The organism is Cellulomonas sp. RIT-PI-Y, from assembly GCF_025642745.1.
Classification (GTDB): Bacteria; Actinomycetota; Actinomycetes; order Actinomycetales; family Cellulomonadaceae; genus Cellulomonas.
Genome location: NZ_JANZKP010000012.1, coordinates 1 through 57,671, shown reverse-complemented (window position 1 = coordinate 57,671; position 57,671 = coordinate 1). Strand labels below are relative to the sequence as shown.

The following is a 57,671-nucleotide window of genomic DNA, read 5'->3' as shown; positions in this document are numbered from 1 at the left end:
GCCCCCGCCGCCGAGTCCCCGCTGCCGGTGCCGGTCACCGACGAGCAGGGCCGCCTGGTCGGCGTCATCCCCCGGGTGACGCTGCTCGAGGCCATGGTCCCGCCGGAGAACACCACCCCGCCGGAAGGCACCCCGGTCGTCGCGGGCACCACCACCGACACCGACACCACGATCGAGGAGGTGCGCGCGTGATCCACGCCGCCACGGACACCGGGATGCCCCGCCTGCCGCTGGGTGAGTGGGTCGACACGATCGTCACCTGGATCACCACCACCTTCAGCGGACTGTTCAAGGTCATCCGCTCGATCCTGACCTCGGCCTACGACGGCCTGGACACCGTGCTCAGCGGTCCGCCGTTCTGGATCATCGTGATCGCGCTGGCCCTGATCGCCCTGTTCGCCAAGGGCTGGAAGCTCGCGGTCGGCACCCTGGCCGGGTTCGTGGTGATCGCCGCGGTCGACCAGTGGTCCAACGCGATGGACTCCCTGGCCCTGGTCATCCTCGCCAGTGCGGTCGCGCTGATCCTGGCGATCCCGCTCGGCATCTGGGCCGCCCGCAACGACCACGTCTCCCGGACCCTGCGCCCGGTGCTCGACTTCATGCAGACGATGCCCGCCTTCGTGTACCTGATCCCCACCGTGGTGATCTTCCGGGTCGGCGTGGTGCCCGGCATCGTGGCCACCGTGATCTTCGCGATGGCCCCCGGCGTGCGCTTCACCGAGCTCGGCCTGCGCCAGGTCGACCGTGAGGTCGTCGAGGCCGGCCACGCCTTCGGGTCTTCGGACGGCCGCATCCTGCGCCAGATCCAGCTCCCGCTGGCGATGCCGACCATCATGGCCGGCGTCAACCAGGTGATCATGCTGGCGCTGTCGATGGTGGTCATCTCCGGCATGGTCGGCGCCGGCGGCCTGGGTGGCGACGTCGTCGCCGCGCTGAACCGGGTCAACATCTCGCTCGGCTTCGAGGCCGGGCTCGCCGTGGTGATCCTGGCGATGTTCCTGGACCGGGTCACCTCCGCGTTCGGCACCCGGTCGAAGGTCGCCAAGGCCGTGGCCGCCGCGTCGGCCTCGCACTGACAGCCACTTCACTCTCGCGACATCCCCCACGAAGGACGGCTCTCTGCCGTCCCCAGGAAAGGACGACATGCGCACGCGTCACACCCTGATCGCCGCCACGGCGCTCGGCACCACTCTGGCCCTCGCGGCCTGCTCCTCCGGCTCGGGCTCCGGCTCGGACGGCGATCGTCTGGACAACGGCGACCTGTCGACCGTGTCGATCGGCATCCACTCCGGCTGGGACGAGGGCATCGCGGTCTCGCACCTGTTCGCCGCCATGCTGGAGGACGACGGCTACTCCGTCACCTCCGAGGAGGCCGACCCGGGCGTGGTCTACACCGGCATCACCGGTGGCGACTTCGACCTGAACTTCGACATGTGGCTGCCCACCACCCACGCCGACTACTGGGAGCAGTACGGCGACGAGATGGAGGACCTGGGCACCTGGTACGACGACGCCAAGCTCACCATCGCGGTGAACGAGGATGCGCCGATCGACTCGCTCGACGAGCTGGCCGACAACGCCGACCTGTTCGACAACCGTCTGGTCGGCATCGAGGCCGGTGCCGGTCTGACCCGGATCACCCAGGACGAGGCCATCCCGACCTATGGTCTGGACGACATGGAGTACGTGGTCTCCTCCACTCCGGCGATGCTGGCCGAGCTGAAGGGCGCCACCGACGCCGGCGAGAACATCGCCGTCACCCTGTGGCGGCCGCACTGGGCCTACGACGCCTACCCGATCAAGGACCTCGAGGACCCCGAGGGCGCGATGGGCGACGCCGAGGAGATCCACACCGTCGGCCGCACCGACTTCGCGGCGGACTACCCGACGCTGAGCAAGATCATCGAGAACTTCACCCTGACCGACGAGCAGCTGTTCTCCCTGGAGAACCAGGTGTTCAACGAGGACGGCGGCTCCGACCCCGCCGCGTCGGTCCGCACCTGGCTGGACGCGAACCCCGACTTCGTGACCGAGCTCAAGGACAAGGCCGGGGTCTGATCCTCCCTGGACGGACGACGGCCCCGGAGCGCAGGCACCGGGGCCGTCGTCCGTTCGAGTGCGAAGAAGTCGTCGCCCGAATCGCCTGGATCGCGACGAGTTCTTCGCACTCGGCGACCGGGGTCAGGCGGTCAGGGCCGTGCGGCCGCCTCGACCGCGCGCCGGAGGTCCGGCTCGAGGTAGATCACCCGCGCGATCGGCACCGCCGCCCGCACCCGGCGCTCCGCCGCGTCGATGGCGTGTGCCACCTCCGCCGCGGACTCCTCGGCGTCGACCTCGATCTTGGCCGCGACCAGCAGCTCCTCCGGCCCGAGGTGCAGGGTGCGCAGGTGGATCACCGAGGGCACGCCCTCCCCCACCAGCGCCGCCCGGATCGCGTCCACGTCCCTGCGGCTCGCCGACTCACCGAGCAGCAGCGACTTGGTCTCGATGGCCAGCACGATCGCGATCGCCACCAGCAGCAGGCCGATCGCCGCGGAGCCGACCGCGTCCCAGCGCCCGTCGTGCGTGCCCAGTGTCATCCCGACGCCGAACAGCGCGAACAGCAGGCCGAGCAGCGCGCCGAAGTCCTCCAGCAGCACCACCGGCAGCTCCGGCGCCTTGGCCGTGCGGATGTATTGCCACCAGGACTGGTCGCCGCGGGTGTGGTTCGCCTCCGTGATCGCGGTCCGGAAGGAGAAGCCCTCCATGCCCAGAGCGGCGATCAGCACCACCACCGGCACCCAGTGCCAGGACTCGATCGGGTGCGGCTCGGCGAACTTGTGCCACGCCTCGTACAGCGCGAACAGCCCACCGAGGCTGAACAACACGATCGACACCACGAAGGCGTAGAGGTAGCGGGCCCGGCCGTAGCCGAACGGGTGCTCCTCGTCCGCCGCCCGGCGGGCACGCTTCCCGCCGATCAGGAGCAACAGCTGGTTGCCGGAGTCGGCGACCGAGTGCACCGACTCCGCCAGCATCGAGCTGGAGCTGGTCAGCAGGAAGGCGATGAACTTGGTCACCGCGATCCCCAGATTGGCGGACAGCGCGGCGACGATCGCCTTGTTTCCCCCACCGTGTGCCATCGGAGCTCCCCTCGGGTGACTGCGTACGGACCGGGGGTGATGCTAGACGACGAATGCCCCGGGCCACCGCCCGGGGCATTCGTGTGCGTGCGACGACTCAGACCGCGCGGGCCTCGGACTCCAGCAGGACCGGGATGCCGTCGCGGACCGGGTAGGCCAGCGGACGATCCGGGTCGGTGGAGACCAGCTCCGGCTGACCGCCGGGGCCGACTCCGTCGACCAGGGTGGCTCCGGTGACCGGGCAGCGCAGCAGCTCGCGCAGCCAGGGGGCGGTGCCGGTGGTGTTCTCGCTCATGGTCAGATCTCCTGCCGGACCAGTGCGAGCACGTCGTCGCGCACCTTCTCCATGATGTCCTCGTCCGCCGCCTCGACGTTCAGGCGCAGCAGCGGCTCGGTGTTGGACGCCCGCAGGTTGAACCACCACTGCGGATGGCCGTCCCAGTGCGAGACGGTCAGGCCGTCGAGCTCGTCGGTGGTGACCGGACCGGCGCCCTGCTCGGTGACGTAGGCGTGGATCACGCGCTCCCGTGCCGAGGCGACGTCGTCGACCCGGGAGTTGATCTCCCCGGACGCGACGTAGGGCTGGTACTGCTCGGCCAGCGCCGACAGCGGGTGCGGCTGCCCGCCGAGCGCGGCGAGCACGTGCAGCGCCGCGAGCATCCCGGTGTCCGCGAAGAAGAAGTCGCGGAAGTAGTAGTGCGCGGAGTGCTCACCGCCGAACACCGCCTGCGACTGCGCCATCTGCGCCTTGATGAAGGAGTGCCCCACCCGGGTGCGCACGGGGGTGGCCCCCGCGGCGGACACCAGGTCAGGCACCACCTGGGAGGTGATCAGGTTGTGGATGACCACCGGGTTCGGCCGGCCCGCTGCCTGCTCCTTGGCGATCTCCCGCAGTCCGACCAGCGCGGTGATGGCCGAGGGCGACACCGGGTCGCCGTTCTCGTCCACCACGAAGCAGCGGTCGGCGTCGCCGTCGAAGGCCAGGCCGAGGTCCGCGCCGTGCTCGACGACGGCCTTCTGCAAGTCGACCAGGTTGGCGGGCTCCAGCGGGTTGGCCTCGTGGTTCGGGAAGGTGCCGTCCAGCTCGAAGTACAGCGGGACGACCTCCAGCGGCAGCGCGGGCAGACCGGCCTCGGTGCCCAGCACCGCGGGCGCGGTGTAGCCGCCCATGCCGTTGCCGGCGTCCACGACGACCTTGAGCGGCCGGATGCCGGACAGGTCGACCAGGCCGCGCAGGAAGGCGGAGTAGTCGGCGAGCATCTCCCGCTCGGAGACGTTCCCGGCGGACTCGACAGCGGCCGGCAGACCCTCGCCCAGGTACCGGGACGCGAGGTCGCGCACCGCGGACAGACCGGAGTCCTGACCCACCGGGCGGGCACCGGCACGGCAGAGCTTGATCCCGTTGTACTCGGCGGGGTTGTGCGACGCGGTGAACATCGCGCCGGGGATGCCCAGCGACCCGGAGGCGAAGTACAGGCCGTCGGTGGAGCACAGGCCGATGGTGGTCACGTCGACCCCCCGGGAGGACAGACCCTCGGCAAAGGCGCCGACCAGCTCGGGGCCGGAGGGGCGCATGTCGTTGCCGATCACCACCCGGGGTCGCTCACCGGCCGGGGCCTCGGGGATCACCACCACCTCTGCGAAGGCGGCGCCGATCGCGCGGGCGACCCCGGCGTTCAGCTGGTCGGGCACCGTCCCTCGCACGTCGTAGGCCTTGATCAGGCCGGTGAGGTCGGGCAGGTCTGCACGGGGCGTCTCGGACACGCCCGCCACTCTAGCCGGGCGGTGTGCTCAGCGACGCGCCGACCGCTCCATGACCTGCTCGCGGGTGAGCTCGGTCCCGTCGCCGTCGACCGGGATCCAGGCGCGGTGCTCGCAGCTGTGGCAGGACACGAAGGTGACCTCGGTGCCGTCGGCGAGGGTGAGGCGCAGCCGGGTCAGCTGCCGCGACCCGCAGGAGCCGCACTCCTCGGTGCCGAGCGCGTGCGGCTGGTCCTGCCGGGTCAGCGATCCCAGCGGTCGCGCCGGTTCCGCCGCGCGCCGTCCCCGTCGCCGGCCTGTGCCCCCTGCCGCCCCCTCCGCCATGTCTCAGTCCTCGTCGCCACGCAGCACGCGCAGATGCCCGCGACGCCGGTCCTCGGTCATCCGCTGGGCGGGTGGCAGGCCCTCCGGCATGACGGCTTGGGCTGGTCGTCCGGCCTCACGGACCGCCTCCGCCAGCGCGACCAGGTCGTCATGGCTCGGCCCGGTCTCGACGAACTCCGGCGCGAGGCGCACCACGTCCCAGCCGCGCGGCGCCGTCAGGCGCGAGGCGTGCTCGGCGCACAGGTCGTAGGAGTGCGGCTCCGCGGTGGTCGCCAACGGACCGAGCACGGCCGTCGAGTCGGCGTAGACATAGGTGAGGGTGGCCACCGCCGGACGACCGCACGCGGTGCGGGAGCACTGGCGGACGGATCTCACGGGGACGACGGTACCTCTCGTCGACCGGGACCCGCGGCAGGACCCGCCTGCGGCTCACCCGTCCGTGGCGCGGAGATAGAGTGCGCGGATGGCTCCCCGCCGCTTCCTCCCCGACTTCTCCGCGCCTCGGCAGGTGGGGCCGGTGCGCCGTCGCGACCGCCGGGGCCGTGGCATCCGCGGACCGCTGCTGCCCGCCGGGCTGCCCGCTTCCCGGACCCGGGGCGAGCGCTTCGACGACCTGGTGCTCGGCTCGGTGGAGCGGCTCGAGCTGCGCTGGGGTCGTCAGCTGGACGGGGTGGAGTTCGCGGTGGAGGACGTGCCGCCCGCCGACCCGGCACCCTGGGAGCGCGGCGGGGTGCCGCTCGGCCGGTGCTTCCCCAGCGAGCCCGGACTGCCGCCGCGCATCGTGGTCTACCGCCGTCCGGTGGAGAGCCGCGCGGTCGGCGGCGACGACCTGGGCGAGCTGGTGCACGAGGTCGTGGTGGACCAGGTGGCGCACCTGCTGGGCCGCGCGCCGGAGGAGATCGATCCTCAGCTCGGGGACGGACGCTAGTCTGGCCCGGCCATGACGACCTCTGCTCCTGCCCCCGTGCCCGCCGTGCGCGTGGTCACCATCGTGTTCAACCCGGGCCCGGAGCTGGACACCTTCGTCGACAGCCTGGCCACCGCCACCACCGCCGCGGTCGAGCTGGTGATCGTGGACAACGGCGCGGAGCCCGAGGTCACCGACCGGGTGGCCGCCCGCAGCGGCGCCCGGGTGATCCGCACCGGGGAGAACCACGGCTACGGCGGCGGCGCGAACCTCGGTGCCGCGGACGCGGACCAGGACTGGCTGGTGGTGGCGAACCCGGACGTGATCTGGCGGCCCGGGTCGCTGGACACCCTGCTGCGCGCCGCGGAACGGATTCCCGCCGCGGGTTCGCTCGGGCCGGCGCTGCTGAACGAGGACGGCACGGTCTACCCCTCCGCCCGGGAGCTGCCCTCGCTGACCCAGGGCGCCGGACACGCGGTGCTGGGCAAGGTGTGGCCCGGCAACCCGTGGACCCGGGCGTACCACCGGCGTCAGGAGTCGCTCGGCGCCGAGCGCCCGGCGGGTTGGCTGTCCGGGGCGTGCCTGCTGCTGCGCCGTTCGGCCTTCGACGCGGTCGGCGGGTTCGACACCAGCTACTTCATGTTCTTCGAGGACGTGGACCTGGGCGAACGGCTCGGCCGGGCGGGCTGGGCGAACGTGTACCTGCCCACGGCCGAGGTGGTGCACGTCGGCGGGGTGTCCTGGAAGGCACGGCCCTCCCGGATGATCTCGGCGCACCACGCCAGCGCGAAGCAGTACCTGCACCGCCGCTACCACCGCTGGTACCAGTGGCCGGTGCGGATGGCGGTCAGCCTCGGGCTGGGGCTGCGGGAGACGCTGGAGCTGCGGGCGGCGCGCTAGTCCGGACCGGCGCTCAGTCCAGACCGGCCCGGTCCGCCGGGCGGACCCGCACGGTCCGGTCGGTGGTGGCGTCCAGGACCGGGCTGATGACCGAGATCAACTGACCGTCCTCGGCCGTGGTCCAGGCGAACATCGACCACGCCAGGTCGACCCCGTCCGGCGCCTCGACCTCCACCGTCGTCGCGTCCGCGTCCACCGCGGACACGTCGATCCGGTCCGTGGTGCCGACCGTCACGGTGATCGTCCGCTCCGCCAGCAGGCCCCGGTCGCCGTAGGCCCGCACGGTCAGGTCCACCGTCGGCCCGGTCTCCGTCTCCTCGTCGCCGGAGGGGCGCTCGCCCTGGGTGGGAGTCGCAGACGGCTCGGCGCTCGGCTCCGCGGCGGCCTCGGCGTCGGCGTCCGCGTCGAGGACCGTGAGCAGGAGACGGCCCCTGGCCCCCGGAGGCTGGGCGGCCAGTCCGCCGCCGGTCGCCGTCGCCGCCGCCCAGGCCCGATCCATGCGTGGCACCGAGTCCTGGTCTCCGGCGGTGCCCTCCCGGGCCAGCATCGCGCCCGCGACCACGGGCTGATCGCTCGCCACCACAGCGGTGTAGGCCCCGGTGGGAACCCCGCCCAGTGAGAGGTCGGTGACCACGCCGGGCTCCAACGTCAGGTCCTCGGCCCCCGACAGGGGCACCTCTCCGTCCGGGCCGATCAGGGAGACCGAGACCGTGGCGCCCTCATCCCCCGGAGCCAGCAGTCGCAGCTGGGCGGCGTCCGGGTCGTCCACCGCGGCGGTCTGCAGCATCAGTCCGGGCACCACCTGCGAGGTGGCAGGTGCGGCCCCGGCGGTGACCAGGTCGGTGCCGCGCGGGGTCAGACCGTCCAGCAGGGAGTCCTGCAGGTACGCCGAGATCTGTCCGCCCGAGGCCTGAGCATGGACCACGATGCGGCGTTGCTCGGCGGCGACACCCGTCAGCACCACGGTCCGGCTGGACTGCGGGGCGACCAGCACGTCGGAGCTGGTGGCCAGATCGACGGCGCCCGCCGGGCCCCACACGCTGAGCGAGACCTGCGCGGTGGTGACCCCCGGATTGACCAGCACCAGATCCGCCGTGCTCTCCAGCTCGGTGCTGCCGCCGACCAACCAGACGTCCGAGGACGCGCCGGCGCAGCTGCCCGCGGCGAGACCGCGCAGGTCGCCGTCGGTGGTCACCGCACTGGTCGTGCCGACCACCCGTGCGGCCTCGCCGTCCACGGCCGGTGCGCTGAGCAACGACGGTCCGGCGATCCCGCGCGCGGTCAGCGTGCCACCGGACAGCTGCTCCGCTTCGCCGCCCACCACGGTCAGCGTCGCCGAGCTGCCCCCGGAGGTGTCCAGCACACCGACCCGCTCGATCGGATCCACCGGCACCCGCCGGAACGCGGACCCTCCCGCGTCCGATTCCTCGGGCAGGATCAGCGGCCCGGGGCAGACCAGATTCGTGGTGCCGGCCGGCACCTCCACCTCCGTGGCGCCGGAAGCGGCGGTGTCGGCGGCGGGCAGGACGAGGCCCAGGGCGGTGGCACCGCCGGTCAGGGCCAGCACCAGCAGACCGCCGACCCAGCGCAGGGCACGGCCACGGCCGGTCGTCACGTCGGTCATCTCATCTCCTCCCCGCGCGCCGGCGGCGCACCGGCACCGCGAGCAGCAGGGCGAGCAGGGCGACCACGCCCTGCACGATCAGCCACGGCGCGCGGTCGGCGGGTTGATAGGTCACGACCAGGTGGCCGCCGTTCGCGCCGACCTCGAAGGTCTGACGCCAGCCCTCGGTCACGCTGCGGAGCGGGCGACCGTCCAGGGTGGCGCGCCAACCGGAGTCGGCGCGTTCGGCCAGCACCAGCAGGCGCCCGCTGCCCCCGGCAGCGATCCTGGTGTCCACCTGGGTCCCGGTGGCGGGGACGGCGACGGCGTCCGCACCGGTCAAGGTCGTCGCGGAGGTGGCGCCGGAGGCATCCGGGAGCAGCCGCGCCCAGGCCGCGACGACCTCGTCGACCTGTCCGTCGGCGGCGGCGGGCTGCACCCGCCAGATGACCCCGGCGGCGACCTCCGTGATCCGCTCCAGCCCGGGGGTGGCGTCCAACCGGCCGATCAAGGCGGTGCGCTCCTGCGAACGCACCGACGTGTCGTCCTCCGCGGTGCTCGGTACCAGGACGTCGGCCACCGCGAGGGCACCGAGCTCGGCGGCCACGTCCTCCCCCGACCCGGCCGACAACCGAGCCACCAGATCGACGATCTCCTGTGCCGCCTCGTCCGCCGTCCCGACGGTCGGATCGGCGAGCGCACCGGTGAGGTCCCGGGTCCGTGCCGCCGCAGCGTCCTCGACCAGTTGCGGGCCGTCGCCGCGCAGCAGCTGCCAACCGGTCGCCCCGTCCTCGTCGACCGTCAGGGCGAGCACCCGCGGCGCGTCCGGACCCTCCTGGGTCTGGCGCCCGATCGCGGGGACCACCGAGCGGTCCAGCGTGGTCAGCGCGCCCACGTCGCCCTGCCGGCTCTGCCATGCCCAGCTCGACCATCCTGCGAGCGGCAGCAGCACGGCCAGCAGGGTCGCCAGACCCGCGGTCAGCTGTCGCCAGCCGAAGTTCACCTGCGCCAACGACGTCTGCACCCCGCGGCTGCCGAGCACGGCGGCGGCCAGCAGTCCCGCGTAGGCGAACGACAGACCGGCGCCGGCCCACCCCGTCACCGCCTGGCCCGCCTGCTGCCCGACGACCACCCGCGCCGACAGGACCGTGGCCGCCAGACCCAGCGCCGCCATCAGCCAACCGAGCCGTACGCCCCGTGCCACCTCCCGTCCGCGAGCCAGGGCGATCAGAGCCGGCACGAGCACCCCGGCCCCGGCCAGCGCGGGCCACCACGCGGCCAGATCCGCGCCGAGCAGGCCGGTGAGCCAGGCCGGGACGAGACCGGAGGCGTCGGCAGGCACGCCGAGGAGGTGGTGCACGGCATCCACCGTGCCGGCGGCCTGCGGCGACCCCGGATCGGCCACCAGCAGTCGCCAGCCCGCCGCCCCGCGCGAGGCGGCCTCGGCCAGCGTCGGACCGAGCAGCACCAGCGCGGGCACCCCGGCGAGCACCAGGCGACGGCGACGGCCCCGCGGCGCGCACCAGGCGGCGGTGACGATCAGGACCAGACCCGGGAACAACAGCACCGGTGCACCGGCGGCGATCACGGCCAGTGCGAGCGAGGCTCCGGCGGCCGCGGCGATCGAGCCGGTGGGTGTCGGGTCCGGCGGGGGCGGTGCGACCTCGCCGTCCGGGTCGCCGGGATGGTCGACGTCGGGCAGCGAGATGGAGGTGGTGACGGGCGCGGAGTCCGCTGCGACGACCGTCGGCACGCCCCGCACCGGAGTCGCGGAGCCGGCCTCGTCGGACGGCCCCGACTCGGACGGATCCGCGTCCGACGGATCCGGCTCGGTCCCGTCCGCGCGGGGGGCGTCAGGGTCCGACCCGGCCCGCCGCGCGCGACGGCGGCCGCCGCGACGCATCTCCCGGAAGCCCGCCCGCGCCCATGCCTCCGGGTCGCCCCAGTCCTCGGGTGCGATCTCCGGCCCGCCGGTCACCGCTTCCCGGGAGACGGTCTCCAGGCCGGACACGACGCGATCCACCTGCTGGGCCCCGACCGCCCGGGCCAGGGCGAGCAGGAACCAGGGCAGGGCGAGGTGCACCAGCACCGCACCCACCCGGCCGTCGCCGGTCGCCAGCAGCAGGCTGGGCAGCGCGACCCAGGCCACCGCCGCCCAGAGCCGGACGGTCACCGATCGGGTGGCGGCCCCGGCTGCGAACCAGGCGCCGATCCCGGCCAGCAGCACCGCTCCGAGCACCAGCACGCTCAGGGCGACGTCCAGGTCGCCCCCGGCCAGCGCGGTCAGGGGGACCAGCACGGTGAGCAGCGCGTCGGCCGGGCCGCGGTCCCCCAGCCCGGACGGCACCCAGCCGGTGCTGATCGTGCGCCAGAGGTCGGACAGGCCGCTCCCGGCGGGCATCAGGTCGCCGCCGTTCAGCCCGGCACCACCCAGCACCGACACCAGCGGGCGGCCCAGGGCGACCACTGTGACGCCGAGCAGCAGCACCACCAGCACACCGAGCCCGATCCGACGACGTCGGGCCAGGGCGGCCAGCTCCCGCAGTTCCAGTTCGGAGGGCGCCCGGCGCACGCGGCGGGCCTCGGCGCGGGTCAGCCGACGGTCGCGCCACTGCCGCCACACCGTGCGCGGACCTGCCTGGAGCGGGCGCAGGGCGCGGCGGGACAGCCTCCGGGTCCGGCCCGCACGACGTCGAGCGCGCGCGACGGCGCCGGGCCGGGTGAGCACGCGCGCGGTTGCGGTGAGCTCGGCCGCGGCGAGCCCCGGTTCCTTGCTCGCGATCCGGATCAGCATCCGCAGCACGGCCGTGAGAGCGGCCAGCACCGCGACGAACGGGACCGCCGGCAGCGGCACCCCGGTCAGTCGCTGATGCAGCAGCGCGATCCGACGGGCACGGTACGAGCGGCGCGGATCGGCGCCGTCCGGCTCGCCGTCCGCGTCCAGGTCCACGAAGGCCTCGGGCCCGGCGTCCGGGCCGCGCAGACCGTGCAGCGAGGCCTGGGCGTGCCGGACCACGGCGCCGGGGACCACCACGACCCGGTGTCCGGCGAGCCGGGCACGCCGGCACAGGTCCAGTCCGTCACCGAACGGACCGAGCACGGGGTCCGGGCCGTCCAGCTCCGTCCAGACGTCGCGTCGGATCAGCATCCCCGCGGTGCCGACCGCGAGCACGTCGTCCCGGCCGTCGTGCTGGCCCTGGTCGACCTCCCCGGGTTCGACGTCGCGGGCGCGGTGCCCGGACCGGGAGGTGCGCAGGCCGACCTCCAGCAGACGGACCGGACGGGTCCAGGTGCGCTGCTTGGTCCCGGCGATCGCGACCGAGGGGGCGGCCTCGACCGCGCGCACCACGGCGTCCAGGGCGGTGGGGTCGGGGGCACTGTCGTCGTGCAGCAGCCAGAGCCAGCCCGCCGTCCCGGAGCCGGTGCCGACCGCGGTGTGGACGGCGGCTCCGAACGTGGCGGCTCGTGGGTCGTGCAGCACGGTGGCGCTCAGTCCCGCGGCGTCCAGCATGTCGGCGACCCGCGGATCGGGATCCGAGCCGACGTCGACCAGCACCACGCGCTCGGGGGCGCGGCTCTGGCCGGCCAGCGCGCGCAGCGTCGCCGGGAGGAAGGGGGTGCGGCCACGCGTGACGACGACCGCGGTCACTACGGAGGTGACGGTCGGCGCCGTGGCAGTGGAGGGAGTCTGTTCGGGCATCCTCAGGCCATCATGCGGCCCGGAGGCCGGGTTTCGTCAGACCACACGCCGCTTGAGCTTGCGGCGCTCTCGCTCGGACAGTCCGCCCCAGATGCCGAAGCGCTCGTCGTTCTCCAGTGCGTACTCCAGGCACTCGGACTTGACCTCGCAGCTCTGGCAGACCTTCTTGGCCTCCCGGGTGGACCCGCCCTTCTCCGGGAAGAAGGCCTCCGGGTCGGTCTGGGCGCACAGCGCCCGCTCCTGCCAGCCCATCACTCCGTCGTCCTCGGGGCTGCCGAACAGCGGCAGGACCGCCGCGCCCTGGGACGTCGGAGAGGTGAGCGCGTCGGACGGGAAATCCCCGTCGTCGTCGAGCAGATTCCACATGTGTGCCTCCGCGCTCGATCGTGGTGAAGTGCTGTCGGTGGTGCCCCCTGCGCCGAACCGCACCGCGCCGTCCCTCAGGACGCACAGCCAGAGCTCGGTGTGTCTCCGATGCAAATTACACGGGTGTCGTTCCCATCCGTCAAGCCGAGGCGTGCTATTGGGCCGTGATCGGGCGAAGTGTCCGGATCTCCTGGCCGCGACCTTCACCGATCCCGCACCGCAGCTCCCCCGACGCCCGACCCGGGCGCGACAGGCCCGGCACCGGTGTCGCCGCCTACGCTGCTCGCATGCCCGCCGCCGAGCCCCGACCTGTCCTCACCGTCGCCGACCTGCTGACCGGCCTGCTCCGGGAGCCGGGCCGGCCCCGACTCACCTGGTACGGGGCCGACGGCGAGCGGGTGGAACTCTCCGGCGCGGTGCTCGACAACTGGGTGTCCAAGAGCGTCAACCTGCTCGTGCAGGAGTTCGACATCGCCCCGGGTTCGACCGTCGCACTCGATCTGCCCCCGCACTGGCGCAGCGTGGTGTGGGCGCTCGCCGCCTGGCGCTGCGGGGCCACGGTGCGTACGGGCGCCGAGGAGCCCGCCGATGCCCTCGTGACCGATCGTCCCGGCCCGGCGGCCTCGCGCACCGCACCGCTGATCGTCCAGAGCCTGCCGGCGCTCGCCCGGTCCTGGCCCGGCGACCTCCCACCCGGTGCGATCGACGCCGCCCAGGCGGTGATGACCTACGCGGACACGATCGACTGGGTACCCGAGTCCGACCCGTCCGCGGCGGCGCTGGATCTGGAGGACGGTCGTCTGGCCCACGGCGACCTGGTGCGGTCGGCTGAGGCGGCGGTCGCGGTGGAGCGGGGCGCGCGCACCCTGTTGCCGACACGGGGGCGACGCACGGACCTGGCCCCGCTGCTGCTGCGCGCGCTCGGCGTACTGGCGTCGGACGGCTCACTGCTCTTCGTGCTGGACGGCGACCAGGACCGGACCGACCGGATCGCCCGGGACGAACGGGTGACCGCCGTCGGGTGAGCGGTGGCGGTCACCCGACCGGCCGCACGGTGCCGTCGGCGTCGAGCAGCCCCCACCACACCTCGCTCCAGGTGGTGTCGGCGGTGGTCGGGGGGGACACCAGGGAACGAGCGATCGTGGTGCTCAGGGTCCCTCCCACCGAGGAGGTCGGGGAGGCGTTCCAGGGCAGGTCTGCGGCATCGAAGCTCGCGACGGCGACCGGCTGCTCCCCCCAGGCGGAGGCGACAGCGGCGAGCTGCTCGGTCGTGGGCGGCGTCACGTACTCGATCACCTCGACGTCGCACAGCACCCGCAACGTCGCCAGGTAGCGGAACGGGCTCGAGTGCACCCAGACCACGCGCTCGGCGCCGGCCTCCTCCAAGGCCGCGCAGACGGCGTGTGCCTGGTCCGCTCGCCCGGACAACTCGACCACGCTCGCGGTCGAACGCCATCCGTGGACGGGGGCGATCACGAGCACGGCGACGATCAGCGCCGACACCGCTCTGCCGAGCCCCCTCCCGACACCCGTCCCGCGTCTCGGGCGCCGGGCCAGGCGGGCCGCCACGAGCGCCGCACCGAACAGCAGAGCCGGGTAGGTGGCGGCGATCAGTCGGCGGGACGCCCACATCTGATCGGGGGTGATGTTGACCACGACGACCGGAAACATGCCGGTCACCAGGAGGACCGCTCCCACGACGCCCGATCGCGCGTCACGGCCGCGGACCGCGGAGACTGTCACCCCCACCAGTCCGGCCAGCCCCAGGACGACAGCCCCCCAGCCGAGATACCAGGAGACCCACACCAGTGTCTGCTCGTCGTAGGTCCGGGCCGGGTCGAGCGGCAACCCCGCCGCCTGCTGCAGGATCTGGACCGCGACGCCGTACGCCTGGTCACCGTCGCTCCGCCGGCCCTCGTACCACCAGGGTCGGCTGAGGAGCACCAGAGCGACCGACGTCCCGAGCCCGGCGACACCCGCCGTCACCGCTCGTGGGCGCCGGGCGAGCGCGGCCCGCGCCCGCGCCCACCAGCGTTCCGGCGCCAGCTGGACCAGGACGCTCACCGACACCGCTGCCCCGGTTCCGAGCAACAGCTGCCGGACCAGCGGTGCGTGCACCCGCGCGTACTCCGGGCTGAGGTGGTGGACGTCGATCAGCCCGACGGCCATCAGGGCGACCGCTGCGGCCGTGGCGAGCACCGCACCCCGGCGCCGCACCCGGACGGGCAGCCGTTCCGAGGGCACCAGCACGGTGAGCAGGGAGCCCGCGGCCAGTCCGACGACGGCGACCGCCCCGTCGATGCGGGCTCCCGCCACCACGCCGATCAGCGCACCGGCCAGGACGTGCCGGCCGAGAACGCCTCCGGCGCCCGGTGGCCACGGGGCCGAGAGCACCGCCAGAGCACCACAGAGGACGGCGAGGCTGAGCGGCTCGGTGTAACCGGCACGCGTGAAGACCAGGTACGGCAGGCACAGGCCGAGCGCCAGCATGGGGACGAGCGCCCAGAGCGGACCGATCCACCGGCGGCACAAGGCGTAGAACGCGAGCAGGCCCACCGCGCCGATCAGCAGATTGCCGCTGAGCACCGCTCGCTCACCACCGAGCCAGCCCTGCACCGCCAGCACTCCCGGGACCATGGTCGTGCCCTGCGCGTACAGCTGTCCGCCGTGCAGCCAGAACGCCTCGGTCCCCGCACTCGCACCGCCCGCGGCGGCGGCCTCGGCAGCCCCTCCGACCCCGATCAGCGCGCTGCCGTGCTCGGACATCCACAGCGCCCGCAGGGTCAGGAACCCGGGATCGCGGTTCACCACGACGTACTGCGCGGCGTACGGCAGATTCAGTCCCCACCACAGCGCGACGGCACCGAGGGCGAGCCCAGCGCCCGTACCGACGTGGCGACCGCCCGGAGACTCGGGCACCGCCCGCCACGACAGCGCGATCAGCGCGGCCGCCACCGGCAGAACCGTCCAGGGCCTGAAGATCCCGCTCTGCGCGGCGAGCACCCCGGCCACGGCCAGTGCCGCCAGCCAGACCGGGATCCGGTCGGGCAGCTCGGTCCCGAGCCGCGCGAGTCGACGAGCGACGGTCACGTCAGGGAACCCCGGCCTGGACCAGGACCCCCGCGCCCGAGACGTGCAGGGATCCGTCCGAGGCCGGCACGAACGCCGCCTCCCCCGCCTGCAATCTGATCTGGTCCCCCTCGCCCCGCACGGTCAGCGCACCGTCCAGGCAGAGCAGTTCGCGTGGCCCACGACCCGGCAACGGGTGCACCCGGTCGTCCTCCACGCGGGTGATCGACAGCTCGAAGTCGTCCACCGGTGCGTAGTAGACCCGCGTGGCACCGTGAAATCGTTCGGGGGCGATCCGGATCGGGGGGGCGGCCACGTAGTCGACGTTCCGCAGCACCTGGTCGACATCCACGTGCTTTCCGGTCAGCCCCGCACGCAGCACGTTGTCCGACGAGGCCATCACCTCCACGCCCACGCCGCTGAGATAGGCGTGCACGCCACCGGCGGGGACGAACAGCGCGTCACCGGGCTGCAACGTCACCGGGTTCAGCAGCAGCGAGGTCACCACGCCGGGATCGCCGGGAAACGCCTCCTGCAGCCGGACCACCGTGCGGTCCGCGCGGGGCGACGGGGAGCCGGCGGCGAGCCTTGCCGCGCAGGCGGCGGCGACCTCGGCGATGGCCTGAGCGCCGGCGCGACTCTCCGGCCGGAGCAGATGGGTGAAGGCGGCCTGGATCCCGTCGGCGTGCGGGCGGGCCGCGAGCAGCGCCCGCAGTTGCTGGGCCAGGGGCACCTCCAGCCCCTCCAGCAGCTCGGCCGCGCGCCGGGGAGCACGGAACCCGCAGACGGCCTCGAACCGGGTGAGGGCGAAGACCAGCTCGGGCTTGTGATTGCGGTCGCGGTAATTGCGGTGCGCGGCGTCGTGAGCGATCCCCGCGGCCTCCTCCTCGGCGAACCCGGCCCGCGCCTGGTCCAGATGCGGATGCACCTGCAACGACAAGGGCGAGTCGGCCGCGATCACCTTCAACAGATACGGCAGCGAGTCGCCGAACCGCGCGCGGACGTCCGGGCCGAGCACCCGCTCCGGGTCGGCCGCGATCACCTCGGTCAGCGGACGGGCGGCACCGTCGGCTCCGCGGCACAACGACGGCGCGCTCGCGTGCGCGCCGAACCACGCCTCGGCCACGGGTCCCTCGGAGGACTCGATCCGGAGCAGTTCCGGGATCGCGGTGTGCGACCCCCAGGCGTAGTGCTGGATTGCCGTGGTCAACCCGAACATGTCTCCGCCACTCCTCGCGTCGCTGGTCCGGCCGGTCCCGGCGGGCCGACCGCCGATGCTACCCAGGGCGCCGCGCCGGAACAGGTACGTCGGACCGTGCGCGCCGATCAGACCTGTGCCCTTAGGGTGAGCACGTGGCTGATCTCCCTCCCCTGACCTGGTGGTCGACGATGCGCTGGGACCTCGTCGACCGCGTCCTGCCCACCGACCGGCGATTGTCGGTGGTCGAGATGGGGTGCGGCATGGGTGCTTTCGGCGCCAGGCTGGCCGCCCGGTACGCCGACTACACCGGGGTCGAGCCGGCCACGGAGTCGGCGCAGGTCGCCCGGGAGCGAGTCGCTCCCTATGGCGGGAGGGTGGTCGCGGATCAGTCCGACCTCGACCCGGACCAGCGCTTCGACCTGCTGTGCGCCTTCGAGGTCCTGGAGCACCTGGAGGACGACGCCGGGCTGCTCCGTGACTGGGCGCAGCTGCTGCGCCCCGGCGGCCAGGTCGTGGTCTCGGTGCCGGCGGACCCGGACCGGATGGGTCCCTGGGACGAGAAGGTCGGCCACTACCGTCGGTACGACCGGGAGCAGATGACCGACGTCCTGGAGGCCGCCGGCCTGCGACCGCTGCAGGTCCAGCACTACGGCTACCCCTTCGGCTACGCGCTGGAGACGGCGCGCAACCTCATCGCCCGTCGTCAGGAGCGGCAGTTCGCCGGTGTGCCGTTCGACGAGCGCACCGAGGGCTCCGGACGTCAGCGCCAGGCGGTCTCCCCGACCGCCGGACGACTGCGCCACGTGGCCACCCGTCCGTTCGCCGTGTGGCAGCGCCGGGTGCCGACCGCGGGCCCCGGACTGATCGGCCTCGGCGAACTGCAGCGGTGAGGATCCCAGCGGACGTCGTCGGTCAGGACACCTCGGACGTCGGGCCCTCCGGCACCGGCCCCTCCTGACCGGTCCTGCGGAGCAGGAGCATCCCGGTCCCGGCCATCAGCAGGTCGCACAGCGTCTGCACGATCCGGCTGACCAGCACGATCACCAGCACCGCCGCGGTGTCCGGCACCACCCCGCCCAGCAGCGTGGCCAGGACGACCTCCCGCGCGCCCAGCCCGGCGGGCACCACGATGATCAGGAAGCCGATCACCCAGGCGATCGCGTAGGCGCCGGTCACCCGCAGCCAGGCCTCGGCTCCGACCTCGGACCCGGCCGCGACCGCGATGAACCAGACCTGCACGCCGGCGACCAGCCAGCCGAGGATCGACCACCCCGACGCCGCGATCGTCCCCCGGGTGGTGAGCGGGTGCTCCAGCGGTTCGCGGCGCAGCAGCCGCATGCCGACGGCGAGCAGCCGGTTCATCACCGCCGGCACCAGGAGCGCGAGAGCGATCGGGAGCACGAGCCACAGCCACCGGTACGAGGCGCTGAGGCCACCCGACGTGAGCGCGAGGCCGGGCACCCCCACCACCAGCCCGGTGACCAGGCTGACGAACACTGTCACGAGCATGGCGCTGAGCGACCGACGGCGCGGGATCCGCTGGTCGGCGCCGAGCTCGCTGGCCGCGACGGCGTTCCACACCCCACCGGGCACGTACTTGCCCAGTTGGCTGACGAAGAACACCCCGAGCGCCTGCCGCAGGGGCAGCGTCGATCCCAGGTCGGCGAGCACCGCCCGCCAGGAGAGCATCGTCACGGGCAGGTAGACGAGACCGGCCAGGAAGGCGGCGACCACCAGCCCCGGGGGCATGTCGCTCAGTGCGGCGACGATGTCGTCCCATTCGCGGTGCACCGCGAGCGCCGCCGCGCCGACGGCCACCAGGACGAAGGCCCAGCGGGTCCACGGCGACCGCAGGACGCCGATGACGCGGCCGATCATGCCCGCTCCATCCAGGTGGTCAAGGGCTCCACGGCCCCGGCGGCGGAGAAGCTCTCCCGTGCGTGCTGCACCGACCGCGCGGCGATCTCGTGCACACGGCTCCGATCGGCCGCGAGGTCGCGCAGGACCGCGGCGAGGGCCACCGGATCGCCCGGCGGGACGAACACCGCGTGCTCACCGAAGGCTCGGCGTTGGGGGGCGGTGTCACTGGTCACCACCACGCAGCCGGCGGCAGCGCCCTGGTAGGCCTTGTTCGGCACCACGCGCGACGCCTTGTCGCCGAGGCCGAACACGCCGAGGCACACGTCGTGGGCGGCCACCAGGTCCGGCAGGTCGTCCCCCGGCACCCACGTCAGGCGACGGACACCCGGGACGGAGGCGAGAAGCGCCTCGACCTCCGGCTCCTCCTGGCCGGTGCCGATCAACGTCGCCTGGACCAGGCCGTCCAGCTCCCGCAGAGCGCGGGCGATCACGGGCGCGCCCTGCAACGGGGTGAACAGACCGAAGAACACCACCGACAGCGGCGCATCACCGGCCGGCGGCGTGCGGTGCCCACCGGCGTCGAACCAGCGCCGATCCGCGCTCACGGGCACCACCATCGCCCGGTCGCGGAATCGTTCCGGCAAGGCGTCGAGATGCTCCTGGGTGTCGACCAGCACGAGATCGGCATGCCGCAGCGCCCAGGTGTCCAGAGCTCGCAGCGCGATCTGTTTCACCGAGCCGCGCTCGCCCCGATCGGTCGCGGTGCCCGCGCCGGAGATCAGGTAGTCCAGCACCACCGGGACGGGCCGGGTGAGCAACCGGACCAGGCTCACGTCGAAGTGCCCGAGATGGCCGACCACCACCGCGGACGGACGGGGGGCACGGCGCCGACGCCGTGCCAGCCGGGGGCCCAGACGCAGCCAGGATCGGCACAACGCCCGGCCGAGCTGCGGCAGCCGGCTCGGGTGCCGGAGCACCTCGACGCGTTCGGCGGTGTTCAACCGCAGGGGTTCGACGATCTCCTCGACCTGATACCCCCGAGCGGTCAGCCCCTCGATCAGCACCCGCATCCGCGGGTGCGCCTCCAGGTCGTACGTCCCCGCGGCGAGAACCGGACCGCGGGTCATCGCGCCAGGACGTCCGCCGCGGCGACCGACCAGCGTTCGGCCCAGTCGCCGATCGGCTCCACGCCGATCGCACCGAGCGCGTCGTGGCCCAGGACGGAGAACGCCGGGCGTCGCGCCTTCTGGACGAAGGAGCGGGAATCGGTCGGCCGCACGATCGCGGGGTCCAGGCCCGCGGCGGCGACTGCCGCCTGGGCGAACCCGTGCCACGTGGTCCGGCCGGAGGAGGTGCCGTGATAGGTCCCGGCAGGCGCCCCGGCGGCGACCAGCCGCTCCACCAGGTCGGCGAGGTCCACGGTCCAGGTCGGCTGCCCGACCTGGTCCGCCACGACGTCGAGGCCGCCCTTCTCGCCTGCGACCCGGACGATCGTCTTGGGGAAGCAACCGCCCTGGGCGCCGTACAGCCACGCGGTGCGCACGATCAGGTGGTCGGGATTCTCGGCGCGCACCGCCCACTCGCCGGCGGCCTTGGTGCGACCGTAGGCCGACCGCGGTGCGATCGGAGAGGTCTCCGCGTACGGGCTCTCGGCTTCGCCCTCGAACACGTAGTCGGTGGAGATCTGCACGATCCGGGCTCCCGCCCGACGGGCCGCGCGGGCCAGCAGCTGCGGGCCGACCGCATTCACGGCGAACGCCAGGTCCTCGTGCTCCTCGGCCGCGTCCACCGCGGTGTAGGCGGCCACGTTCGCCACCACCTCGTAGCCCTCGACCGCATCGGCGACCGCGACCGCGTCGGTGATGTCGAGCACGTCACGGTCCACCGCGGTCACCTCGTGCCCGCGCGTCTGGAGCAGGGACACCAGGTCCCGCCCGAGCATGCCATTCGCACCCGTCACCAACCAGCGCACATCCACTCCCTGTCGTCGTCGGACCGTCCGGCAGCCTACCCGGCGGGTTCGGCCACTACTGTGAGGACGCTGCCCGAAGCCGATCTCCCCGAGAGGAACCCCCCGCATGACCTACCGCGAGCTGTCCGTACCCGGTGCCTGGGAGATCACTCCCGTCCAGCACGGCGACCCCCGTGGCGTGTTCCTGGAGGCCTTCCAGGGCGGTCCCTTCGCGGAGAACCTCGGGCACCGGTTCGATCTGCAGCAGGCGAACCTCTCGGTGTCCGCCGCCGGGGTGCTGCGGGGCATCCACTTCGCGGACGTCCCTCCGGGCCAGGCCAAGTACGTGACCTGCCCGAAGGGAGCGGTGCTGGACATCGTGGTGGACATCCGGGTCGGGTCGCCGACCTTCGGGCAGTGGGACAGCGTCCTGCTGGACGACGTGGACCGCCGCGCCATCTACCTGAGCGAGGGGCTGGGGCACGCGTTCTTCTCGCTCGAGGACGGCTCGACCGTGATGTACCTGTGCTCGACCGGCTACAGCCCCGGCCGCGAGCACGGCATCCACCCGCTGGACGCCTCGATCGGGATCGAGTGGCCGACCACCGACCGGCACGGCAACCCCGTGACTCCGCAGCTGTCGGACAAGGACACGGCCGCGCCCACCCTGGCCGAGGCCGCGGAACAGGGGCTGCTGCCGCGCTACGAGGACGTGCGGACCTACCTGGAGTCGCTCCGCGACCGATGAGCACCACCGATGCCGCGCGGACGATCGGACGCGCCGACGCCCGGCGGGTCGCGATCGGCGCGGGCGTGGCGGCGGCGTGCTCGACCCTGGTGGTCCTGGCCGTTCCGCTGCTCAGCCCCTCCACAGCCGACAGCACCGCCTTCCTGACCTTCTGGTCCACCCTGTTCGCAGGATTCGGCGTGCTCACCGGGATCTCCATCGAGACCACGCGGGCGGTGACTGCCGTCCGGGGATCCGGCGTCCCGGGAACCGGGCCTCGCGTCGGGACCGCCGGGGCGCTGTTCGGCGTCGGCTTCGCAGCGGTGCTCGCCCTCGGCGCCCCGTGGTGGGGCCCGGCGGTCTTCCACGCTCACGGCACGATGCCCGCCCTGCTGGTCGCACTGGGCTGCGCCGGGTGCGCGGTGCATGCCGCCACGACCGGTGCACTGGCCGGTGCCGCGCGCTGGCCGGTCTACTCCCGTCTGATCGGCGGTGAGTCCGCGGTCCGCCTCGTCCTGGTCCTGTCGACGATGCTGGCGGGCACCGTGCTGGCCGGCTGGCAGCTCGGAGCGGCGCTCGCCGCCTTCACCGCCGTGATCGTCCTGGTCGTCTCCCCGGGTGCCCGGGACGCCGTCGCCGTGCGCGCCGACGTGCCCACCGGCGCCCATCTGCGCCGACTGCTGTCCGCCGCCGTGTCCAGCGGGTCGAGCGCGGTCCTGGTGATCGGCTTCCCGACGCTGATGTCCCTGACGACCCCGCAGACCGCCTACCGAGCGGCCGCTCCTCTCCTCCTGGCCCTCACCCTGACCCGTGCCCCGCTGATGATCCCGCTCAACGCGTTCCAGGGTGTCGCGGTCAGCCATTTCGTCCAGCACCGCGACCGCGGCCCGGCTGCGCTGTGGCCGATCGCCCGGCTGCTGGTGCCGGTCGGCGTGCTCGGCGCCGTGGCGGCCTGGGGAGCAGGGCCGTGGCTGATGAGCACGATCTGGGGACCCGACTACCGGGTGTCCGGTGTCACTCTGGGGCTGCTCACCCTGGCCGCCACCGGCTTGGCGCTGCTCACCTTGACCGGCGCGGTGTGCCAGGCGCTGGCCCGGCACGGCGCCTTCGTGGGCGGGTGGCTCACCGCGGTCCTGCTGGCGGTCGCCGCCCTGCTGCTGCCCGCCGATCTGGAGACCCGCACCACTGCCGCGCTGCTGCTGGGCCCGGTCGCCGGGATCGTGGTCCATCTCATCGCTCTGCGTCCGCGCCGGAGCACCCCTCGTCCAGGAGTCGCATGAGCACCCCCGCCGTCAGTGTCTGTCTCGCCACCTATCGCGGTGCCGCCTGGGTCACCGAGCAGCTGGACTCGATCCTCGAGCAGATCGGCCCGGACGACGAGGTGGTGATCGTGGACGACGGGTCCCCGGACGACACGGTCGCGCGCATCCGGTCGGTCGGCGATCCGCGGGTGCGGCTGATCGCGCGCCACGACAACCGGGGATACGTCCGTGCGTTCGAGCAGGCCCTCGCCGAGGCCCGGGGCGAGTTCCTGTTGCTGGCGGACCAGGACGACGTGTGGACGCCGGGCAGGGCGGAGGCGATCATCGCCGCGCTGGCCGACGCCGACGTGGTGGCGAGCAACCTCGCCACCCTGGGCGGACCGGACGCGATCCGGGGGCCGTACGGCCAAGCCGACTGGCACCTGAGAGCGGGATCGTCCGGGCACCGGCTCCGCAACGTCCTCGGCGTGCTGATCGGCAACATGCCGTACTACGGCTGCGCGATGGGGCTGCGGCGGTCGGCGCTGTCCACGGTGCTGCCCTTCCCGGCGCTGCTGACCGAGTCGCACGACCTGTGGCTGGCGCTCCACGGCAATCTCCGCGGGCGGATGCGGCACGTGGAGTTCCGCTCGGTCCGGCGCCGGTACCACGACCAGAACTCCAGCCCGGACCGTCCGCGTGGGCCGCTGCTGGTGCTGCGGTCCCGGTGGATGCTGGTCCGCGCCTGCGTGGAACTCCTCGTCCGGCGGTGAACCGGACGGGGATCAGGAGCCGGTGACCTCGTACACCCGGTGCTCGGAGCCGCCCCAGGCGAACTCGTCCACCTGGGTCAGGCAGGAGGAGGAGAGCGGCTCCACCGAGACCACCCGGGTCAGCTCGGGGATCCGGTCGTGGATCGTGCAGGCCGATCCCGCGACCAGGATCCGGTCCGGCGCGGTGTTCGTCAGCGTGATCGACGGGTCATCGGTCCACTCGAACTGGATGAACGACCCGCCGCGGTTCCAGACGCCCTCCGCGGCACGGTCCGGGTCGAGCGCCAGCCAGGCGTCCTGGTCCGGGCCGGCCATCTGCCGGCTGCTGAGCGAGGGCACTCCGGTCGCGGCGAACAAGGCGTCCACGGCGGTGTCGTCGCTGGCCCAGAGCACCCCGTCCTCGCGGGCCTGCTCCCCTTGGACCAGCATCTCCTGAGCGACGTCGGAATCGCGCAGGTCGGCCAGCCCGATCAACACCGGGTTGACCTGACCGACCAGCAGGAACGCTGCCAGACCGGCCGCTACGTACCCGCCACACCACCGGGGACGGGCCACCAGCAGCCCCACCACCACGGCGAGCACCGCCAGGGCGGACCAGATCTGCTTGGTGGACAGCTCGGGCATGGTGGTCACCGCGAGCCGGGAACCCGCGTACCCGGCCACCAGCACCGCAGCGATCACCGCACCGGCCACGGCCCGCCAACCGCCCCGCTCCCGCCACCCGGGAAGCACCAGCGCGAACAGCAGCACCGCCAGGTAGCCCAGCATCGTGGCGGCACGGTCCGGCGTGACCAGGTTGGCGAGCGGGATCCGCTCGCCCAGGCCGCCGAACGAGATCGCGCACCAGGCCGCCCACGGCGCCGAGCAGACCAGCAGGGTCCACACCGCGGCCCGGTGCTCACCGGAACGGAAGCGGATACCGATCAGCAGGAGCAGCAGCGCGGGGACGCCGGCGATCAGGAAGCCCGAGGAGATCTCGGACGGATTGAGCTGGGTGAGCGGGGTGTCACGCATCCATCCCAGCGACGTGGCCCCGAACAGCAGCTCCATCGGCACCGCATGGCCGCTGGTGGTGCGGGCCCCGGGGTAGACCGTCGCGGAGGTGGCCGCGATCGACGCGCGGTTCTCCCAGAAGACCAGGGCCGCGAGCACCAGCGAACAGGCACCGACGGCGACGACGGTCAGCAGACGCCGACGCCGCCCTTCCGGCCGGACGAGCAGGGGCACGATCCCCACGGCGAGGATGGCCGGCGCCGCGACGATCGCCCAGGGCTGGTAGTGCAGCGGCGTACGGGCGAGGAGCAGCGCGGCGGCCAGCCCCCACAGCGCGCTGCGCCACCAGGAGCGGCGCTCGGAGACCGACATCGCGGCGCGGTACAGGGCGGCCGTCCCGGCGGTGGTGAAGCCCCACAGCGCGAGCGGCGAGAGCGACCACCAGACCGTCGCCGGGGACAGCGCGATCAGCACCGCGGCGAACAGGCCCGGCCAGCGGCTCCCGACCAGCGGCCGCAGCAACACCGGCATCCCGAGGAAGAGCAGCAGGGTGGGCAACCACCACCGCGCGGCGAAGACCATCTGGTCCGGGAGGAACCCGCCCCAGCGCAGTGCCGCGTTCTCCGCCAGCACCACGCTGGACACCGGGGTGGACGGGAGCGAGCTGGTGAATCCCTGTGCCGCGGTCAGCGGGTTCAGATCCTCCTCGATGCCGGTCGCGAGCACGCCGATCGCCATCGGACTGGAGGTCAGGTACTCGTCGGTGCGGATCGGGACCGAGGCTCCGATCTGGTCCGAGGTCGCGGCCGCGGGATCCTCGCGGAGCGTGCCGATGCCGATCGAGGACAGCGTCACCCCGCACACGCTCAGCAGCAGGTAGAGCAGCACCGGAACGCCGATCCAGGCGGACGGGATCCAGCGACGGACGGCCGGCGGAGCGGCGGGCTCGGTGGGCATGGCTCAGTTCCCCAGGACGTGGCGCAGGAGCGTCCCGACGGCGCGCGGCTGTCGTCGCAGCGCAGTGGGCAGCAGGGTCAACGCGTACAGGCGCGAGGTCGCGTGCAGGCGGGCCGCCCGCGCCGCGCGGCGCCAACCGCGGTCGTGCATCAATGCCGCCGCGAGCTGGAAGTACTCGCGTTCACCGGCGAACCGGCTGCCGTCCAGCAGCTTCACGGAGGAGGCGCTCTCCCGGTGCCGTCGGTAGGCGAAGCACTCGGTGGGCTCGATCAGCAACTCGCTGCCGGCGAGGACCAGATCCAGCACCAGGGCGAGGTCCAGGATGATCGGCAGACCGGGCCGGAAGGGCATCTCCTGCACCGCCGTGCGCCGGAACACGAGCGAGGGCCAGTACAGCCAGTCGCCGTGCAGCAGGCTGACCGCGAGCCGCTCCCCCGCCAGGACCCTGGCGCCGTCTCCCCGGGGCCGGACGAGCCGCTGTTTCACGGTGTCGGCCAGCGGTGCCGCCGGCTCACCCGCCCCGTCGATCACCCGGACGCCGGGCTGGATGATGTCGACGTGCGGGAACCGCGCGTGCGCGGCGAGGACCACCGCCACGTAGTCCGGGTCGAGCAGGTCGTCCGAGCCGGGCACCGCGAGCAGCTCCGCCTCCGCCAGCTGGACGCACTGGCGGAAGACCTCGGAGATGCCGCGGTTCTGCTCATTGCGCCGGTAGACGATCCGTTCGTCGGACAGCGACTGCAGCCACGGCCCCGCCCAGGGGTCGGGATTGGCGTCGTCGACGACGACCAGGCGCCATCGGTGGTCGGTCTGGGCGAGCACGCTGCGCACGAGCGCGCGGAAGTACTCCGGATCCCCGTAGTACGGGACGAGCAGGTCGATCACGCCGGGCCGTCCTCCGGAGGCGGGAACGCCACCGGCCCGGACCGGGCACCGTCCCGGTCACGCTGTCCCGCCGCCATCCGGTCCAGGTCGAAGCGCAGCAGCGCCACCTCCTCGGTGAGGGTGCGCGTCTCCTCCTCCATCGTGGTCATCTCCACCGACAGCTGAATGCAGACCAGCAGCAGCAGGATCAGCGCGAAGGCGAACAGCAGATTGCTGGGCGTCTGGACGCCGACCAGACTCGACAGCCAGGTCACGGCCGACGGGAACGCTCCGACGATGCACACGCCGATCGCCAGCGCCACCCAGATCAGCGCGTACTTCTCCCTGATCCGGCGAGTGCGCATCAGGACCACCAGGAACACCAGGAGCAGCAGGCAGCTGCCGAGCGCGAACCAGTACCCCGTCATCATCGGTGCACCCCCGCCGGAGCCTGGCCCAGCGGGCGGGTCAGCGCGATCAACAACGCGAAGACCGCCCGTCCGAGGAACACGGCGGCCTTCACGGGGTTGTGCGACGGGGTCCCACCGGCGCGGGGGCGCATCTGCACCCCCACCTGGCGCACGGTGAGCCCGGACCGGCAGGCGATGACCAGGGACTCCACCGTGTCGCCCAGGTACTCGGCCGGGTACTCGTTCGCGAACAGGGCGATCGCGCGCCGGTTGGACGCCCGGAATCCGGAGGTCGTGTCGGTCAGGCGGGCACCCGCGATCCGGGACAGCACGCCGGAGAGGACGGACATCGCCCAGCGACGGGGGCCGCGCACCCGGTAGCTGCCCACCCCCGCGAACCGGGCGCCGATGACGACGTCGGCGGACTCCGCGGTCAGGGCGTCCACCACCCGGCGGACGTCTGCCGGGTCGTGCTGGCCGTCCGCGTCCACCTGCACGGCGGCGCCGTATCCCTCCCGTGCGGCGAAGCGGTAGCCGGCCCGCATCGCCCCTCCGACGCCGAGGTTCAGCGGCAGATCCAGCACCATGGCGGTCCCGGCCGCCCGTGCGACGTCGGCGGTGCCGTCGGTCGAGCCGTCGCTGACGACCAGGACGTCCGCCTCGGGCAGCTCCCGCGCCAATTCGACCAGCACTCCCGGCAGAGCGTCCCGCTCGTTCCAGGCCGGGACGATCACCAGGAGCCTGGATCGCAGATCCTCGCTCACGGACCGATACCTTAGCCGGGACCGGACCGATGGACGGTCACCGCGCCGGGACGGCGCCGGGCGAGGCCGAACGAGGAGGACACCTGATGCGGGTGCTGCTGGACGCGACCGCGGTGCCGGTGGACCGGGGCGGCGTCGGCCGCTACGTCGACGAGCTGGTGCCGGAGCTGGACCGATCGGACGTCGACCTCGTGCTCGCGGTCCAGCGACGCGACGTCGCGCACTACCGGGCGCTGGCGCCGTCCGCCCGGGTGATCGCCGCGCCGGGCCTGGTGGCACGCCGCCCGCTCCGCATGCTCTGGGAGCAGACCGGCCTGGTCGCACTGGCCGTCAAGGTCCGCGCCGATGTGGTGCACTCCCCGCACTACACGCTGCCCGTACTGATCGCCCCCCGCGTGGTCGACACCTTGCACGACGCCACCTTCTTCTCCGACCCGGAGCTGCACCTGCGCTCCAAGGGGGCGTTCTTCCGCACCTGGATCCGGTGGGCGGTCCGGCTCGCCGGCGCGATCGTCGTGCCCTCGGCGGCGACCCGCTCGGAGATCGCGCGCGCCACCGGGACCGATCCGGACCGGGCGGTCGTCGCGCACCACGGGGTCGACGCCGAGCGGTTCCACCCGGTCGACCGGGCCGAGATCGCCCGGGTCCGGGCGACGCTCGAGATCGGCGACCGCCCCTATGTCGGGTTCCTGGGCACCCTGGAGCCGCGGAAGAACGTGCCCGCGCTGATCCGCGCCTGGGTCACGGCGTGTGAAGGACGTACCGATCCCCCGGCGCTGGTGCTGGCCGGGGCGAAGGGCTGGGACCAGGACGTCGCCCGGGCCCTGGAGCAGGTGCCCGGCCACCTGGTCGTCCGCGCTCCCGGCTATCTGCCGTTGGCGGATCTCCCGGGATTCCTGGCCGGCGCGACCGTGTTGGCCTATCCGAGTCTGGGCGAGGGGTTCGGCCTGCCGGTGCTGGAGGCGATGGCGTGCGGGGCCACGGTCCTCACCAGCGAGGAGCTCTCCCTGCCCGAGGTCGGCGGCGACGCGGTCGCCTACTGCGGCACGACGTCCGGAGAGATCGCAGCGCAGTTGCGCGTGCTGCTCGACGATCCGGCGCTCCGCCGGCACCTCGGCACGGCGGCCGTGGAGCGCGCCGCCTCCTTCACCTGGGCGCGTGCGGCACAGCAGCACCTGGTGGCCTACCGCGCCGTGGCCGATCGCCGACGGTGACTCCGGCGCGTCGGCGCGACGAATCGCCGTGGGAATGGTGCGCTGTGCGCAGACTGTCCGTCATCTGAGGGGGAGACCATGCGGTCACGCCGCTTCGTCAGCACCGTCCTGAGTGCGGCCCTGACCGCCACTCTGCTCGCCGCGATCCCGGGCGCCGTCACGCCCGCGCAGGCCGCCGACGGCGACGACCTGTCCGTGACCGAACTCGACCTGGACGGGGTGGCGACCGAGGATCTCGCCGCTCTCCCCGAGCCGGACTCGGTGCCCACCGAGGAGGGCGCGCAGGCCGCGACCGATTCCTCCTCCGCCCGGGTCGCCGACCCGGGCGTGGAGCCCAGCCCGGCACCCACCACGGAGCCGAGCGCCGAACCCAGCACCGGGCCGACGGCCACCGCGAGCCCCGCACCGACCACCGAGCCCACCGCCGGCCCGAGTACGGACCCCGGCCCCGCCGCGGAGCCGGACGTGCTCACCGAGGAACTCGACACCGCCGACTTCAGCGTGTTGGGCGTCACCTGGGACCGTTCCGAGGGCCTCGCCGGCGTCCAGATCCGCTACCGGGTCCGGATCGACGGCGACTGGAGCGACTGGTCCGGCCTGGAGTCCTCGGACATCGGGCCCGACGAGGGCTCCGACGACGCCGAGTCCTCCGGTGATCGGGACGGCACCGATCCCATCGTCGCCGTCGGCGCGGACGGGGTGCAGATCTGGGCCGAGGCCGAGGCCGGCACCGTGACCGGGCTGAAGGCGGTGCTGATCGACCCGGGCAGCGATCCGGCCGACGTCGGCGCCACCGTCGAAGGCACCGGCAGCACGACCGCGACCACCGGCTCGACCACCGACGCGGTGTTCCAGAGCCTCGGCACCGCGAGCGACACCGGCACCGTGCGGACCGCCGCGGTCGCCCAACCCGGCATCATCAGCCGGGCCGGCTGGGGCGCCGACGAGAGCCTGCGCGGGTGCACACCCGACTACTCCCGCTCGATGGTGTCCGCGGCGGTGCACCACACCGCGTCCGCCAACGGCTACTCCGCGGAGGCCGTGCCCGGACTCATCCGGGGCTTCTACGCGTACCACACCCGTCCGGAGGCCGCGGGCGGCCGCGGCTGGTGCGACATCGGCTACAACTTCCTCGTCGACCAGTACGGCCGGATCTTCGAGGGCAGGGCGGGCGGCATCGCCTCGACCGTGGTCGGCGTGCACACCGGCGGGTTCAACAGCAGGACGATCGGCGTCGCGGCGATCGGCGACTACTCGACCTACGGGCCCTCGGGGGCCCTCGGTGAGGGGATCAGCCAGCTGATCGCCTGGAAGTTCGCCGTGCACCGGATCCAGGCGAACTCGAGCGTCACGATGACCTCAGGCGGCGGCGCGTCGAAGTACCCCGCAGGGACCGTGGTCACCTTCCCGACCATCTACGCCCACCGCGACGCGGCGTTGACCTCCTGCCCCGGGCAGGCGCTGTACGACCTGCTGCCGGCCATCCGGAACCGGGTCGCCGAGCTGGCGAACGCCACGGTGGCGTCCTCCCCGCGGTGGGGGCTGGACTCGCTGTCGGCGACTCCGTCCGGGATCGCGGTCCGCGGCTGGGCCTTCGACCCGGACTCCGACGCCGCGCTCCCGGTCCGGGTCAGCATCGACGGTGCCGAGCAGACGCTCACCGCGAACCAGGCACGTGCCGACGTCGCAGCCGCCTACGGGGTCGGACCGAACCACGGCTTCGCCGGCACGGTGTCGGCGGGCGGCGGCCGCCATCTGGTGTGTCTCACCGTGGGCAACGTCGGCGCCGGCCAGGACGTGGTGATCGCCTGCGACTGGCTCACCGTGCAGAACGCCACACCGATCGGACGGCTCGACGCGGTGAGCGCCACCACGACCTCGATCTCCGTCCGCGGCTGGGCACTCGACCCCGACACCACCGCCGCCGTGCAGGTGCACTTCTACCTGGACGGCCAGTTCGTCCAGGCGGTGACCGCGGACCAGTCGCGTCCGGACGTCGGTGCCGCCTACGGCAAGGGTGACAACCACGGCTTCACCGCCACCATCCCGGCCACCGGCGGAACCCGGCAGATCTGCGCGCACGCGATCAACCAGCCCACCGGTTCCAACCCCCGGATCGCCTGCGCCACCGTGCAGGTCGGGCACACCCCGATCGGAAGCCTCGACGCCCTGACCGCCCGGGCCGGGGGCGTGACGATCCGGGGCTGGGCCCTCGACCAGGACACCACCGCCCCGATCAGCGTGCACGCCTACGTGGACGGCTCCCGGGTGAGCGTGTTCACCGCCGACAAGACCCGTGCGGACATCGGACAGGCCTTCGGCAAGGGCGACAACCACGGCTTCGAGCTGCAGATCCCGATGTCGCTGGGCGCGCACCGACTCTGCCTCTACGCGATCAACACCCCGAGCGGCAGCAACCCGGAGATCGCGTGCCGCAACGTGACGATCAGCAACGCCGAGCCGATCGGCGCGCTGGACCAGGTCACCGCGGACGCGAGCAGCATCCGCGTCCGCGGCTGGACGCTGGACCCGGACACCGTCACGTCCATCCAGGCGCACCTCTACATCGACGGGAAGTTCGCGCAGTCCACCGTGGCCAACGGCCAGCGGGCCGACGTCGCAGCGCGGTACGGGCGGGGCGCCGCGCACGGCTTCGACGTGACCGTCCCCGCGGTGGCCGGTCGGCACGAGGTCTGCCTGCACGCGATCAACACGCCGGTCGGACCCAATCCGCGGATCGCGTGCTCGACCGTCACCGTCGTGAACGCAGAGCCGATCGGCAGCCTGGACGAGGTGACCGGCGGCACCGGCACGGCGCGCGTGCGTGGCTGGACGCTCGACCCGGACACCACCAACGCCCTGGAGGTCCACGTGTACGTCGACGGCGCCTTCGCCACCAGCGCGGTCGCGAACGGGCACCGGGCGGATGTGGCGTCCTTCGGCAAGGGGGCGGCGCACGGCTTCGACCTGAACGTCTCGCTCACGGCGGGTCGGCACGAGGTCTGCGTGAGCGCCATCAACCAGCCCCGTGGATCGAACCCCCGGGTGGGGTGCAGCACGGTCACCGTGCGCTGACCGTCCCGGCGGACGGACCGGACCGCGGCACACCCGGGACGTAGCGGGGCAATTCGGGCGGCACGCCGATGATCACGCGGCAGATCCACCCGGATCGCCGTCGGTCGACCTACTCTGGCCGCGCCGTCCGGCCCGCTGCTCCCGACCGAAGGAATTCGCCGTGTCCGTCTCCCGCCGACAGACGGCCGTCGCCGGCGTCGTCGCCCTGGCCCTGGTCGGAGGTGGCGCCCTCTGGTGGTGGTCGGCCTCCCGGAACGACGAGTCGCCGGTGCCCGCCCCGAGCCCCATCGCCGGGCAGAGCTCGACGCCGACCCCGGGCGGCACGACCACGCCCAGCCCGAGCGCCTCACCCACCGACAGGCCCGACGACCCGGGCACCGCGCCGACATCGACGCCGGATCCGGGCTCCGAGCCGGTCGATCCGGGGGCCGTCGCACCCACCGCTGCCGATGTGACCACGACCTACGCCGGCTGGAACGACCTGAGCGACGCGGTCGAGGTCGGCGCCTACGCCGCGGTCGTCGAGGCGGACGGTATCTGCACGCTCACCCTCTCCGGTCCCGGCGGTGAGCGCTCCGTGCAGGCCGCCGCCACGCCGGACGTGTCCACCACGGCGTGCGGCGCCCTGGCGCTCCCCGGCGACCAGCTGAGCTCCGGCACCTGGCAGGCGGTGGTGACCTACGGGTCGCCCCGTTCCGCCGGGACGAGCGCGCCGGTCGAGGTCGAGGTCCCGTGATGCTCCGGACGTTCCGGCGAGCCGTCGCGGCGGCCGTCTCCGCGCTGATGGTCACCGGTGCCCTGGTCGGCGTCGCCGGCAGCACGACCGCGGACGCGGCCGACCTCGGCCAGTTCAACCCGGGGATGATCATCTCCGACTCGGTGTTCTACGACACCAGCACGATGTCCGCCGCCCAGATCCAGAGCTTCCTGGACACGAAGGGCGCCAACTGCGTCGCCGCCACGGGCAACACCTGTCTGAAGAACTTCCGGCAGACGACCGCCTCCCGAGCGGCCGACGACCGGTGCACCGGGGCGTACACCGGGGCCAGCAACGAGACCGCGGCGCAGATCGTCGCGAAGGTCGCGGCCGCCTGCGGCATCAATCCCCAGGTCCTGCTGGTGACGCTGCAGAAGGAACAGGGCCTGGTCACCGCGACCGCCGGCAAGTCCGCGGCGGTGTACCAGAAGGCGATGGGCTACGGCTGCCCGGACACCGCTCCCTGCGACACCCTCTACTACGGATTCGCCAATCAGCTCTACAACGCGGCGCACCAGTTCAAGAACTACGCCGCCAAGCCCACCTCCTACGCGCACCGCGCAGGGATGGTCAACCAGGTGCGGTTCCACCCGGACGCCACCTGCGGCAGCAGCGCGGTCTACATCCAGAACCAGGCCACCGCGAGCCTCTACAACTACACGCCCTACCAGCCGAACTCCGCCGCTCTGGCCGCGGGCTACGGCACGGGCAACAGCTGCTCCTCCTACGGGAACCGCAACTTCTGGAACTACTTCACGGACTGGTTCGGCTCGACCCAGCAGCGTGAGCCGATCGGATCGCTGGACGAGCTCACCCAGGTCGGACCGGGCGCGGTGCGGGTCCGCGGATGGACCCTGGATCCGGACACCACGTCGCCGATCCAGGCCCACATCTACGTCGACGGGACGTTCGCGGCGAGCATCGTCGCGAACACGGCGCGCGCCGACGTCGGCGCGATCTACGGCAAGGGCGACAACCACGGGTTCGACACCACCATCAAGCTCAGCAACGGCACGCACACGGTCTGCGTGAGCGCGATCGACTCCGCCGGCGGTTCGAATCCCCGGATCGGCTGCGGAACGGTCACCACGACCAACCAGGCACCGATCGGCTCGGTCGACCAGATCAGTGCGTCCGGAGTCGGCGCTCTGCGGGTCCGCGGCTGGACCCTGGACCCCGACACCACCGCCTCGATCCAGGTGCACATCTACGTGAACGGCACGTTCGTGCGAGCCGCCCAGGCCGACGGTCAGCGGGCCGATGTCGCGGCGGCCTACGGCAAGGGCTCCGCGCACGGCTTCGACGTCACACTGGCCGCGGCGGCCGGGTCCCAGCGGGTGTGCGTCTACGCCCTGGACTCCACCGGAGGCACCAACCCCGAACTGGGCTGCACCACCGTGACGGTGAACAACCAGCGCCCGATCGGACGGCTCGACTCGTTGACCGTGACCGGCATCAGCCGGGTCCAGGTCAAGGGCTGGACCTTCGACCCGGACACCCGGAACCCGATCACCGCGCACCTGTACGTGGACGGCGTGTTCCGCACCGCCGTGACCGCGAACGCCAGTCGGCCCGACGTGGACGCGGTCTACGGCACCGGCGCCAACCACGGCGTCGACACCACCCTGACCTTGACCGACGGCGTGCACGAGGTCTGCCTCTACGCGATCGACAGCTCGGGCGGCTGGAACCCGAAGATCGCCTGCAAGTCGGTGACCGTGGTCAACCAGCGCCCGATCGGCAAGATCGACTCCCTCACCCCGGGCCTGCGCGGTCAGGTGCAGGTGCGCGGGTGGACGCTCGACCCCGATACGCGCGACCCGATCACCGCGCACCTGTACGTCGACGGGGTCTTCCACACCGCCGTCACCGCCAACGCCAGCCGACCCGATGTCGACGCGGTGCACGGCAAGGGCGCCAACCACGGCATCGACACGACGATCACCCTCACGCAGGGGACGCACCAGGTGTGCCTCTACGCGATCGACAGTTCGGGCGGGTGGAACCCGAAACTCAACTGCGTCACGGTGACCGCCACCGCCGCCAACTCCGCGCCGATCGGACGGATCGACTCCGCGGTCTCGGGGATGGGGTCGATCAGCGTCGCGGGCTGGGCGCTCGACCCCGACACCACCGACCCGATCTCCGCGCAGGTCTCGGTGGACGGCCGGGTGGTCACCACCGTCACCGCGAACGGCTCCCGGCCAGACGTCGACGCGGTCTACCACCAGGGCGTCAACCACGGCTACACCGCGACCGTCTCCGCCACCGCGGGCGAGCACCAGGTCTGCGTCACCGCCCTGGACAGCAGCGGGGGCCCGAGCACCCAGGTCGCCTGCCGCACGGTGCAGGTGAACGGGCTCGCCTTCGGCAGTCTGGACGAGGTCTCGGTCACCTCGTCCGGGATCCGGGCCCGAGGTTGGGCGATCGACCCGAACACCACGGCACCGATCGTCGTCCATCTCTACGTCGACGGAGTGGCCACCAGCGTGCTCACCGCCAACGGCACCCGGGCGGACGTCCAGGCGGCCTACCAGATGGGCGCGGCGCACGGGTTCGACACCACGGTGGTCGCCGCGCGCGGCAGCCACCGTGTCTGCGCCTACGCGATCGACACCTGGGGCGGCACCAATCCGGAGATCGGCTGCGCGGTCGTGACCGTGCCCTGACGACACACCGTCCACGCCCGTGGCCGACATGCGACACAATGGCCTGATGCGCGGCATCATCCTGGCCGGTGGATCCGGCACCCGACTGCACCCGATCACCCAGGGCGTCAGCAAGCAGCTGGTCCCGGTGTACGACAAGCCCATGATCTACTACCCGCTGTCCACGCTGATCCTGGCGGGCATCCGGGACGTGCTGATCATCACGACCCCGCACGACGCCGAGTCGTTCCACCGGCTGCTCGGAGACGGATCACAGTTCGGGATCTCGATCACCTTCGCCACCCAGCCCGAGCCCAACGGCCTGGCTCAGGCCTTCGTGATCGGCGCCGACTTCGTCGGGACCGACTCGGCCGCTCTGGTGCTCGGCGACAACATCTTCTACGGCCCGGGGCTGGGCTCCCAGCTCGGGCGGTTCGAGCAGATCGACGGCGGCGCGGTCTTCGCCTACCGGGTCGCGGACCCCACCGCGTACGGCGTCGTGGAGTTCGACGACGACTTCAAGGCGCTCTCCCTGGAGGAGAAGCCCACCCAGCCGCGCAGCAACTACGCGGTGCCGGGCCTGTACTTCTACGACAACGACGTGGTCCAGATCGCGCGGGACCTGAAGCCGTCGGCGCGCGGCGAGTACGAGATCACCGACGTGAACCGGGCCTACCTGGAGCAGGGTCGGCTGCAGGTCGAGGTCCTCCCCCGCGGGACGGCCTGGCTCGACACCGGCACGTTCGACTCGCTGCTGGAAGCCTCCGACTTCGTGCGGACGATCGAGTCGCGGCAGGGGATGAAGGTCGGATCGCCGGAGGAGGTCGCCTGGCGTCGTGGATTCCTCTCCGACGACGAGCTGCGGGTTCGGGCGGAGAAGCTGGTCAAGTCGGGGTACGGCCGGTACCTGCTCGACCTGCTGGACTGACGCACACCGCTCCCGCACCCGCCGACCCACCATCTGAGGACAGTCATGCCACGCGCGCTCATCACCGGGATCACCGGCCAGGACGGGCTCTACCTGAGCGAACTGCTGGTCAGCAAGGGCTATGACGTCTACGGCCTGGTGCGCGGGCAGAACAACCCGAAGATCGACCTGGTCCGGGAGATCGTCCCCGACGTGAAGCTGTTGACCGGCGACCTGGTCGACCTCTCCAGCCTGCTCCGGGCGCTGGACCAGTCCCAGCCGGACGAGGTCTACAACCTCGGCGCGATCAGCTTCGTGGCCTACTCCTGGGAGAACGCCCAGCTGACCACGGACGTCACGGCCAAGGGCGTGCTCAACATGCTCGAGGCCGTGCGGCTGCACGCCGGGAACGACCTGGGACGGGTGCGGTTCTACCAGGCCTCGTCGTCGGAGATGTTCGGCAAGGTCCAGCAGGTCCCGCAGAACGAGTCGACCCTGCTCTGGCCCCGCTCGCCCTACGGTGTGGCCAAGGTCTTCGGTCACTACATGACCATCAACTACCGCGAGTCCTACGGGATGCACGCCTCCTCCGGAATCCTGTTCAACCACGAATCGCCGCGCCGGGGCCCGGAGTTCGTCACCCGCAAGGTGTCGCAGGCGGTGGCCCGCATCGCGCTCGGCCTGCAGGACGGCCTGACCCTGGGGAACCTGGACGCGCGCCGGGACTGGGGCTTCGCCGGGGACTACGTGGACGCGATGTGGCGGATGCTGCAGCAGGACGTGCCGGACGACTACGTGGTGTCCACCGGCGAGACGCACTCGATCCGCGAGCTGTTGGACGTGGCCTTCGCCCGGGTCGGGATCACCGACTGGTCGGCCCACGTGACGCAGGACCCGCGGTTCATGCGGCCGGCCGAGGTCGACCTGCTGATCGGTGACTCGGGCAAGGCGCGGACCGTGCTCGGCTGGGAGCCGCAGGTGGACTTCGCCCGTCTGGTCGAGATGATGGTCGACCACGATCTCGCCGAACAGCGCGCCCGGACGTCATGACCGTCGCCCTGATCACCGGTGTCACCGGCCAGGACGGCAGTTACCTGGCTGAACGGCTGGTGTCGGAGGGCGTCACCGTGCACGGTCTGGTCAGGTCCGGCGATCGGACCCCGCCGGTCCCGGGGGTCCGATCGCATCTCGGAGATCTGGCGGACCTGGACGGGCTGCGCCGCCTCGTGCTCGAGGTCGCGCCCACCGAGCTCTACCACCTGGCCGGGATCAGCTCGGTGGCGCAGTCCTGGCAGGAACCCGAGCAGACCGCTCTGCTGTCCGGCGTGGCCGTGGCCCGGCTCCTGGAGTCCGCCCTCGAGGTGCAACGGGCGCATGGTGCGCCGGTGCGGTTCGTCCACGCCTCCTCGGCCGAGATCTTCGGCGATCCGGCGACCTCCCCCCAGGACGAGTCGACCCCGATCGCGCCGGTCAACCCCTACGGCGCGGCCAAGGCGTACGCCCAGCACATGGTGCGGATCGCCCGCGACCGTGGGCTGCACGCCGCCGCGGGGATCCTGTTCAACCACGAGTCCCCGCGGCGCCCCTCCTCCTTCGTCACCCGCAAGATCACCCAGGGCGCGGCCAGGATCGCCACCGAGGGCGCGGGGATGCTCACGCTCGGCAATCTCGACGCCCGCCGGGACTGGGGCTGGGCCCCGGACTACGTCGACGCCCTGGTACGGCTGGCCCGGCACCACGAGCCGATCGACGCCGTGGTCGCCACCGGTGAGCTCCATTCGGTGCGCGACTTCGCCGTCGCCGCCCTGCGACGGGCCGGGGTGCCCGACCCCGGATCGCGGCTGGTCAGCGACCCGGCGTTCACCCGCCCCGCCGATGCCGCACGGATGGTCGGCGACGCCACCCTCGCGAGGACCGTGCTCGGGTGGGCCCCGACCCGCGACTTCGACGCTGTCGTGGCCGCGATGGTCGACCACGATCTGGAGCTGCTGCGATGACCCGGATCGCGCTGACCGTCGAGCAGCTGTGGCAGCCCGCCCCGGGCGGCTCGGGCACCTACATCCGCGAGTTGGTCTCCGCCCTACGGGTCCGCACGCCCGTGGTCGGGATCGCGGCCCGGGGCCACCACCGGGCGCCGGAGGAGGACCTGCGGATTCCCGTCCTGACCTCCGCCCTGCCCCGCGTCGCGCTCTACGAGGGCTGGAGCCGGCTCCGCCGACCGGCTGTGCCGCGGGGCGCTGCCGGAGCCGATCTGGTGCATGCCACCACGTGGGCGGTGCCGCCGACCCGCGGGCCGCTGGCGGTCACGGTGCACGACCTGGCGTTCCTGCGCACGCCTGACCACTTCACAGCCCGCGGGAACCGCTACTTCCGGCGGGCGCTGGAGATCACCCGGCGCGAGGCAGACCTGATCATCGTCCCGTCTGCCGCCACCGCGGACGACTGCGTGGTGGAGGGCCTCGACCCCGACCGGATCCGGGTGATCCCGCACGGCGTCCGGGTCCCCCGGCTCTCGGACGCACAGGTCCACGCAGTGCGCGGGGCGCTCCGCCTGGAGCGCCCGTTCGTCTTCTGGTGCGGCACGATCGAGCCGCGCAAGAACCTCCCGGTCCTGCTGGCCGCCTTCGAGCGGGTCGCCGCCGTCAGCGAGCTCGACCTGGTGCTGGCCGGCCCGGCGGGCTGGGGGGAATCCGGCGCGGAGCTGGCCCGATGGCACGATGGGCCGTTGCGCGACCGGGTGCGGCTCGTCGGCCGCCTCACCCTGGCCGAACTGCATGCGGCCTACGCCTCGGCGCGGGTGTTCGCCTTCCCCTCGCTCTGGGAGGGCTTCGGCATGCCCGTGCTGGAGGCGATGGCGCACGGCACTCCCGTGGTGACCTCGGCCGGCACGTCGATGGCCGAGTTCACCGAGGGCGCCGGGCTGCTGGTCGATCCGCGGGACCCGGACGCCCTGGCCGACGCGATCCTGCGCGCCGCCGGGCCGGAGCACGACCTCTGGTCCGCTCGCTCGGCCGAGCGGGCCGCCGGATCGGACTGGTCCGTCGCAGCCAAGCGCCACCTCGCCGCGTACCGGGAGGTCGCGTGATCCGGATCCGTGTCCTGGTGGTGACCTGGCAGGCCGCCACGCTGCTTCCCCCCTGCCTGGACTCGATCCGCTCCCAGGAGATCCCGGATGCCGAGGTGGAGATCGTGGTGCTGGACAACGCGTCCACCGACGGCTCCGTCGAGCTGCTCGCCCGGGACTATCCCGAGGTCCGGGTGATCGGCGCCGAGCGCAACCTCGGGTTCGCCGGCGGGGTGGCACGCGGTCTGGACGACTTCCACGGTGACGTCGCGGTCCTGCTGAACAACGACGCCCGGATGCTGCCCGGTGCGTTGGCAGCGCTGGTCGAGCCGCTGCGCGCCCCGGGACGGCTGGCCGCGACGACCGCCCGGATCCTGCTCGCGGGACGCTATCGGCGCACCGACCGGCCGGTGTCGGACTCCCCGGACGGCCGGTCTCCGTGGCAACCGGACGAGGCCGGCGGCGTCCGGCTGGTGAACTCCACCGGCAACGTGATCACCCGCAACGGAACCGGAGCGGATCGTGACTGGCTGACTCCGGCCGAGGAGGAGAACGCCGCCCCGGAGGTGTTCGGGTTCTGCGGCGGTGCCGCCGCCCTGCGCTGGCCGGCGGTGCGGGCGGTCGGTGGGATCGACCCCGGCCTGTTCCTCTACTACGAGGACACGGACCTCTCGTGGCGACTGCGTGCCGCAGGGCACGACATCCGCTACCAGCGCGCCGCGGAGGTGGAACACCTGCACTCGGCCAGCTCGGGCACCTCCTCGCCGTTGTTCCGGTACCAGAACACCCGCAACTCGCTGACCGTGGTGACACGGCACGCTCCGGCGGCTCTGGTACTGGCCTCGTGGCTGCGGCAGTCCGCGGGCCTGGTCCGTTCGATCCTGCGTGGCCCCCGGGCCGAGTCGGCCCCCCGTGCGCGCGGGATCCGCGACGCCCTGCTCCGCCTGCCCCGCACCCTCGGTGAACGACGACGGATCTGGTCGCACGCCGCTCGTGGCCGGCGGGAGGCCCTCGACCCGCGCAGCTGAGGCCTCAGTCCCGGGCCGCTCGCCCGTACTGGATCTCCTTGAGCCGTTCCAGCTGTTCCTCCAGCAGCACCCGGTTGGTCCGCAGCAGGTCGGAGATCACGCCCAGTGCCATGGACAGCAGCGCGGCCACCGCCATGATCGCCGCGAAGATCAGGGACTGGACGTTCCCGGCGTTGTCGCCTCGCGCCAGGAAGACCACCAGGAACCGCACCGCCGGGATCAGCGCGAGCAGACTGAAGAACGCCGCCAGCAGGGCGAAGACGACCGTCGGCTTGAACATCAGGTAGCTGCGCACGATCGCCGAACCGGACTTGCGCATGTGCTGGAACATGTTGGTGAACAGCCGGGACTCACGGGTCTTGGCATTCGTGGTGACCGGCACGGACACGATCCGCAGGCGCTTGTGACCGGCCTGGATGATCGTCTCCATGCAGTAGGAGAACTCCGTCACCACGTTGAGTCGGTAGAGCGCCTGCCTCGAGTAGGCCCGGAACCCACTCGCCGCATCGGGCAGCCGGGTGTCGGCGGCCTTGTTCACGACCGCACTGCCCACACGCTGCATCACCTTCTTGAACGGCGAGAAATGGGCGATCGTCGCGGTCTGCCGATCCGCGATCACGATCTCCGCGGCCCGCTCGAGGATCGGACGGACCAGGTCCGGGATCCTGTTCTGCGGGTACTGGTTGTCCCCGTCGGTGTTCACCACGATGTCGGCACCGTGGGCCAGGGCGTACTCCACGCCGTCCCGGAACGACCGGGCCAGCCCCATGTTGCGGGTGTGTCGCACGAAGTGGGTCACACCGAGCTCGCGCGCCACCTCGACCGTCCGATCGGTCGAGCCGTCGTCGATCACGAGGATGTCGATCTCGTCGACCCCCTCGATCTCCCGCGGGATGCTCGCGAGCACCGCCGGCAGGGTCTCCTCCTCGTTCAGACAAGGGATCTGGACGACGACCTTCATGCCACTCCAACGTCTGGGTTCACAGCGCAACGACCGGATGCCGCGAGCAGAGCCTACCGGCGTCCCCGGTCAGGCCTGCGTCGCCCGGCCCGTCAACCGGCGGATCCGCCCGGATGCGCGCCGGCCGACCTCCTTCAGCCCTCCCGCGGCGAGGTACTCGCGCGCCAACGCGAGGTCGCTCCGCAGACCGCGCGGGCGCTCGAAGGGATGAGCGACCGCGTCGGGAGCGGGCAACACGTACTGGAGGTCCGCCGCCCGCCGCGGGAACCGGCAGAACTCGACCAGCGGTGCCAGCACCTTCGACCACCGGTAGTCCTCGGCGAAGGCGCGCACGTTGGTCCGTGCCTCGGACACCGCCGCGTCGTCGTAGAGATAGGTCTCCAGGGCCTGTTCCAGCGCGTCGACGTCCTCCGGCGGGACCGTGGCGCCCAGGCCGTGCTCCGCGATCAGGGTGCCGAAGGTGTCGCCGCTGGTGGCGACGATCGGCAGCGAGGCCCACAGGTAGTCCAGGATCCGGGTGCGGAAGCTGAACGCGGTCTCGACGTGATGGAAATGCGTCGAGACCCCGAGGTCCGCGTCCAGCAGGTAGTCGGCGCGCTCGGCGTAGGGAACCCAGCCGGAGTTGAAGAACACGTGCCGATCGGTCAGACCGAGCTGGTCGGAGAGCTGGCGGAGCTCCCACGCGATCCGCATGTCCGGCACTCCCGGGTTGGGGTGCTTCAGACCGAGGAAGTAGAGCTTGACGTCGGGGTGCCGCTCCTTCAGACGATCGACCGCGCGCACCAGGGTCAGCGGATCGAACCAGTTGTAGACCCCACCACCCCAGATGATCACCTTGTCGTCCGCCCCGATGCCGGGCACCACGCCCTTGATCGCGTGACGACGCTGGACCGGCGCCTGGTCGGCGATGCCGAACGGCACCACTCCGATCAACGAGTCCAGGCTGGCGTCCTGGTCGTAGACCGGGCCGTTGATCCGGCCCTGGCCGGCCAGCTGGCCCAACCAGAAGTCGCGCTGCTTGTCCGAGGCGCAGAGCACGTAGTCGGCCCGGTGCAGCTGCTCGTTCAGGATCCGGGTGGTCTCACGGATCGAGTGCGCCCGGCCTGCCTCACCCAGGTCCTTGGCCTGCTCGAGCTGCTCCAGGTGCATCGGGTCGTAGACATCCGCGACCAGGATCTTCGAGCTGTCCTTGAGCCACGGCGCCCCCTCCAGCAGGAAGCCCTGGAAGATGATCACGTCCGCCCAGTCGGTCTGCGCACGCAGGTCGCGACCGGTGGCGTACACCACCTCGAACTCGTCCGAGCTGGTCTTGGCACCGGCGGTGGACACCAGCCGGACGGCGTGTTCCGGCGCGAGCGCACGGGCGATCTCCCAGGCGCGGATCGCCGGTCCGGCCATCCGCTCCAGGAGCGGCTCGCCGGTGACCACCAGCACCCGGTGCTGCGACACGAAGTGCTGGTCGATGCCGAAGGCCTGCACCAGGGCGTCGTGCGCCTCGTTGTACCCGTCGAACGCGTAGGCCGGCTCGATCGCGTGCCGGAACAACGGGAACAGCTCGCGATCGCTGCGGCGGCGGGCAGCCTGCAGAGCGGCGCGGTCGCGGGCGATCTCGGGGAACTGGTCGACCAGGTAGTCGATCGCGTACACACCGGTCAGCGCCATCTTCGGCAGTTCCAGGGTCCCGACGTCGTCGTTCCCCGGCGAACGCTGCAGGTCCAGGGTGGAGGCGTCCACCCCCGCGCGGGCCAGCGACCGACGGACCGCGAGCGCCAGTGCGGCCGGCAACGCCTTGGCCAGCGACTCGTCGTCCAGGTTCTTGTACATGGACAAGAGCGCGTTCCGCTCGAGCAGATAGGCCTCGCGGAAGTTGCCGAACTTCTTCATCGTCACGTGGTGCTTGTGGAAGGCCACCGATTCCGGCACGTACCGCACCCGGTAGCCCAGCAGGTTCAGCCGCCAGCCGAGGTCGACGTCCTCGTAGAACATGAAGAAGCGCTCGTCGAACCCACCGAGGGTGCGGTACAGCGCCGCGGGCATGAACATCGCGGCGCCGGTCCCGAACAGGACGTCCTTCGCGACGTCGTACTCGGGGCCGTCCGGCTTCTCCGCCTCGCGCTTGTACCCGGCGCCGTACCAGGTCAGCGAGCCGTCCGCGTAGTCGATCAGCTGCCCGTCCCAGTCCAGCACCTTGCTGGCGACAGCGCCGATGCTGGGGTCCGACCCGAGTGCCGCCACCGCGGCGGCGATCCACTGCTCCCCAGGGCGTGCGTCGTTGTTGAGGAACGCGACCCACTCGCCGGTAGCGGCGGCCACACCCGCGTTGCACCCCCCGGCGAAGCCGAGGTTCGCCCCGGTCTCGATCACGACGGCCGTGGGGACGGCGGTACGGATCCGCTCGGCGCTGCCGTCACCGGAGTCGTTGTCCACGACGATCAGCTCGAGGCGGTCGGCCGGCCAGTCGACCCGGTCGAACTCCCGCAAGCAGGTGATGGTGTCCTCGGCTCCGCGATAGTTCACCAACACCACCGACACCACACCGGGGCGCGTCTCGCTCGGGCTCACTCATCCTCCTGCTGTGCGTTCACGGGCGCGTGCATGCCCTGCCGCGGCCGGGCGCGGGCGACGGCCCACAGTACCCCGGCCACCCGTGGCTCAGGCCGGGCTCGGGCTCGTGGCCAGATGCCGGGGCCGGGCCGGCGAGACCGGGTCGACGCCGGTGCGGCCGGCCTCGGACCGACCGAGCGAGGCTGCCGCGCACGCGGCGAGCAGCAGCAGTGCATGCGCCGCGAAGGCCACCCACACCACCGGGTCGGGCACCGTGGGCAGCGGCCCGGACCGCCCGCCGAACCGGTCCAGCACGGCGTCCAGGTCCCACGCCAGGTCGATCAGGTGGACCAGCACCCAGCTCAGCATCACGACCGCTCGCACCCGGGCGGACAGTGGCCGGCTCATCCCCACAGCGACCGCGACCAGCGCCGCGGGCAGCAGCACGGTGAAGTAGCGTGCCATCGCGCCGCCGCCCACGGCGACGTACATCAGCTGTTGCAGCGTGATCCCGGCAGCGGCCGCCACGCACAGGCCGAGCACCAGCAGATCGTCCGCACGTGATCGCCGTCGTCGCACCGCGCGGATCCCGGCCACCACCCCCAGCGCCGCGGGCACCAGGAAGAGGACGAGGTTGAGCACGTCACCCAGCGGCGCGGGCGACTGGGCGAACAGCCGGGCGGACAGCCGCCAGAACCCCGGGTCGACGATCACCTCGGGCACCGTCCGGGTGACCCGCTCGAGATGCTCGGCCGCCCATTCCGGCTGCGCCCCGGTGATCGATCCGGTCAGCTCCCGGTTGCGCCAGTAGAACCACCCGCTCCCGGCGATCATCGCGAGCGGGGGCAGCAGGACGCCCCACAGCCAATCTCCGGCGTTTCGGGACCGGCGGACCAGCAGCGACGCCGCCACCGTCGCCACGCACAGCAGAGCCAGCGGCACTCCGCTGAGCCGGGTGGCCGCCGCGGCGGCCACCGCCGCGCACCAGGCGAGCGAGCTCCAGGTGCCGCCACGTCCGACCCGCACCCAGCGGCCGGTCATGCCGAACAGCACGGTGACCACCAGCATCAGCAGCACGTCGTTGTAGACCGCTCCGCCCAGCCGAAGGACCCAGGTGTTGGCGGCTGCCAGCACCGGGACCAGCAGCGCCACCCGGCCCCATCGCCCCGTGAGCCACCGAGCGGCCCATCCGCTGGCGGCCACCGTCGCCAGTGCCATCGCGAGCGTCACGGCTCGGCCCGCATACGCGGCGAGCAGAGGATGGCCCGCGTCGACCAGAGGTCCGACCACCGGCGCCAGCACGAGATAGGTCAGGGGCGGGTGCTGCGCGACCCACTGCACGGCCGGGACCACGCCCTGTCCGGGATCCAGCACGAGTCCGGCCGAGAACTCGGGCAGCGCCCCGTGCCAGACCTGGTACGCGTAGTCGAGGTGCGCGGTCTCGTCGCCGAGCGCGTACGGCGGGACGACCGCGGCCAGCGCGATGCCGCCCGCGACCAGGGCCGCGCAGGCCCAGAAGAGAACCCTGCGGTGGACAGGTGGCATCGGTGTTCCTCTGGCGGCTGTGGAACGAAGACGCCCTGGTGATGCGGGTGGACCGGGTCGTCCGACGGCGTCGTGAGGACAAATTACACGCGTGCACGAGCTCTCCACACCGCCCGGGTACTGTGTTCCACTGCGTGCCCGGTCTCCCGGGCTCGAACCCGAGGGAAGACCAGATGACGGACATTGCCACCTCCCGTGCAGCGGCACTCGCCCAGGAGCCGATGCGGATCGCGGGTCCCCGCCCCGGATTCGCACGCGGGACCTTGTCCTCGCTGAAGGACATCCTGGCCCACCGCGAACTGCTCGGGTCCCTGGTCCGCCGTGAGCTCAAGGCACGCTACAAGGACAGCGCGCTCGGCTTCTTCTGGAGCCTGGCCCGCCCGCTGGCGATGCTGCTCATCTACTACATCGCGCTCGGCAAGTTCCTGGGGGCGGCCCGCTCGGTGCCGGACTTCGCGATCTTCATCTACACCGGTCTGACCGCCTGGGGCCTGTTCAGCGAGGTCGTGCTCGGCGGCACCGGTTCGATCGTGGCGAACTCCGGACTGATCAAGAAGGTCTACCTTCCCCGCGAGGTCTTCCCGCTCAGCGTGGTCGGATCCTCCCTGTTCAACTTCGGCATCCAGATGCTCATCCTGCTGTCCGCCACCGTCGTGGCGGGCAAGTTCCCGACCGGGGAGCGCTGGCTCTACTTCCCCCTGGCGCTCGCGGTGGTGCTGGTCTACTCGACCGCCCTCGCGCTGCTGCTGTCCGCGGTCAACGTGTACCTGCGCGACGTGCAGTACCTGATCGACGTCATCATCATGATCCTGTTCTGGGCCTCGCCGATCGTCTACGCGTGGAAGCAGGTCGCCGGGCACGTCAGCGGTGTGGTGGCCGACATCTATCTCGGCAACCCGATGACCCTGGCCGTGATGGGCTTCCAGAAGGCGTTCTGGGTGTCCGGCGACGGCGAGCCCATCCCCACCCACCTCGGGACCCGGTTGGGCATCGTCCTGGCGATCGGTCTCGTCCTCCTCTGGCTGTGCCAGCGCACCTTCGCGCGGCTGCAGAGCAACTTCGCACAGGAGCTGTGATGACCACCGTCATCGACATCGAGCAGGTCTCCAAGCGGTTCGTGATCCGCAAGGAGAAGTCCCTCAAGGAGCGACTGGTCAACTTCGGCCGCTCCAACCTGCACAAGGAGGACTTCTGGGCACTCCGCGACGTGAGCGTCCAGATCGAGTCCGGGACCACCGTCGGGCTGATCGGACCGAACGGCTCGGGCAAGAGCACCCTGCTCAAGACCATCGGCGGCATCATCCAGCCGACCACCGGACAGGTCCGGTTGCGGGGACGGCTGGCCGCCCTCCTCGAGCTCGGGGCGGGATTCCACCCGGACCTCACCGGGCGGGAGAACGTCTATCTCAACGCCTCCATCCTCGGGCTGTCCCGGCAGGAGACCGACAAGCACTTCGATGCGATCGTCGAGTTCTCCGGGATCGAGGCGTTCATCGACACCCAGGTGAAGTTCTACTCCTCGGGCATGTACGTCCGGCTGGCCTTCGCGGTCGCCGTGCACGTCGATCCGGACATCCTCCTGGTCGACGAGGTGCTGGCCGTCGGGGACGAGCCGTTCCAGCGCAAGTGCCTCGAGCGCATCCGGGAGTTCCAGCGCGAGGGCCGCACCATCGTCCTGGTCACCCACGGCCTGGACCAGGTCGCGGAGTTCTGCGACCGAGCGGTGGTGCTCGACCACGGCAACCTGGCGGCCGACGGGCCGCCGCGCGAGGCCCTGAAGGTGCTGCGCGCCGACTTCGAGGCGACCCGCAAGGAGGAGATCGAGCGCCGGCAGTCGGTGACCGGCGGCGTCGGCCTGCCGATCGCCTCGGTGTCCGCACTCGGCCTGATCGGCGCCCGCGGCGAGAACGGCGGCGCGGTGATCGCCACCGGCGCGGATCTCACCGTCGCCCTGGAGGTCCGGGCGGAGACCCCGTTGCCCGCGGGGTGGGAGCTCGGCATCGCGATCGCGACGCCGCTCGGCACCGTGCTCGGAGGTACCAACACCCATCTGCTGGAGGCGGTCACCCCGGACGTCCGGGGCACGCAGCAGTACTCCTTCCACCTGAAGAACCTGCGGCTGGGCGAAGGCGAGTACATCGTGCAGACCTCGCTGTCCACGCGCGAGGGCACCGAGGTGCACGCACTTCCCGACGCGCTGCACTTCACGGTGGAGGCGGACGGCCGGTCGCAGGGGGCGCTCTACCTCGATTCGAGCTTCAGCGTCGGTCAGCACTAGGCCGGACCGGGAACAGCACATCGCGCGGCCCCTGGCTGCGCCGAGGAGACAAGGACGACATGGTCGAGCGAGCCAAGCGCTATCTGGCCCGGGTGGCCCGGGGGGTCTATCGACGGGTCCGCCCGGCCCCCTCGGTCCCGGTACCCGATCCGGTCCCGTCGGACGAGCTCTCGATCCTGTTCGACGCGGCGTTCTACCTGGAGTCCAACGCGGACCTCGCGGGGACCGGGATCGACGCCCGGTCCCACTTCGACCAGTACGGCCGACGCGAGGGCCGGTCCCCCTCTCCCCTGTTCGACCCGTCCTGGTACGCAGAGGCCTATCCCCAGGTGGGTGCGTCCGGCCTCGACCCGCTCGGCCACTACCTCACCGAGGGCGGACGGGCGGGGCTGAACCCGGTCCGGGCCGGATTCGACTCGGCCTGGTACCTGCGCCAGAACGCCGAGGTCGACGCCTCGGGCGAGAACCCGCTGGTGCACTTCGTCCGCGAGGGCGCTGCCCTGGCGCTGGACCCGTCCCCGCACTTCGACACCGCGTGGTACCTGAGCCACAACGCGGACGTGGCCGCGACCGGGATGAACCCGCTGTCGCACTACCTGTGGCACGGCATCGGGGAGCACCGGCGGCCCAACGGCCGGGGAGTCAATCTGCGCGGCGAGCCCGGCGACGACTCCACGACGTCGGTGACGGTGTCCCACTACCTCGGTCGCCGGCGGCCGGACCTGCTCCCCCTGCGTGTGGTCCCCGGACCCACCGTGCGACGGATCAACCTGGTCACGGACTCGATCGGCGCCAACTCGCTGTTCGGCGGGGTGGCGACCGCCCTGCTCCTCGCCGCCTCCTGGGCCGAGCGCTCGGGCCGTCGACTGCGGATCGTGACGCGCACCGCTCCGCCGGACGCGTCCGGTCTCGCCGAGTTGTTCCAGACGGTCGGTCTGCGGCCGTCCGAGCAGCCCGAACTGGCCTACATCCCGTGCGAGCGCGGTGACTACCTGGAGATCGGCGACGACGACCTCTTCCTGACCACGTCGTGGTGGTCGACCGCAGCCGTGCTCGAGACCGTGCCCGCCGACCACGTCGCGTACGTCCTCCAGGAGGACGAACGCTGCTTCTACCCGATCGGGCACGACTGGTTGTACGCGTCCCGCACCATGAACCACCCCGGGCTCCAGGTGGTGGTCAACACCGGGAATCTGCTGCAGCACCTGATCGCCACCGGCCTGGACAACCTCTCCCGAACCGCGGTCTCCTTCGAGCCGTCGTTCCGTTCCTTCCTGCGCCCCGGTCGGTTGCTCGGCGCGGACGACCGGCGTCACCTGTTCTTCTACGCCCGGCCGCACAACCCTCGGAACCTGTTCGAACTGGGACTCGCGGCGTTGGAGCGGGCGATTGCCGACGGCCATCTGGACCGCGACTCCTGGCAGATCCACCTGGTCGGGCGGGACGTCCCCGCACTGGAGTTCTCGGACGGGTCACGCCCTGCGGTGCACGGCTCACTCGGCTGGGCGGACTACGGCGACTTCCTCGGCCGGATGGACATCGGCCTGTCGCTGATGGCCTCACCCCACCCCTCCTACCCGCCGCTCGATCTCGCCGCGAGCGGCTCGATGGTCGTCACCAACGAATGGGCCGGCAAGATGCGGTTCGACGAGGTCAGCGACCGGATCCTGGTCGCGGTTCCGTCGGTCGACGCGATCGCGGAAGCGATCGGACAGGCGGTCCGGCGGGTCGAGGAGCTGACCGACCAGCCGTTCGTTCCGGCACCGACCCCCCACTTCGCCCCGTGGGCGGAGAATCTCGCTCCCGCGGTCGAGCACCTCACCAAGGCGTTCGGCGATGCGTGAGGTCCCGGTCGCGCCGCCCGATTACCGCGATCCGTGGGACCTGTCCTTCGCCGCACGGAGCCGTATGCTCCGCGCGGAGGGCGTCCGAGTGGCCTACTACTACCGGTCGCCGGACGCCTCCACGTTCCGCTACCGCTGCTACAACACCGCGATGGCCCTGAACGAGCTGGTGCCCGGGGTGAGCGCGAGCTGGTTCCACGAGGCCGACGGCCACGCGCTGCTCGATCTGGTCAAGGACGTCGACGTCCTGGTGGTGTGCCGGGTGCCCTACAGCGACCAGGTCGCCCAGCTCATGTCGGTGGCACGGCGATTCGGCACCCGGGTCCTGGTCGACGTGGACGACTACGTCTTCGACCTGGCGATCGTGCCGGAGGTGGTCAAGACCCTCGACCAGTACGAGGGGGACCCCGCGGCCGCCGAGCACATGTGGAACTGGTGGTTCGCCTACTTCGCCCGGGTCCGGCAGACGATGGAGCTCGCCGACGAGGTGATCGTCACCAACGACTTCCTGGCGGCCCGCACCCGCGAGGTGCTCGATCAGCCCGTCCGGGTGATCCCCAACTTCATGGGCGCGGAGCAGATCGCCTACTCGCAGGAACTGGTCCACGCTCGCGACGCCGCCGGCGATCCCGATGACGGCACCGTCCACCTCGGGTACTTCTCCGGTACCCCCACGCACAACCGCGACCTCGCGCTCGCCGCCGGTGCTCTGGCCCGGCTGATGAGGCGGGACGAGTCCGTGCGGTTGCGGCTGGTCGGATTCCTCGACCTCACCGGTTCGCCCTTGGGCCGGTTCACCGACCGGATCGACCAGACCCCGCTCACCGACTACCTCGATCTCCAGCGGCTGATCGCCGAGGTCGACCTGAGCCTCGCCCCCTTGCAGGACAACCGGTTCACCAACTGCAAGTCGGAGCTCAAGTACTTCGACGCGGCTGCGGTCGCCGTGGCCAGCGTGGCTTCTCCGACCTACACCATGTCCGCCGCGATCGAGCACGGCGTCACCGGCCTGCTGTCCCGGGTCGACGAGTGGGACGTCGTGCTGGCCGAAGCCGTGCGCGGCCGTCGCACCGCAGGGCGGGAGATGGGCCGCCGCGCATACGAGCATGCGATCGCCGCGTACTCCCCGGCGGCCATGGTGGATCGCGTCTCGGACGGACTCGGGCTGACCGGACGGTGAGGCAGCAGCGGGCGCCGGCTCAGTAGCCCTCGGTGAGGTCCCGGACGTCCGGGAGCAACGCATCGTCCGTCACCCACCACTGCACCCGGTCCTGCAGTTCGAGGATCACCGCCGTGGCCTCCGTCTCACGGAACCACTGCGGCTCGGAACGGGCGAGCACGCCGATCAGCCCACCGGACTGGCTCAGGCCCGCGATCAGGACGGCCGCTCCCGCCCAGCGCATCGCGATGCCGACCCGGCGCCCGTTCGCCGCCAGGACGGCGGTCAGACCACGAGCGGCCAGGAGCAGCAGGGGCACCATCACCGGCTGCAGATAACGACCCTGCACGCCAAGGGGCTCACCCAGGGTGCGTGCCGTGCCGTACCCCGTGCTGAGCAACGCCATCAGGTAGAGCGCGCAGGACAGGGTCAGGGTCAGGCCGCCCGGAAGACCGAGAGCGGTGCGGGGCGCCAGGACGATCAGCGCCAGAACGCCCAGGGTCCCGGCCGTCAGCACCAGACCCACGATGTGCGCGCCGTAGTTGGCGGTCGGCCCGTCGCTGCCGTCCACCGGGAAGAACGACCAGGTCAGCATCGTCCCGGGCAACCAGTCGTGTGTGACGTAGTCGACCAGACCGCGCCAGCTGACCGCCTGATCCGGGAACGTCGGGTCGAGCAGGTAGTTGCGCCCCCAGGGTGCCCAGGTCTGGCAGATCGACACCGGGTGCACCACGGCGCAGTCCGGTTGCACGCTGCCGTATCGGATCAGGTTCACGCCGTAGCGCTCCAGCATGGCGGCCACCGCCAGCACCGCGCCGAGCACGGCCAGGATCGGCCTGGGGCGCCAGCGCCAGTCGGCCAATCCGATGCTCCGTCTGCGCAGGACAGCTCGGACCTGGCCGACCAGCACGGAGATGCCGGTGACGGCGACGAACGGCAGCATCGAGTACTTGGTCAGCGACAGCGCCGCTCCCGCCAGCAGGAACAACGACCACCCGTAGCCGTCGAACCGGTCCGCCCTCAACAGCCGGACCGCGGGAAGCCACATCACCGGCAGGAGCAGGAACGCGAGGTTGTCGTAGTTGACCGTGACGCCGAGGAAGGTGGTCATCGGCACGGCGGCGACGATCAGCACCACGACGTTCGCCGCCAGACCCGACAGCCCCAGCACACGCCCGAGACGTCTGATCACGGCCAGTGCCCCGGCCACCATCGCCACGGTCAGCAGGCGGATCACCAGTCGGTGCTCGGCGAGCGGGAGGCCTGCGGTCCACCGCCACGGGAAGCTGAGGAGCCAGTGGTACAGGTACGAGCCGTAGCGCTCGACGTCCCCCAGACGGACCAGGTCGTCGGGCTGGCTCTCCCACGGAGAGTGTCCCTGAGCGAAGTACCTGATGACCCCGAGGTGGTAGCTCTCGTCGTAGAGCGACTCGTGCAAGGTCACCGCGAGCAAGGACGCCTGGGCGACGAACACGGCGACGATCAGCCACATCGCCCACGACGAGCCGAGCGCGACCACGGCGCGGGTGCCCCATCTGCTCAGCGAGGCGCCCGTACCGCGCGCCGTCGTGGCACGGCGACGTGCGGCGTACCGCAGCGGGTGGGGGCCGGCCGCCTCCGCGCTCACCGGTCGTCCGGCAGGTAGGGATCCTCGCGGTCGAGTCCCCACCTGACGTCCAACTGCGTCCACTGGTCCGGCTCCGCCGTCGCCTCGGGCCCGAGGCGGTAGAGGGTGGCCTCCGGCTGCCAGACCAGGCGCCGCCCGGCCGCGCGCAGCTTGAGCGAGAGGTCGAGTCCGGACAGCGGTCCGAACCGGTTCTCGTTGAGACCGCCGGCCTCCAGGAAGACCTCCCGTCGGATCCCGCAGGCCACGCCGGACATCGCGGTGACCTCCCGCGCCACCTGCAGGGCCGCGAACGGACCGTGTTCCTGGGGACGCCACCCGCGCGCATAGGGCACGAGGGTGCCGTCGCGGTGGATCCACCCGGCGTGCCAGAGCCGACCGTCCTCCTGCAGGATGCGGGCGCCCACCGCCCCGACGTCGTCCTCGTCCAGCGGTGCCACCAGCTGCACGATGAGGTCGTCCGAGATCACCTCGGTCTGCTGGTCGAGCAGGACCAGCCACGACCCTCGGGCGCACAGCACACCGTGGTTGACCATCGCGGCATGACCGATGCCCGCCGGTGCCGGGATCGCCCGCACCCGGTCACCGCCGATCGCCTTCAGGTCGGCGAGCACGGCGGCGGGTGTGCCCTTGGTGTGCACGACCACGATCTCGATCCGCGGATGACCGGCACGGGCCACCAGTGACCGGACCGCCTCGGTCACCCAGACCCGGTCCTGGCCCCAGACCCGCCCGCCCGAGCCGTCCGTGGCGATCACCACGCTGACCAGCCGTCGTGGGTCGGTCGATCTCCGCACCCGGTAGGTGCTGGTCAGCCAGCCCTTCGTGGCCTCTCCCGGCACACCGGTCCGCTCCAGGTGGTCCTGGACCGCTCGGACCCCGGCGTCCCAGGCGTACGGCTTGGCCCCGACCTCACCGGCCGCCGAGCCCGGGACCACCCGCCAGTGGTAGAGCACCGAGCGGACGTGGTGCACCCGCCGGGCGATCTCGGTCACCCGCAGGACGAGGTCGTGGTCCTGCGATCCCTCGCAGCGCGCGCGGAACCCGCCGACCTCGCGCACCACGCGGGTGCGCAGCACGGACAGGTGCCCGGGATACATGTGCCCGCGCAGCCGCTCCGGCGACCAGTCGGGCTTGCGGTCGCGGTCGTAGAGCTCACCGTCCGCGCCGAGCTTGTCCTCGTCGGAGTACAGGTAGTCCACGTCCGGGTGCGCGTCGATCGCGGCCCGCATGGTCGCGAGGGCCTCCGGCACCAGCAGGTCGTCGTGGTCCACGAGGGCCAGGAACTCCCCCCGGGCGGCGGCGATCGCGTCGTTGGAGGCCGCAACGATCCCTCCGCCCTGCGCGCGCTCGATCACCCGCACCCGGTCGTCCTGCGCGGCCGCCTCACGCAGCGTCTCGCGCACCTCGTCCCGGGTCGACCGGTCGTCCACCAGGATCAGTTCCAGGTCCGGATCGGTCTGATCCACGACCGAGGCGATCATCGCGCGCAGCGCGTCCGTCGGAGGGTCGTAGACCGGGGTGACGACGGAGAACAGCGGTGACCTCGCGACCATCTCAGCGGCCCAGCACGCGTCGGGCGGCGCGCTGCGCCAGGCCGGGAGCCGCCCGGTCGACCTGCTCCTGCAACCGCCGGATCTGCTCGTTGGCGTCGGCCCAGCCCGCGTGCGCCCGCTGGGCGTCCTCGATCGACTTGCGCAGTTCCTCGTTCACGTACTCGTGCGTACCCGCCCGTCGGGCGATGTCCTCGCGGGCGTGCGCCAGCTCGGCCTCCTGACCGATGGCGTGATCGCGTGCCACCACCAGCCGATGCCGGAGGTCGAGCAGCTGCGCCGCCGCCGACTCCGGGTCGTCCAGCGCCGAGAGGGCGGTGCGCACCCGGTCGGCCTCCGCCACGAACTCGTCCGCCGGAGCGGGCAGCCCGACCGCAGGCACCACCTCGACCGGCTCCGGACCGGTCACCGCCGCGACCGGAGCGGCCGTCGCCACGAACTGGTACACCTCGGCGAAGGGCTGGGCGCGGACCCAGTCGACGACGCCCGCCGGCAACCGTTCCCGGTCCACCGGAACCTCGGTGTCCAGCGGATCGAACACGGTGGCCTGGAGGTCGGTGATCGCCAGCCCCTCCTCGTGCAGCATCCGCAGCAGCGAGGCGTGGGTGAAGAACGAGACGTGGGTGCGGTCGAGCAGACCGGTGTCGACGTACTCCCATTCGCCCTGGAGCAAGGCCAGCCGCACCGAGCCGTGCGCCACGTTCGGGACCGAGATGACCAGAGCACCGTCCGGCCGGAGCAGCCTCATCGCCTCACGCACCGCCCGGGCCGGGTCACGCAGATGCTCGAGCACGTCACCGAAGACCACCCGGTCGAAGCTCCCGGGCTCGAACAGGCTGTCCAGCTCCGTGCGGTCGAGGTCGGCGACGCGCACGTCACCCAGCGCCTCACGGGCCTTCGCGGCGTCGGCCTCGTCGATCTCGACCCCGCTGACCCGGCACCCGCGTTCGATCAGCGCGGCCCCCTGGTACCCGGACGCGCAGCCGACGTCGAGGACGTCCTTCCCCTCGCCGACCATGCCGACGATGATCGTGTGGCTCGAGTTGCGCACTTCGGTGTGCACCGTGGTCTTGTAGTGCGACAAGGGGTCTCCTCGGTCCGGAGGGAAGGCCGCGCGGCCCAGTCACGAGTCGCCACATGTTAGCCGGGCTCATCGCTTCGAGCAGTGCAGACGACGGTGGGCCGGGCAGCGGCCACGAACGATCCTGCCGTGCACGCTACGCTGGCGGTCACCCACCTGTCTGGAGGATCACCTCGTGCGCATGCTCGTCACCGGCGGAGCCGGATTCATCGGTTCCAACTTCGTCCACCAGGTGGTGCGGGAGCACCCCGAGGTCGAGGTCACCGTCCTGGACGCCCTGACCTACGCCGGTGACGAGAAGAGCCTGGCACCGGTGTGGGACAAGGTCACCTTCGCGAAGGGGTCGATCACCGACCACGACATCGTGGACGACCTGGTGAAGAACGCCGACGTGGTGGTGCACTTCGCCGCCGAGTCGCACAACGACAACTCGCTGCATGACCCGTGGCCGTTCGTGCACACCAACGTGATCGGCACCTACACGCTGCTGGAGGCGGTGCGCCGCCACGACGTGCGGTACCACCACATCTCCACCGACGAGGTCTACGGCGACCTGGAGCTGGACGACCCGGCGAAGTTCACACCGGACACGCCGTACAACCCGTCCAGCCCGTACTCCTCCACCAAGGCGTCCTCCGACCTGCTGGTCCGCGCCTGGGCCCGGTCCTTCGGGGTGCGCGCCACGCTGTCGAACTGCTCGAACAACTACGGGCCGTACCAGCACGTGGAGAAGTTCATCCCGCGGCAGATCACCAACGTGATCGACGGCGTCCGCCCCAAGCTCTACGGCACCGGGGAGAACGTCCGCGACTGGATCCACGTCGAGGACCACAACTCCGCGGTCTGGGACATCATCACCAAGGGCCGGCTGGGCGAGACCTACCTGATCGGCGCCGAGGGCGAGGAGAACAACAAGACTGTCATCGAGCTCATCCTGGAGCTGATGGGGCAGGACTCCTCCGCCTACGACCTGGTCTCCGACCGACCGGGCCACGACCTGCGCTACGCCATCGACGCCACCAAGCTGCGCACCGAGCTCGGCTGGGAGCCCCGCTACACCACCTTCCGGGACGGCCTCGCCGCGACCGTCGCGTGGTACCAGGCGAACGAGTCCTGGTGGCGGCCGCAGAAGGACGCGACCGAGGCGAAGTACACCCAGCTGGGTCGCTGAAGCCCCGTCCCCGGCCTCCTGCGGGAGGCCGGGGTGCCGGTCGGCGGAATGTCTGGTCTGCACACCCTCTTCACCAGCTCCGCCCCCGGGATGCGTCGCGCACCGGCCCGCGCCTCCTATGCTCGTCCGCGTGACACAACGCCACGCTGCCTCCGCACGCCCGCGCGCCATCCGCCACGGGCGGTTCCGCCGCAGTCACCGCGTGCTGCGAGGTGTCGCCCTCACCGCCGTCGGTCTGATGGCCTTCGGCATCTCCGGCGCCGCCGCGATCTACCAGACGCTGAACGGGAACATCGCGAGCTCGGACGTCGGCGACCTGGTGACCACGCTCCCGCAGCCGACCCCCACCGACGACACTCTCGCCGACCCGAACGCGGGCCAGCCGGTCAACATCCTGCTGCTCGGGTCGGACGAGCGGGACGGCGACAACGAGGCGATCGGCGGCTACGTCGGCGGCATGCGGTCCGACACCTCGATCGTGGCGCACATCTCCGCGGACCGGACCCGGGTGGAGCTGATCTCCATCCCCCGCGACTCCCTGGTCGACATCCCTTCCTGCACCATGACCGACGGCAGCACCACGGGCGCCCAGTCGAACGCGATGTTCAACTCCGCGTTCTCGATCGGCGCGGACAACGGCGGTGACATCGCGTCGGCGGCGGCGTGCACCTGGAACACCGTGCAGACCAACACCGGGGTGCCGATCAACCACTTCGTGGTGGTGGACTTCGCCGGGTTCACCAACATGATCGACGCCATCGGCGGCGTGAACATGTGCATCCCGAACGACATGTCCGCGCCCAAGGCGGGGCTGTACCTCAACGCGGGCAACCAGCTGCTGAACGGCACCCAGGCGCTGGCCTTCGCCCGGGCACGCACCGGCGTCGGCGTCGGCGACGGGTCCGACACGAACCGGCTCGGCCGTCAGCAGGAGCTGCTGGCCGCGGTGATGCGGGAGCTGCTCACCAAGAACCTGTTGACCGACGTCACCCAGCTGATCCGGTTCCTGGACCAGGCGACCGCATCGCTCTCCGTGGACAGCGGATTCTCCTCGATCACCGACATGGCCGCGTTGGGTGCCAGCCTTCGGGGCATCAGCAGTGACAACATCTCCTTCATGACGATCCCGTTCACCACGGCGCCCAGCGACCCGAACCGGGTGGTGTGGACCGACGACGCGGACATCATCTGGGACAACATCGCCAACGACCGGCCGATGACCACCGGGCTCGAGGACGACACCGCCACCGACGACACGGCCACGGACGACGTGACCGATCCGGCCACCGAGGAGCCGAGCTCCGAGGCCAGCACCCCCGCCCCGCAGGAGACCCGCGAGGCGGGCAAGGAGACCTTCACCGCGAACGACGTCACCGCGGTCTGCGGCTGATCGTGCCTCGCCGCCCCGACGACGACCGCACGCCGGACCGCGAGGTCCCGCCGAGCTTCTCCCCGTCCGAGTCCGGACGCCGCCCCACCGCGGACGGCGCCAGGTCGGTCGGGGCGGGTGCGGGCGCTCAGGCACCGTCGTCGCGTCCGGGTCGCCCGGCGTCCCCGGCCCGGGTGAGCGGTCGGCGTCCCGCCACGCCGCCGGACGCGGCACGGCCTGCGTCCGCGGGCGGCACCGCACGACGCTCCTCCGGCGATGCGACGCCCCCGCGCGGGTCCTCCGGCACGGCCGCACCGCACCGCACCGCAACCGCCGGCTCCCGGGGCGCTGGAGCG

General features: G+C 72.1%; 48 protein-coding genes (1 of these 48 running past the window's edge). 25 read left to right on the top strand and 23 right to left on the bottom strand.

Going from position 1 to position 57,671, the window contains the following annotated elements; genetic code table 11:
- The 3 genes from OGL89_RS06120 to OGL89_RS06110 form a co-directional block, all read left to right on the top strand.
- Positions 1-192, top strand: the 3' portion of a protein-coding gene (locus OGL89_RS06120) for a glycine betaine/L-proline ABC transporter ATP-binding protein (RefSeq protein WP_263119020.1). Its footprint begins 1,065 nt before the window's first position; only the last 192 of its 1,257 coding nucleotides appear in the window; its start codon lies off the left edge, out of view; it ends in the stop codon at positions 190-192.
- 23 nt (positions 193-215) lie between these two features.
- Positions 216-1,076, top strand: coding sequence for an ABC transporter permease subunit (locus OGL89_RS06115; RefSeq protein ID WP_263119036.1), 861 nt, complete (start codon positions 216-218; stop codon positions 1,074-1,076).
- 67 nt (positions 1,077-1,143) lie between these two features.
- Positions 1,144-2,058, top strand: coding sequence for a glycine betaine ABC transporter substrate-binding protein (locus OGL89_RS06110; protein WP_263119018.1), 915 nt, complete (start codon positions 1,144-1,146; stop codon positions 2,056-2,058).
- Positions 2,059-2,189: 131 nt separating this feature from the next.
- Here the strand turns inward: OGL89_RS06110 and OGL89_RS06105 are convergent, their stop codons facing one another.
- From OGL89_RS06105 to OGL89_RS06085, 5 genes are all read right to left on the bottom strand, one after another.
- Entirely contained in the window at positions 2,190-3,122 is a 933-nt protein-coding gene (locus tag OGL89_RS06105) for a cation diffusion facilitator family transporter (protein WP_263119017.1), read from the bottom strand.
- 97 nt (positions 3,123-3,219) lie between these two features.
- Positions 3,220-3,417, bottom strand: a complete 198-nt coding sequence (locus OGL89_RS06100) for a hypothetical protein (RefSeq protein WP_263119016.1) — start codon at positions 3,415-3,417, stop codon at positions 3,220-3,222.
- A 2-nt stretch (positions 3,418-3,419) separates the two neighbouring features.
- Positions 3,420-4,895 carry a phosphomannomutase/phosphoglucomutase gene (locus tag OGL89_RS06095; protein WP_263119015.1) on the bottom strand — a complete coding sequence of 492 codons (1,476 nt, stop codon included), beginning with the start codon at positions 4,893-4,895 and terminating at the stop codon, positions 3,420-3,422.
- An 18-nt stretch (positions 4,896-4,913) separates the two neighbouring features.
- Positions 4,914-5,207: a hypothetical protein gene (locus OGL89_RS06090; protein WP_263119014.1), complete on the bottom strand. Its 294-nt coding sequence runs from the start codon at positions 5,205-5,207 to the stop codon at positions 4,914-4,916.
- Between the two features lie 3 nt (positions 5,208-5,210).
- Positions 5,211-5,582, bottom strand: a complete 372-nt coding sequence (locus tag OGL89_RS06085) for a DUF3499 domain-containing protein (protein WP_263119013.1) — start codon at positions 5,580-5,582, stop codon at positions 5,211-5,213.
- An 88-nt stretch (positions 5,583-5,670) separates the two neighbouring features.
- Here OGL89_RS06085 and OGL89_RS06080 point away from each other — a divergent pair, with 88 nt between their 5' ends.
- Both OGL89_RS06080 and OGL89_RS06075 read left to right on the top strand, forming a co-directional pair.
- Entirely contained in the window at positions 5,671-6,135 is a 465-nt protein-coding gene (locus tag OGL89_RS06080; RefSeq protein ID WP_346770683.1) for a metallopeptidase family protein, read from the top strand.
- A 36-nt stretch (positions 6,136-6,171) separates the two neighbouring features.
- Positions 6,172-7,014 (top strand): glycosyltransferase family 2 protein, encoded by an 843-nt coding sequence (locus OGL89_RS06075; RefSeq protein ID WP_263119012.1) that lies wholly within the window; start codon positions 6,172-6,174, stop codon positions 7,012-7,014.
- Positions 7,015-7,027: 13 nt separating this feature from the next.
- On the opposite strand, the gene OGL89_RS06070 is transcribed toward OGL89_RS06075, so the two are convergent.
- The 3 genes from OGL89_RS06070 to OGL89_RS06060 form a co-directional block, all read right to left on the bottom strand.
- Positions 7,028-8,638, bottom strand: coding sequence for a DUF5719 family protein (locus OGL89_RS06070; protein ID WP_263119011.1), 1,611 nt, complete (start codon positions 8,636-8,638; stop codon positions 7,028-7,030).
- A gap of 1 nt (position 8,639) precedes the next feature.
- On the bottom strand, positions 8,640-12,266 hold the full coding sequence (locus OGL89_RS06065) for a glycosyltransferase family 2 protein (protein WP_263119010.1): 3,627 nt from the start codon (positions 12,264-12,266) through the stop codon (positions 8,640-8,642).
- 87 nt (positions 12,267-12,353) lie between these two features.
- Positions 12,354-12,683: a WhiB family transcriptional regulator gene (locus OGL89_RS06060; protein WP_276582069.1), complete on the bottom strand. Its 330-nt coding sequence runs from the start codon at positions 12,681-12,683 to the stop codon at positions 12,354-12,356.
- A gap of 287 nt (positions 12,684-12,970) precedes the next feature.
- Between OGL89_RS06060 and OGL89_RS06055 the strand changes: the two genes are divergently transcribed.
- Complete coding sequence (locus OGL89_RS06055) at positions 12,971-13,708, top strand: TIGR03089 family protein (RefSeq protein ID WP_263119009.1); 738 nt, start codon at positions 12,971-12,973, stop codon at positions 13,706-13,708.
- Between the two features lie 10 nt (positions 13,709-13,718).
- On the opposite strand, the gene OGL89_RS06050 is transcribed toward OGL89_RS06055, so the two are convergent.
- Together OGL89_RS06050 and manA are read right to left on the bottom strand one after the other, a co-directional pair.
- Positions 13,719-15,773, bottom strand: coding sequence for a hypothetical protein (locus OGL89_RS06050; RefSeq protein WP_263119008.1), 2,055 nt, complete (start codon positions 15,771-15,773; stop codon positions 13,719-13,721).
- Position 15,774: 1 nt separating this feature from the next.
- Entirely contained in the window at positions 15,775-16,971 is a 1,197-nt protein-coding gene (gene manA, locus OGL89_RS06045; RefSeq protein WP_263119007.1) for a mannose-6-phosphate isomerase, class I, read from the bottom strand.
- 134 nt (positions 16,972-17,105) lie between these two features.
- On the opposite strand from manA, the gene OGL89_RS06040 reads away from it, so the two are divergent.
- Positions 17,106-17,843 carry a class I SAM-dependent methyltransferase gene (locus tag OGL89_RS06040; RefSeq protein WP_263119006.1) on the top strand — a complete coding sequence of 246 codons (738 nt, stop codon included), beginning with the start codon at positions 17,106-17,108 and terminating at the stop codon, positions 17,841-17,843.
- A 22-nt stretch (positions 17,844-17,865) separates the two neighbouring features.
- Here OGL89_RS06040 and OGL89_RS06035 read toward each other — a convergent pair whose 3' ends face one another.
- From OGL89_RS06035 to rfbD, 3 genes are read right to left on the bottom strand one after another with little or no spacing between them, the layout of a single operon-like run.
- Complete coding sequence (locus OGL89_RS06035) at positions 17,866-18,831, bottom strand: YbhN family protein (RefSeq protein WP_263119005.1); 966 nt, start codon at positions 18,829-18,831, stop codon at positions 17,866-17,868.
- On the bottom strand, positions 18,828-19,940 hold the full coding sequence (locus tag OGL89_RS06030) for a glycosyltransferase family 4 protein (RefSeq protein ID WP_263119004.1): 1,113 nt from the start codon (positions 19,938-19,940) through the stop codon (positions 18,828-18,830). Before OGL89_RS06030 ends, OGL89_RS06035 begins: the two co-directional genes overlap by 4 nt.
- The gene (gene rfbD / locus OGL89_RS06025; RefSeq protein ID WP_263119003.1) at positions 19,937-20,785 is read right to left on the bottom strand and encodes a dTDP-4-dehydrorhamnose reductase; all 849 of its coding nucleotides are present in this window, start codon (positions 20,783-20,785) and stop codon (positions 19,937-19,939) included. The genes OGL89_RS06030 and rfbD overlap by 4 nt, the downstream gene beginning before the upstream one ends.
- Positions 20,786-20,891: 106 nt before the next feature.
- Between rfbD and rfbC the strand changes: the two genes are divergently transcribed.
- The 3 genes from rfbC to OGL89_RS06010 are packed head-to-tail and all read left to right on the top strand — an operon-like array spanning position 20,892 to position 23,505.
- Positions 20,892-21,512 (top strand): dTDP-4-dehydrorhamnose 3,5-epimerase, encoded by a 621-nt coding sequence (gene rfbC / locus OGL89_RS06020; protein WP_263119002.1) that lies wholly within the window; start codon positions 20,892-20,894, stop codon positions 21,510-21,512.
- Entirely contained in the window at positions 21,509-22,771 is a 1,263-nt protein-coding gene (locus tag OGL89_RS06015; RefSeq protein ID WP_263119001.1) for a hypothetical protein, read from the top strand. The genes rfbC and OGL89_RS06015 overlap by 4 nt, the downstream gene beginning before the upstream one ends.
- Positions 22,768-23,505 (top strand): glycosyltransferase, encoded by a 738-nt coding sequence (locus OGL89_RS06010; RefSeq protein ID WP_263119000.1) that lies wholly within the window; start codon positions 22,768-22,770, stop codon positions 23,503-23,505. Before OGL89_RS06015 ends, OGL89_RS06010 begins: the two co-directional genes overlap by 4 nt.
- Positions 23,506-23,517: 12 nt before the next feature.
- On the opposite strand, the gene OGL89_RS06005 is transcribed toward OGL89_RS06010, so the two are convergent.
- The 4 genes from OGL89_RS06005 to OGL89_RS05990 are packed head-to-tail and all read right to left on the bottom strand — an operon-like array spanning position 23,518 to position 27,493.
- Positions 23,518-25,455, bottom strand: a complete 1,938-nt coding sequence (locus OGL89_RS06005; protein ID WP_263118999.1) for a hypothetical protein — start codon at positions 25,453-25,455, stop codon at positions 23,518-23,520.
- A gap of 3 nt (positions 25,456-25,458) precedes the next feature.
- Positions 25,459-26,340: a glycosyltransferase gene (locus tag OGL89_RS06000; RefSeq protein ID WP_263118998.1), complete on the bottom strand. Its 882-nt coding sequence runs from the start codon at positions 26,338-26,340 to the stop codon at positions 25,459-25,461.
- Positions 26,337-26,747 carry a DUF2304 domain-containing protein gene (locus tag OGL89_RS05995; protein WP_263118997.1) on the bottom strand — a complete coding sequence of 137 codons (411 nt, stop codon included), beginning with the start codon at positions 26,745-26,747 and terminating at the stop codon, positions 26,337-26,339. Before OGL89_RS05995 ends, OGL89_RS06000 begins: the two co-directional genes overlap by 4 nt.
- Positions 26,747-27,493 (bottom strand): glycosyltransferase family 2 protein, encoded by a 747-nt coding sequence (locus OGL89_RS05990; RefSeq protein ID WP_263118996.1) that lies wholly within the window; start codon positions 27,491-27,493, stop codon positions 26,747-26,749. The genes OGL89_RS05995 and OGL89_RS05990 overlap by 1 nt, the downstream gene beginning before the upstream one ends.
- A 29-nt stretch (positions 27,494-27,522) precedes the next feature.
- Between OGL89_RS05990 and OGL89_RS05985 the strand changes: the two genes are divergently transcribed.
- The 9 genes from OGL89_RS05985 to OGL89_RS05945 all read left to right on the top strand — a co-directional run bounded on the left by OGL89_RS05985 (position 27,523) and on the right by OGL89_RS05945 (position 40,186).
- Positions 27,523-28,707 (top strand): glycosyltransferase family 1 protein, encoded by a 1,185-nt coding sequence (locus tag OGL89_RS05985; RefSeq protein ID WP_263118995.1) that lies wholly within the window; start codon positions 27,523-27,525, stop codon positions 28,705-28,707.
- A gap of 78 nt (positions 28,708-28,785) precedes the next feature.
- Positions 28,786-31,782, top strand: coding sequence for an N-acetylmuramoyl-L-alanine amidase (locus tag OGL89_RS05980; protein WP_263118994.1), 2,997 nt, complete (start codon positions 28,786-28,788; stop codon positions 31,780-31,782).
- Positions 31,783-31,942: 160 nt separating this feature from the next.
- On the top strand, positions 31,943-32,518 hold the full coding sequence (locus tag OGL89_RS05975; protein ID WP_263118993.1) for a hypothetical protein: 576 nt from the start codon (positions 31,943-31,945) through the stop codon (positions 32,516-32,518).
- Complete coding sequence (locus OGL89_RS05970; protein ID WP_263118992.1) at positions 32,518-35,208, top strand: hypothetical protein; 2,691 nt, start codon at positions 32,518-32,520, stop codon at positions 35,206-35,208. Before OGL89_RS05975 ends, OGL89_RS05970 begins: the two co-directional genes overlap by 1 nt.
- A 46-nt stretch (positions 35,209-35,254) precedes the next feature.
- Entirely contained in the window at positions 35,255-36,115 is an 861-nt protein-coding gene (gene rfbA / locus OGL89_RS05965; protein ID WP_263118991.1) for a glucose-1-phosphate thymidylyltransferase RfbA, read from the top strand.
- 45 nt (positions 36,116-36,160) lie between these two features.
- Positions 36,161-37,144, top strand: a complete 984-nt coding sequence (locus OGL89_RS05960; protein WP_263118990.1) for a GDP-mannose 4,6-dehydratase — start codon at positions 36,161-36,163, stop codon at positions 37,142-37,144.
- On the top strand, positions 37,141-38,091 hold the full coding sequence (locus OGL89_RS05955) for a GDP-mannose 4,6-dehydratase (protein WP_263118989.1): 951 nt from the start codon (positions 37,141-37,143) through the stop codon (positions 38,089-38,091). Before OGL89_RS05960 ends, OGL89_RS05955 begins: the two co-directional genes overlap by 4 nt.
- The gene (locus tag OGL89_RS05950; RefSeq protein ID WP_263118988.1) at positions 38,088-39,179 is read left to right on the top strand and encodes a glycosyltransferase family 1 protein; all 1,092 of its coding nucleotides are present in this window, start codon (positions 38,088-38,090) and stop codon (positions 39,177-39,179) included. The genes OGL89_RS05955 and OGL89_RS05950 overlap by 4 nt, the downstream gene beginning before the upstream one ends.
- The gene (locus tag OGL89_RS05945; protein ID WP_263118987.1) at positions 39,176-40,186 is read left to right on the top strand and encodes a glycosyltransferase family 2 protein; all 1,011 of its coding nucleotides are present in this window, start codon (positions 39,176-39,178) and stop codon (positions 40,184-40,186) included. The genes OGL89_RS05950 and OGL89_RS05945 overlap by 4 nt, the downstream gene beginning before the upstream one ends.
- 4 nt (positions 40,187-40,190) lie before the next feature.
- On the opposite strand, the gene OGL89_RS05940 is transcribed toward OGL89_RS05945, so the two are convergent.
- From OGL89_RS05940 to OGL89_RS05930, 3 genes are all read right to left on the bottom strand, one after another.
- Entirely contained in the window at positions 40,191-41,147 is a 957-nt protein-coding gene (locus OGL89_RS05940) for a glycosyltransferase family 2 protein (RefSeq protein WP_263118986.1), read from the bottom strand.
- Positions 41,148-41,216: 69 nt separating this feature from the next.
- Complete coding sequence (locus tag OGL89_RS17145; protein ID WP_263118985.1) at positions 41,217-43,709, bottom strand: glycosyltransferase; 2,493 nt, start codon at positions 43,707-43,709, stop codon at positions 41,217-41,219.
- A 90-nt stretch (positions 43,710-43,799) separates the two neighbouring features.
- Positions 43,800-45,236 (bottom strand): hypothetical protein, encoded by a 1,437-nt coding sequence (locus tag OGL89_RS05930; RefSeq protein WP_263118984.1) that lies wholly within the window; start codon positions 45,234-45,236, stop codon positions 43,800-43,802.
- A gap of 173 nt (positions 45,237-45,409) precedes the next feature.
- Here OGL89_RS05930 and OGL89_RS05925 point away from each other — a divergent pair, with 173 nt between their 5' ends.
- Genes OGL89_RS05925 through OGL89_RS05910 form a run of 4 tightly spaced genes read left to right on the top strand, consistent with a single transcriptional unit; the run spans position 45,410 to position 50,538 of the window.
- On the top strand, positions 45,410-46,312 hold the full coding sequence (locus OGL89_RS05925; RefSeq protein ID WP_263118983.1) for an ABC transporter permease: 903 nt from the start codon (positions 45,410-45,412) through the stop codon (positions 46,310-46,312).
- Positions 46,312-47,514, top strand: coding sequence for an ABC transporter ATP-binding protein (locus tag OGL89_RS05920; RefSeq protein ID WP_263118982.1), 1,203 nt, complete (start codon positions 46,312-46,314; stop codon positions 47,512-47,514). The genes OGL89_RS05925 and OGL89_RS05920 overlap by 1 nt, the downstream gene beginning before the upstream one ends.
- A 59-nt stretch (positions 47,515-47,573) precedes the next feature.
- Positions 47,574-49,358 (top strand): hypothetical protein, encoded by a 1,785-nt coding sequence (locus OGL89_RS05915; protein WP_263118981.1) that lies wholly within the window; start codon positions 47,574-47,576, stop codon positions 49,356-49,358.
- Complete coding sequence (locus tag OGL89_RS05910) at positions 49,351-50,538, top strand: glycosyltransferase (RefSeq protein WP_263118980.1); 1,188 nt, start codon at positions 49,351-49,353, stop codon at positions 50,536-50,538. Before OGL89_RS05915 ends, OGL89_RS05910 begins: the two co-directional genes overlap by 8 nt.
- A gap of 19 nt (positions 50,539-50,557) precedes the next feature.
- Here the strand turns inward: OGL89_RS05910 and OGL89_RS05905 are convergent, their stop codons facing one another.
- Genes OGL89_RS05905 through OGL89_RS05895 form a run of 3 tightly spaced genes read right to left on the bottom strand, consistent with a single transcriptional unit; the run spans position 50,558 to position 54,778 of the window.
- Positions 50,558-52,144 (bottom strand): hypothetical protein, encoded by a 1,587-nt coding sequence (locus OGL89_RS05905; protein WP_263118979.1) that lies wholly within the window; start codon positions 52,142-52,144, stop codon positions 50,558-50,560.
- Positions 52,141-53,697, bottom strand: coding sequence for a glycosyltransferase (locus OGL89_RS05900; protein ID WP_263118978.1), 1,557 nt, complete (start codon positions 53,695-53,697; stop codon positions 52,141-52,143). The genes OGL89_RS05905 and OGL89_RS05900 overlap by 4 nt, the downstream gene beginning before the upstream one ends.
- A gap of 1 nt (position 53,698) precedes the next feature.
- On the bottom strand, positions 53,699-54,778 hold the full coding sequence (locus OGL89_RS05895; protein WP_263118977.1) for a class I SAM-dependent methyltransferase: 1,080 nt from the start codon (positions 54,776-54,778) through the stop codon (positions 53,699-53,701).
- Positions 54,779-54,950: 172 nt separating this feature from the next.
- Here OGL89_RS05895 and rfbB point away from each other — a divergent pair, with 172 nt between their 5' ends.
- Together rfbB and OGL89_RS05885 are read left to right on the top strand one after the other, a co-directional pair.
- Positions 54,951-55,946, top strand: a complete 996-nt coding sequence (gene rfbB / locus OGL89_RS05890; RefSeq protein WP_263118976.1) for a dTDP-glucose 4,6-dehydratase — start codon at positions 54,951-54,953, stop codon at positions 55,944-55,946.
- A 130-nt stretch (positions 55,947-56,076) separates the two neighbouring features.
- Positions 56,077-57,336, top strand: coding sequence for an LCP family protein (locus tag OGL89_RS05885; RefSeq protein ID WP_263118975.1), 1,260 nt, complete (start codon positions 56,077-56,079; stop codon positions 57,334-57,336).
- Positions 57,337-57,671: the final 335 nt, after the last annotated feature.

Excerpts from the sequence above, each read along its gene's own strand:
- OGL89_RS06015 (WP_263119001.1), top strand. The coding sequence starts at position 21,509 with ATGAGCACCACCGATGCCGCGCGGACGATCGGACGCGCCGACGCCCGG.
- OGL89_RS05930 (WP_263118984.1), bottom strand. The coding sequence starts at position 45,236 with ATGCCACCTGTCCACCGCAGGGTTCTCTTCTGGGCCTGCGCGGCCCTG.
- OGL89_RS06005 (WP_263118999.1), bottom strand. The coding sequence starts at position 25,455 with ATGCCCACCGAGCCCGCCGCTCCGCCGGCCGTCCGTCGCTGGATCCCG.
- OGL89_RS05980 (WP_263118994.1), top strand. The coding sequence starts at position 28,786 with ATGCGGTCACGCCGCTTCGTCAGCACCGTCCTGAGTGCGGCCCTGACC.
- OGL89_RS06055 (WP_263119009.1), top strand. The coding sequence starts at position 12,971 with ATGCCCGCCGCCGAGCCCCGACCTGTCCTCACCGTCGCCGACCTGCTG.
- OGL89_RS05995 (WP_263118997.1), bottom strand. The coding sequence starts at position 26,747 with ATGACGGGGTACTGGTTCGCGCTCGGCAGCTGCCTGCTGCTCCTGGTG.
- OGL89_RS05925 (WP_263118983.1), top strand. The coding sequence starts at position 45,410 with ATGACGGACATTGCCACCTCCCGTGCAGCGGCACTCGCCCAGGAGCCG.
- OGL89_RS05970 (WP_263118992.1), top strand. The coding sequence starts at position 32,518 with ATGCTCCGGACGTTCCGGCGAGCCGTCGCGGCGGCCGTCTCCGCGCTG.
- OGL89_RS05960 (WP_263118990.1), top strand. The coding sequence starts at position 36,161 with ATGCCACGCGCGCTCATCACCGGGATCACCGGCCAGGACGGGCTCTAC.
- OGL89_RS05920 (WP_263118982.1), top strand. The coding sequence starts at position 46,312 with ATGACCACCGTCATCGACATCGAGCAGGTCTCCAAGCGGTTCGTGATC.
- OGL89_RS06080 (WP_346770683.1), top strand. The coding sequence starts at position 5,671 with ATGGCTCCCCGCCGCTTCCTCCCCGACTTCTCCGCGCCTCGGCAGGTG.
- OGL89_RS06115 (WP_263119036.1), top strand. The coding sequence starts at position 216 with ATGCCCCGCCTGCCGCTGGGTGAGTGGGTCGACACGATCGTCACCTGG.
- OGL89_RS06060 (WP_276582069.1), bottom strand. The coding sequence starts at position 12,683 with ATGTGGAATCTGCTCGACGACGACGGGGATTTCCCGTCCGACGCGCTC.
- OGL89_RS06030 (WP_263119004.1), bottom strand. The coding sequence starts at position 19,940 with ATGACCCGCGGTCCGGTTCTCGCCGCGGGGACGTACGACCTGGAGGCG.
- OGL89_RS06105 (WP_263119017.1), bottom strand. The coding sequence starts at position 3,122 with ATGGCACACGGTGGGGGAAACAAGGCGATCGTCGCCGCGCTGTCCGCC.
- rfbC (WP_263119002.1), top strand. The coding sequence starts at position 20,892 with ATGACCTACCGCGAGCTGTCCGTACCCGGTGCCTGGGAGATCACTCCC.
- OGL89_RS05940 (WP_263118986.1), bottom strand. The coding sequence starts at position 41,147 with ATGAAGGTCGTCGTCCAGATCCCTTGTCTGAACGAGGAGGAGACCCTG.
- OGL89_RS05955 (WP_263118989.1), top strand. The coding sequence starts at position 37,141 with ATGACCGTCGCCCTGATCACCGGTGTCACCGGCCAGGACGGCAGTTAC.
- OGL89_RS05910 (WP_263118980.1), top strand. The coding sequence starts at position 49,351 with ATGCGTGAGGTCCCGGTCGCGCCGCCCGATTACCGCGATCCGTGGGAC.
- OGL89_RS05985 (WP_263118995.1), top strand. The coding sequence starts at position 27,523 with ATGGACGGTCACCGCGCCGGGACGGCGCCGGGCGAGGCCGAACGAGGA.
- OGL89_RS06090 (WP_263119014.1), bottom strand. The coding sequence starts at position 5,207 with ATGGCGGAGGGGGCGGCAGGGGGCACAGGCCGGCGACGGGGACGGCGC.
- manA (WP_263119007.1), bottom strand. The coding sequence starts at position 16,971 with ATGTTCGGGTTGACCACGGCAATCCAGCACTACGCCTGGGGGTCGCAC.
- OGL89_RS06010 (WP_263119000.1), top strand. The coding sequence starts at position 22,768 with ATGAGCACCCCCGCCGTCAGTGTCTGTCTCGCCACCTATCGCGGTGCC.
- OGL89_RS05915 (WP_263118981.1), top strand. The coding sequence starts at position 47,574 with ATGGTCGAGCGAGCCAAGCGCTATCTGGCCCGGGTGGCCCGGGGGGTC.
- OGL89_RS06035 (WP_263119005.1), bottom strand. The coding sequence starts at position 18,831 with ATGATCGGCCGCGTCATCGGCGTCCTGCGGTCGCCGTGGACCCGCTGG.
- OGL89_RS05950 (WP_263118988.1), top strand. The coding sequence starts at position 38,088 with ATGACCCGGATCGCGCTGACCGTCGAGCAGCTGTGGCAGCCCGCCCCG.
- rfbA (WP_263118991.1), top strand. The coding sequence starts at position 35,255 with ATGCGCGGCATCATCCTGGCCGGTGGATCCGGCACCCGACTGCACCCG.
- OGL89_RS05900 (WP_263118978.1), bottom strand. The coding sequence starts at position 53,697 with ATGGTCGCGAGGTCACCGCTGTTCTCCGTCGTCACCCCGGTCTACGAC.
- OGL89_RS06100 (WP_263119016.1), bottom strand. The coding sequence starts at position 3,417 with ATGAGCGAGAACACCACCGGCACCGCCCCCTGGCTGCGCGAGCTGCTG.
- OGL89_RS06110 (WP_263119018.1), top strand. The coding sequence starts at position 1,144 with ATGCGCACGCGTCACACCCTGATCGCCGCCACGGCGCTCGGCACCACT.
- OGL89_RS06070 (WP_263119011.1), bottom strand. The coding sequence starts at position 8,638 with ATGACCGACGTGACGACCGGCCGTGGCCGTGCCCTGCGCTGGGTCGGC.